Raw genomic sequence first — 57,671 nt, forward strand, 5'->3', positions numbered from 1 at the left:
TCACTGCCTTTCTTTTAAGAACCCTTACTAGCAATAGTAAGGGTTTTTTGTTTTATAACAGTTTTGACTGTTAGATTATTAGAAGGTTCAATTATTAGATTGCACTTTTGATTAAAAAAATATTGAATCCGTATATTGTAAACTGAGACTGAATGCTTTATATCTTTCTTCTTGACTCTTTCTTCTCTAACACACAAAAAATAATATACTGCTTATTAGTTGATTATACTGTTGTTTTGTAATACTTTTAGGTTTTAAAAAATTGATCTAAAAAAAATGAATACAGCCTCCCATAATAAATTAGTTTCCTTTATCTGGTCTATAGCTGACGATTGTCTCAGAGACGTTTACGTACGTGGAAAATACCGTGATGTTATTCTGCCCATGGTAGTTTTGCGACGAATAGACGCCCTGTTAGAGCGTACAAAAGAAGCCGTGCTTAGAGAAGTTAAATATCAAAAAGAAGAATTAGAACAGACGGAATTAGATCCCAATGGTTTACAAGAAGCCTCAGGATATGTTTTTTATAATACCAGTAGCTGGACACTGGAAAAATTAACAGGAACAGCTACCAACTCTCAGCAAGTTCTGGTGGCTAACTTTTTAGAATATCTCGATGGTTTTGATCAGAATATGAAAGAAATCATCCGAATGTTTAAACTGCGCGAGCAGATACGCCATATGGCAAATAAAGACGTTTTACTGAATGTTTTAGAAAAGTTTACCTCTCGCTACATCAATCTAACGCCAAACGATACCAATGACCCGGAAGGCAGAGTGCTCAAAGGATTATCTAATCTCGGTATGGGCTATGTGTTTGAAGAACTGATTCGGAAATTTAACGAAGAAAATAACGAAGAAGCAGGAGAGCATTTTACCCCCCGAGAAGTAATTCAGCTAATGACCCGTTTAGTTTTTGAACCTGTTAAAGCAACAATGCCTACCCTGATTACCATTTATGATCCTGCCTGCGGATCAGGAGGAATGCTAACCGAATCGGAAAACTTTCTGGTCGATCCCGATAATGGATTTAATTATAGTGGCGATGTCTATTTATATGGAAAAGAAGTCAATGACGAAACCTATGCAATTTGTAAATCCGATATGATGATTAAAGGAAAAAATCCCGATAATATTCGCGTGGGTTCTACTTTATCTACCAATGAGTTTTCAGATATGAAGTTCGGTTTTATGCTCTCTAATCCCCCGTATGGAAAATCGTGGGTTTCTGAACAAAGATATATTAAAGACGGTAAAGACGTGATTGACTCCCGTTTTCAGGTACCTTTATCCGATTATTGGGGCACTATAGAAACCGTAGATGCTACGCCGAGAAGTTCAGACGGGCAATTGCTGTTTCTGATGGAAATGGTTAGTAAGATGAATCCCGTAACAACAGGAGTCATCGGTTCCCGTATTGCCTCAGTACACAACGGCTCCAGTCTTTTTACAGGCGATGCCGGATCGGGAGAAAGCAATATTCGCCGTTATATTATTGAAAACGACTGGCTGGATGCCATTGTACAAATGCCGAACAATTTGTTCTACAATACCGGTATAACTACGTATATCTGGCTGTTAACCAATAATAAACCTGAAAACAGAAAAGGAAAAGTACAGCTTTTAGACGCCAATAAACTCTTTCGTAAACTGCGTAAGAATTTAGGAAATAAAAACTCAGAGTTTGCACCCGAACATATTGATGCTATTGTAAAAGACTATATCGCTTTTAGCGAACAAAGTACAGCGAGTGATCTGGAAATCAAAATCTTTGATAACAGCGACTTTGGTTACCATAAAGTCAATATTGAAAGACCGAAACGTCTGCGTACTCAATTTACTGTAGAAGCACTGGAAAACCTGCGTTTTGACAAAGCACTGCGCGAACCGATGTTACAAGTATACGAGCGTTATGGCGAATTGGTGTATAACGGTTTAGAAAAACAACAGAAGGAAATAGAAAAATGGTCCGATCAGGAAGAATGGGGGCTGAATAAAAAGCAACTCGTTAAATTGTGTGAAGCGAAAACCTGGACCAAACCCCGTGATCTGATACAGGCAGGAGCAAAACTAATGCAGGCGATAGGAACTGAAGTGTTTATGGATTTTAATGAGGTGACTAAAAAAGTAGATCAGGTTGTAAAAGACCAAAAATTAAACCTTTCCGCTACTGACAAAAAAGCGATTCTACAGGCGGTAAGCGTGTATGATGCCAATGCAGAAAAAGTGATTAAAAAAACAGAAAAACTAAGTGGCGATAAATTATCTACATTGTTAGTGCATTTGGGCTGTACAATCGATCAATTAGATACTTACGGGTATTTTACTACCGGAAAAAAAGGAGAATACCTAACCTACGAAGCTGAAACCGATTTACGGGACAGCGAACAAATACCGTTAAGCGAAAGTATTTATGATTATTTTATACGTGAAGTACAACCACACATAGCAGAAGCCTGGATCAATCTCGATTCCGTAAAAATAGGCTATGAAATTTCGTTTAATAAATATTTTTATAAGCATACTCCTTTACGTTCTATAGAACAAGTTACCGCCGATTTACTGGCTTTAGAAGAAAAAGCGGATGGTCTATTGGCTGAAATCCTAAAATTTTAAATATGGAAGTTGTAGAACAAAAAGAATATGATAGCTATAAGGATTCCAGTATTGAATGGTTAGGGGAAATTCCGGAACATTGGGATATTAAACGTTTGAAAACCTTTACAGATTTTGTAAATAGAGGGAGTACTCCTGGTTATGTTGAAAATTCAGATTTTATGGTTATTAATCAAGCAACTTTTAGTAAAGGTTATTTTGATATTGATAATATAAAATACACAAAAGAAAAAAGAGAGTCTTTTCTAAATAATAGAGGACGTGTTTTAAAAAATGATCTATTGATTGCCTCTACAGGAGGTGGTGTTTTAGGTAAAGTTGCTTTTTTTAATTTGAAACAAGGGAATTTTATAGCGGATAGTCACGTTACAATTATTCGTACAAATAAGGAATGTTTTAATAAATTTTATTTCTATTTTTTATCTATAAATTATAATTTAATAAATGGTATTCTTGCACAAGGTTCTACTAATCAGACTGAATTGCAGAGAGAATGGTTAAGGAACTTTATGTTTCCTCTTCCCCCTCTCCCCGAACAAGAAGCCATCGCTCGTTTTTTAGATCAAAAATGTGCTCAGTTAGATGAAGTTATTGAAGTTACAGAAAAGCAAATCGTTTTATTAGAAGAAAGACGTAAAATAGTAATTCATCAAGCCGTTACCCGAGGTCTGGATAAAACCGTTTCTTTAAAAGATTCTGGTGTAGAATGGATTGGAGCAATACCGGAGCATTGGGAGGTAAATAAGTTGAAATATATCTTTGATTTTATCCAAACAGGAACAACTCCCAGAACATCAAATCAATTATTTTTTAATGGTGAAATTGACTGGTATAATCCTAAAGATTTAAATAATGAAATTTTAGTTAAATCAGAAAAAAAAATTTCTCAATTGGCTATTTTAAAAAAAGAGGCTAAAGTTTTTAAAAAAGATTCTGTTTTAATTGTAGGAATAGGTGCTACTGCTGGAAAGACTTCATATCTTAAAAAAGAAGGGGCTTTTAATCAACAAATAACAGGTTTTCATTCTAAAAAATATAATAATAAGTTTTATTTCCAATATTTAAAAAATATTTCAACAATATTATTGAATAATGCAAATTATACAACCTTAGCAATTTTAAATAATGATTTTTTTAAAAATATTATTTTACCAGTTCCCCCTCTTCCTGAGCAAGAACAAATCGTAACCTATTTAGAAGAAGTAACGCAAAAGATAGATGCAGCAGTAGCTATAAAAAAGCAGCAAATAGAGAAGTTAAAAGAATATAAATCCAGTTTAATTAATGAGGTGGTAACCGGAAAGATCAGGGTTACTGCTACTGTATAACTATAGAAAAGCATAGTATAAGAAGAGAGAATATACAATAAGAAACAGAACAAAAAAATTGTGTATAGAATAAATTCTACGTGTATTTGTGGAGCTAAAAACTCTGTAATAGTTATATATCCGGTATTGGTGCTATAGTTTTTAAAAATTACACTATGCGAATTTAGAATATAAACGAATGCTAAAGTGCTGATTATAAAAGAAACAGTTCAGTAGAAGAGAGGCTTTTTAAGTTAATAATGCTTACTTTTAATAAAAAATTAGTACAAATAAGATATGCATACCTCGAATACTAACGAACAAGCTTTAGAAGCTTTAATAGAGAAACAATTAACCGGAACTTGTTTAGAAGAATTGAAAGCGGAAGGGCAGAGTATTGATCAGGTAAATGAGGGAAGGGAGCACTATCGCACCGGAAAAGGCTATTGGTTAGGGAATACCCGTGATTTTGATAAAAAATACGCTTTAGATACACAACGGTTCTGGCATTTTTTAGAACATACTCAGGCAGAGGAATTGTCGAAACTAAAACGTTTTCCGGACTGGAAACTCAAAATTCTGGAGCGTTATGACCGAATGGTCAAAAAATACGGTGTTTTGCAGGTATTAAAAAAAGGGTTAGGAATAGAAGAAGTCCGTCTGGTACTGTTGTTTCCTTTGCCACTGCAAAACAGTGCTCAGAGTGTACAGGATAATTTTGAGCGGAACGAATTTTCAGTAACCCGACAAGTACGCTATTCGGTGTTGAATCCAATGGAGGAAGTAGACATGGTATTGTTTATCAACGGTATCGCGATACTCACCATGGAGCTCAAAAACCCGTGGACGGGGCAGACTGCTGCGGTACAAGGACAAAAACAATACAAAGAAACCCGGGATATACATCAGCCTTTATTTCAGTTTGGGCGTTGTCTGGTACATTTTGCCGTTGATACGGACGAAGTATATATGACGACAAAATTGCAGGGTAAAGAAACCTTCTTTTTGCCTTTTAATAAAGGAGACCATTTTAGTAAAGGTAATCCGGTAAACCCGAATGGTCATAAAACGGCTTATTTGTGGGAAGAAATACTGGGGAGTAAAAGTTTAGCGAATATTATTCAGCATTTTGTGGTGCTGGAAGGAAAAGAGAAGGATCCTTTATCGAAAAAGTTTTTCATTTTTCCGCGGTATCATCAGCTCGATGTAGTACGTCAGTTAATAGCAGATACCACAGCAAAGGGAACCGGACAAACGTATCTGATTCAGCATTCCGCCGGATCAGGTAAATCAAATTCCATTGTCTGGACGGCTTTTCAGTTGATAGAGGTTTATCCGGAAAGTATGGACATTTCGGGAGCTAAAGATACTGCTTTACCGCTTTTTGATTCGGTAATTGTAGTGACGGATCGCCGCATTCTGGATCAACAGATCCGGGAAAATATTAAGAGTTTTTCTGAAGTAAAAAATATTGTGGCAGCGGCGCATTCTTCTGCCGATCTGCGTCTGGCACTGGAAACAGGAAAACGCATTATTATCACGACGATTCAGAAATTCCCTTTTATCGTTAAGGAAATAGGGGATATGAGCGATAAGCGTTTTGGTGTTATTATTGATGAAGCGCATAGTAGTCAGAGTGGTTCTGCAGCGGATAGTTTAAATCAGGCGATAGGGAATTTTGAACGAAATGAGGAAGGGGAGATTGATGCGCAGGATTTGATTAATCAAACGATGCTGGGCAGAAAAATGCGGGAAAATGCATCTTATTTTGCGTTTACAGCTACGCCAAAAAACAGTACGTTGGAACGTTTCGGGTTAAAGCAAAGTGACGGGAGTTTTATTCCTTTTCATTTGTATTCGATGAAACAAGCAATTGAGGAAGGCTTTATTCTGGATGTACTGGCAAATTATACGACGTATAAGAGTTATTATCAATTAGAGAAATCGATAGAAGAGAACCCCTTATTTGATACTAAGAAAGCACAGAAAAAACTGAAGGCTTTTGTAGAAAGAGATCAACGAACGATAGCGGCAAAAGCAGAGGTAATGTTAGATCATTTTATAAAAAATGTATATGATAAGAAAAAGCTGAAAGGGAAAGCGAAAGGGATGGTGGTAACACAAAGCATAGAATCGGCAATACGCTATTTTCGGGCATTGAATGAATTGTTGAATGAAAGAGGAAATCCTTTTAAAATCATTATTGCTTTTTCGGGCAAAAAAGAAATTAGTGGTATAGAATATACGGAGGCGGGTTGTAATGGTTTTTCGGAGTCGGAAACGAAAGAGCGATTTGATACAGATGCTTATAAATTACTGGTGGTTGCTAATAAATACCTGACAGGATTTGACCAGCCCAAATTAACGACAATGTATGTTGATAAAAAACTACAGGGTGTATTTGGTGTTCAGGCGCTGTCACGCTTAAACCGGTCAGCTAATCAATACGGAAAACGAACGGAAGATTTATTTGTACTGGATTTCTTTAACGAAATTGAAGATATTAAAACGTCTTTCAATCCGTTTTACACCGCAACAAGTTTAAGTGAGGCAACGGACGTTAATATATTACATGAATTAAAAGAGATATTAGACGATACTGCTGTCTATGAATGGGAAGAGGTAGAAGATTTTAATCAAAAATATTTTAGCGGGTTTCCTGCCGATAGTTTGAGTCCTATTATTGATCAGTCTGCTTTTCGTTTTAATACAGAACTAGAATTGAACGATGAATCAAAAGCGGATATAAAGATTAAAGCGAAACATTTTGTCAAAGTCTATGGACAGGTAGCGGCAATTATTCCTTTTACGAACGAACACTGGGAAAAATTATTCTGGTTTTTAAAATTTTTAATTCCCAAAATGGTTGTTAAAGACGGGAAGGGTACTGAATTTGACGATTTATTAAATTCAGTAGATTTGTCTACTTACGGACTGGAACGCGTTCACCTCAATGAAAGTATTGTTTTAGATGCTGCCGAAGCTTCTCTTGATCCGCAGAATGCAAATCCCAGAGGAGCTCATACAGGGGAGAAAGAAGAAGACGAATTAGAAAAAATAATTAAAGATTTTAATGAAAAATGGTTTAGTAACTGGGATGCTACTATAGAGGATAAGCGAACCGTTTTTGTAACCTTAACTCGTAAAATTCAGGAACACCCTGATTTTTACGATAAGTATTTAAACAATCCGGATGAGTATACAAGAGCCCTCGCATATAAAAAAATTATGGAAGATGTAATGATTTCGCAACGTAAGATATCTTCCGATTTGTATAAATTATGGATCAATGATGATAGTTTTAAACAGAATTTGACAGCGAGTACAAAAAGATCTGTTTTTTATAAATAAAAAAAATCGGAATGCAAATTTTTACCCATTATCAATCAGAACTGAGTAGTTTAAAAGAAAGTCCTTTTAAACTGGAGAAAGAAATACAAAATCTTTTTGAGCAGAATTTAAAGAAGATTACAGGATATGAATTAATAAAATCGGAATTTACGATAAAAAGTAACCGAATAGATACTTTGGCTTTTGATAGGGAGAGTAATTCATTTGTTCTTATTGAATACAAACGAGATCGTAATTATTCAGTAGTAGATCAGGGTGTTTCGTATCTGAATCTGATGTTGGAATACAAAGCAGATTTTATAGTGGAATATAATGAATCTCAAAAAGAAAGTCTTAAACGTTCTGATGTAGACTGGTCACAATCGAGAATCTTGTTTGTAGCGCCTTCTTTTACCGATTTTCAAAAACAGTCTTCCAATTTTAAGGATCTTGCTATTGAACTTTGGGAAATTAAGCGGTTTGAAAAGGGTGTTATAGTCATTAATCCTATTAAAAAGTCTAAATCTGCTCCTAGTATAAAGCAGATACAAAGTGATAGTCATAGCGAAATAGCGAAGGTAACTAAAGAAATAAAGGTTTATGAGGAAGAAGATCATCTGGAGGGTAAAAGTGACGAGGTAAAAGAACTCTATGACGCTTATAAAACGGCTGTCCTGAATTTAAATAATAGTATTGATATAGAGACTAAAAAACACTATATCGCTTTTAAAAAGGGGAAGAATATAATTGATATTCGTATTCAGAATAAAGGATTAAAGATTTGGATAAACGCTAAAAAAGGAGACTTAGAGGATAGTAAAAATATAGCAAAAGATGTATCTTCCATTGGACATTTGGGAAATGGAGATTATGAAATAATTATATCTGATACAAAGAATTTGGAATATATTATGAGTCTGGTAAAACAAGTTTTATAATCTATTCCAAAACAGATTGATCTGCATAAAATAAAAAAGGGTCTGATTAAATTTTTTAATCAGACCCTTTTTGGTGATAAAATTTAGTTCTTATTTCAGTAAGAAATTAAATACCTCCAGTTTATTTAGAAAAATAACGAGTATTGCTAATGGTACGAAATAACGTAACAGGAAAATAAACAGGTTAAACATAGTTAGTTTAATGGTAGACTGATTGCTTAATTCATCGTAAACGTCTTCTTTTTTCATTTTCCATCCTACAAATATAGAGATGAAAAAGGCTGCTATTGGCATTAAAAAGGTAGAAGAAATAACATCAAATAAATCAAATATAGTATTTCCAAATACTTTAATATGGGATAAGTTTCCTAATGAAAGAGAACAAATAGTACCTGTAATAAGTAAGGCAATACCGGAAGTGATAAGGGTTTTTTTGCGGGACATTTTCCATTCTTCGGACATATAGGCAACAATAACCTCTAATATTGATATGGAGGAGGTAAGTGAAGCGATAAATACCACAATAAAAAAGATAGTTGCTAAAACACTTCCAAAAGGAATCTGAGCAAATACCTGAGGTAGTATAATAAATAGTAAGCCCGGACCTTCATCAGGCTGAAATCCGAAAGAAAATACAGCAGGCAGGATCATCAGACCTGCTAGCAACGCAAAAATAAGATCCATAGCAATGGTTATCAGAGAAATACGGATCAGGTTTTCATTGCCTTTTAAGTAGGAACTATAGGTAATTACGATACTCATACCGAGGCTTAATGTAAAAAGCCCCATTCCTAATGCTTCCAGGATTACATTTGAAGTTATGTCTTCAAATTTTGGTAACATCATAAATTCAATTCCTAAACGGGCATTAGGCAAGGTCATTGAAAATATAGCTAAGCCAATTACCATGATAAACAGAATGGGCAATAACAGTTTAGAATATTTTTCAATACCATTTTTAACTCCTGTCCATAATATTCCTATAGTTAATCCGAGAAACAGAACATGCATTATTATAGGACGAGTAGGAGAGGTTATAAAATCATTAAAATAATTTTTATCTGAAGCTATGGTATCAATACCGTAAAAGGCTGAACTAATAAAATATTCGATAGTCCATCCACCGACAACGCTATAAAAAGAAAGAATTAGAAAAGCAGTGATGGTTCCGATAAGACCGGTTAAATACCATTTGCTTTTTGGAGCCAGTTTCTTAAATGCTCCTACTGAATTTGCTTTTGAACGCCGTCCGATAATAAATTCAGAAAGCATTAAGGGAAGACATAATAGAAGTAGAAAAGCAATATAGATAAGAATAAAAGCGGCTCCACCGTTTTTACCTGCTACATAAGGAAATTTCCATAGATTGCCTAAACCGACAGCTGAGCCTACCATTGCCATAATGGCACCTAATTGTGAATTAAATCCGTCGCGTTTCATAAAGTTTATTTTAATTTATTATTATAGATTATTTTTTCGAAAGAATACAAATATAAAATATTTAAGCAGTTCAGAAGTTCTTTTCTTGTCTTAATTTATTGCGAATCCTTTAATTTTATAGTTTTTGTCTGATTTTAATCGTTTATATGGCTTCTGAAAGAAGCATTTAAATCTGAACTAAATTCAATTTTATTTTATTTACTTTTATAGCACTATTAAAAATAAATATACAGATATGGAAGATCAAAAAGTGGTGTTGAATATTCAGGATAAACCATCCTTTCCACAATGGATGGTTCTTAGTATACAACATTTATTTGCTATGTTTGGGGCAACTGTTTTGGTTCCTGCTCTTACAGGAATGAGTCCTGCAATTGCTCTTATATCGAGCGGATTGGGAACACTGGCTTTTATTCTTATAACGAGAGGAAAAGTACCTTCTTATCTGGGTTCTTCATTTGCTTTTATTAATCCTATTATTGCTATTTATGCATTTGCAGGGACAGGAGGTATTATGGTAGGAAGTTTTTTAGTAGGTCTGGTTTATGCTGTAGTTGCTCTTATTATAAATAGAACAGGTGTAAAATGGTTGATGAATCTGCTTCCGCCTATTGTTGTGGGACCTGTGATTATTGTAATCGGATTGGGATTATCAAGTACAGCAGTTGGTATGGTAACGAATCATAATGGCGTTTATGATCTGACATATGTACTGATCGGATTTGTAACTTTAACGATCACGATTCTTGTTGCTATTTTTACCAAAGGTTTTTTGAGTGTTATTCCGGTTTTGGTTGGGATTGTAGGTGGTTATCTTTTTGCTTTAACGCAGGATGGGGTGGTAGATTTTCAGAGAGTAATAGAAGCCAACTGGTTTGAAGTTCCGCCGTTTCAGATTCCTTTTGTACATTTTGAACCGCAATTCAGTTGGAAAATATTTCTATTAATGGTTCCGGTGGCAATTGTACCAATAGCGGAACATATCGGTCATCAGTTAGTATTAAGTAAAGTGATAGGTAAGGATCTGATCGAAGATCCGGGACTGGATAAGTCTTTGTTTGGAGATGGTGTGGCAACTATGATGGCTTCTGTGATCGGAGGACCTCCTAATACTACTTATGGTGAGAATATAGGAGTGCTGGCTATTACAAGAGCTTTTAGTATTTATTTGTTCGTAGGAGCAGCCTGTTTTGCAATACTTTTTGGATTTTGTGGAAAGATATCGGCTCTTTTATCTACGATACCAACGCCGGTAATGGGGGGTATTTCTATTCTTTTGTTTGGAATTATTGCTTCAAGCGGATTAAGGATGGTAGTTGAGAATAAGGTTGATTTTTCGATAAAAAGAAATCTGATTATTGCTTCTGTCATTCTGGTTATCGGAATTGGAGGAGCGGCTATTCATGTTGGTGAATCGTTCTCGTTAGAAGGAATGGCTTTAGCTTCAATTATAGGAATTGTTCTGAATCAGATATTACCGGGGAAAGAGGTTGTTGATTTTAAAAGGATGTTTGACGAATAGAGTAATGAAAGAGAGGAAAGAACCAAGAAGAAAGAGACAAGAAGAAAGAATGTTGAAATAAATATTTATTTTAAATAGAATGTTATAGTATAAGAAATATTCTATTTACATATTAGAAGTCTATACGTTTTTGAGATAGTAAAAAAGCGTTTCATAATTAAATGAAACGCTTTTTTATTATAATAATAAAAACAATCTTAATTAAGATTGTTTTTTGACAAACTTAGTCAGGATCACGATCGTCTGACCGTCAATTTTCCCTTCAATTTGCTCTGTATTGTCATGTACTAAACGAATGTTTCTTACAGCGGTTCCTATTTTGGCATTTAAAGTAGATCCTTTTACATCCAGATCTTTAATTAAAGTTACGGTGTCTCCGCCTACTAAAATATTTCCGTTAGAGTCTTTGTGTAATTCTACTCCTGCGTCTCCTGAATGATCTCCGGTAGCCTTTGCCCATTCTAGCATATCATCATCAAGATACATCATTTCTAAGTTGTCTGCTGCCCAGGTTTCATTTCTGAAACGGTTTAGCATACGCCAGGATACAATTTGTACTGCGGGAACTTCGCTCCACATAGAGGTTGTTAAACAATTCCAGTGACTACTGTCCAGTTCTTCTCTTTTTTCGATCTGAGCTAAACATTTATTACAAATATAAATTTCTCTGTCTGGAACATTACTTGAAGTGGGAGGTACATCATAAACCTGTAAGTTTTCTGTTGCACTACATAATTCACATTGGTTTCCACTTCTTTCCTGTAATTGAGTTTCGGTTTTCATAAATTCTTATTATCATATATATAAAGGTGTAAATATACTTTTAATAAACAATAAATAAAAATGGATTAGAGAGGATATAGTGATTATCCGTGTATGGTTTCGTCTTTTCCATAATTAGTAATGATGGAATTTTCATATTCTAACCATTCTTTCCAGCGTTTATCTACATCAATACCTTCTCCATATTTTCTGGCAAACCCCAGAAATGTAGTATAATGTCCTGCTTCACTAATCATTAATTCACGATAAAAAGAGGCAAGTTCTTTGTCTTCAATATTTTCAGAAAGTACTTTAAAACGTTCACAGCTTCTGGCTTCGATCATTGCGGAGAATAATAATCGGTCTACTAAAGCATCTTTTCTGCTACCGTCTTTTTTCATGAATTTAAATAAGACATTTACATAATGATCTTTGCGTTCTCTGCCTAATTGTAAACCTCTTTTTTTTATAATTTCATGTACTAACTGGAAATGATCTAGTTCTTCTTTTGCAATTATCAATAATTCTGTTACTAATTCTTCTAATTCGGAATTATATGTAATTATGGTGATAGCATTAGTTGCGGCTTTTTGCTCACACCATGCGTGGTCTGTCAATACTTCTTCGATATTTGATTCTACAATATTTACCCAGCGTGGGTCTGTAGCTAATTTTAATCCTAACATTTTATTCTGTTTTTTTAAAGATTTGTAAAAATAAGCTTTTTTTTGATCTGTTTCAAAAAGGAGTAATGAACGGGTAGTATTATTTGGTGTTTCAGGTAAAAGTTGACTTAATTTAGATTGTATTTCATTAAAATAAAGTTATTTTGTAGGTTGAATCAGGATTATGAAAAGAACACAGTGTATTTTGATTATCGGATCGGTATGGCCGGAACCGAATTCTTCGGCAGCGGGAAGCAGAATGATGCAGCTGATTGGATTGTTTCAGGAGCAGGGATGGACGGCTGTTTTTGCCAGTTCGGCTATGGATAGTGATTATATGGCGGATATTGAAGCTTTAGGGGTTATCAAAAAGACAATTGTACTGAATTGTAACAGTTTTGATGCTTTTGTGAGGGAACTAAGTCCTTCAATGGTTTTATTTGATCGTTTTATGACCGAGGAACAGTTTGGATGGCGCGTGGCGGAAAATTGTCCAAATGCACTCAGAATACTCGACACGGAGGACCTGCATTGTTTGCGACTGGCAAGACAGAAAGCGGTTAAGGAAGATCGTGTATTTAATATTACAGATTTATTTTCAGATACTGCAAAACGTGAAATAGCTAGTATTTTAAGATGTGATATTTCACTGATTATTTCAGAAGTAGAAATGCAGTTTCTTCAGGAACAGTTCAAAGTGGATCAAGCACTTTTATATTACCTGCCTTTTTTACTGGAAGTTGTAAATGCTGATACCATAAAACAATTACCTGCATTTGAATCCAGAAAGAATTTTGTTTTTGTAGGGAACTTTCTTCATGAACCGAATTGGGATACTGTTCAGTATCTGAAGAATACGATTTGGACAGAACTTCGAAAGAGAGTACCGGAAGCGGAGCTACATATTTATGGTGGTTATCCTTCTCAAAAAGTTTTACAGCTACATCAGTCTAAAGAACGTTTTTACATTATGGGAAGGGCGGAGGATGCTCAGGAAGTGGTGCGCAATGCACGGATTGTATTGGCTCCTATACGTTTTGGCGCGGGTATTAAAGGAAAACTGACGGAAGCAATGTTATGTGGAACACCAAGTGTCACTACAACTGTAGGTGCGGAATCAATGCATGGTAAGTTTCCATGGAATGGAACGATTGTAGATGATCCACATTTGTTTGTGGAGGCTGCTGTTCAGTTATATACGAATAAAATGGAATGGGAACAGGCGCAACAAAACGGATTTACAATTATTGAAAATCGTTATTTAAAATCGTTATATGCTACGGCATTTATTCAGCATCTTTTGGATACACAAAATGATCTGGAAAAACACCGTCTGAATAACTTTATGGGGGCGTTATTGCAACATCATACGCTAAACAGTACTAAGTATATGTCACGATGGATTGAGGTTAAAAATCGATTATCTCTTTAAAATCGACTGAAAGGGAGTTCACGCAATATCGCTGACCGGTTGTGGTAGGTCCGTCATCAAAAACATGTCCGAGATGACTTCCACAGTTGGCACAGACAATTTCCGTCCGGATCATTCCATGAGTGGTATCTTTGATATATTCTACTTTTCCGGGAATGGATTCGTCAAAAGAAGGCCATCCGCAGTGGGCATCAAATTTAGAATCGCTTTTAAATAAAGGCTCTCCGCAGGCTCCACAGCAATAGATTCCTTTATCATAGGTCAGATTGTATTTTCCGCTGTGAGGCATTTCTGTACCTTTTAAACGTAATATTCTGTAACGTTCTGCACCTAATTCAGCTTTCCATTCATCTTCTGTTTTTTCTATCGGATATTTTTTCATTTGTGATATTATTTTTCGGGTATAAATTTTATGGCAACGGAATTCATACAAAATCGATTACCGGTTGTTTCTTTGGGACCATCATCAAATAAATGTCCTAAATGTCCACCACATTTTGCACACAAAACCTCAACTCGGGTCATTCCGTAGCTGTAATCATCAGCATAGGTAACAGAACCTTTTATAGCCTGATCGAAAGAAGGCCATCCGCAATCGGAGCGAAATTTTGAAGAGGAATTGAATATCACATTTCCACAGGCGGCACATACATATTTACCTTTGGTAAAAGTATTTACGTATTCACCTGTAAAAGCCTGTTCTGTTCCTTTTTTTCGTAATACCTGATATTGTTCGGGTGTAAGTTCCTTTTTCCATTCTGCATCTGTTTTATGGATTTTTGTAACGGGAGCAGAGGCAGATACTGTTTCTTTTTTTCCTTGTCCCTGACAGGCAAGCAGACCAAATAATACGAATAATAAAACAATTTTTTTCATGATATAGAGGTTTTAATTTTTAATAAAAGCAACTATTCTTTCGATTACTTTTGAATCACCTAATATTTTTCGGTGTCCTAATCCCTGAGTTATCATAATTTCTGATTGTTTCAAATGTTCATGTATATGATGTGCTGCTTTGACAGAAACATCATCATCATCATCATCATGTATAATTAAAACAGGAACAGTAACTTCTCTTGCTGCTATATACGCAGAAAAATCATTTATGGTTTCACCAAAACGTTTTTCTAATTTTAATTTCATTTTATCAAAAATGGTTGCTTTTAGTTTGAGTGTTGAAATAAAATCGGTAATAATATCGTCTATAATATCCCCACTGCCTATGAGCACTGCTTTCTTTACTTTAAATCCCTGTTTTATCGCGTTGAGAACAGCCATCCCACCTAATGAATGTCCTATAGCATATTCAAAAGGTCCGTATATTTTTTCCAGTTCCAGATTAGCAGCAATAAATTCTTTCATATTACTTGTTTTTCCCGGAGATTTTCCATGTGCAGGAGCGTCATAACTAATGGTTGAATATCCTAAGTCCAGTAAGGTATTAGCTATTGTAATTAATTGTGTCCCTCTGCCGGACCATCCGTGAACGAGTAATATTTTTTTATCACTTTTTCCATATTCATAAACCATTATTTCTTTGTCGATAGCAGGAATGGAGACTAATTTCTGAATACTTTTTTCATCCATCTCCATTTCCCTTTTAGGTGTTTTATATTTAATAGGAGTTATGAATAATTTAACGGCAAAATCTACAGCCATTTTTCCGGAAATTGTTTCCAGTACTTTAGCAGCTATTAAAATTGGTTTAGGTATTTTTACGGAAGGCTGAGGTTTTGTTTTCATTTTATTTTGATTCGTTATTGACAAAAATATCCTGCAAGTTAACCGATAAACCTGATTTATGGTATTAGTCAATGCTTAAAAAAAACTTAAAATCGATGAATTTTTATAGTAACGGTGAGTTTACTTCTTGTATGACAATAAATTAGATGTAATTTTTAATAATCTAAAAAAAAATAGATAATAAGGAAATTAATTTTTTATTAAAATAGTTATAGTTTTGCTTTCACAAATAAATTAATAATCAATAATTACACGCTATGAAAAAAAGTGTTTTATTTACTTTAATTGGTTTGGTCGTGATTGTATTTTCATGTGCCAAGAATCCTTTTACGGGGAAGAGTAGTCTTAATTTTGTATCTAATAGTGAGGTGTTTCCAATGGCATTTCAACAATATGATCAGTTTTTGACGGAGCATAAGGTAATTAAAGGAACTGCTGATGCAAAAAGAATAGAAACAGTTGGGATTAAAATTAAAGAAGCAGCGGAAAAATATCTGAATGCCAATGGATATCAGGGGTATTTAAAAGATTATAGATGGGATTATAAATTAGTAGAAGACAAATCGGTTAATGCTTGGTGTATGCCCGGAGGGAAGATTGTATTTTATACAGGAATCCTGCCGATTTGTAAGGATGATGCCGGAATTGCTACGGTAATGGGGCATGAGGTAGCCCATGCGTTAGTAAACCATAGTGCTCAGCGAATGAGTGCGGATCAGCTACAACAAATAGGAGCAGCCGGTTTAGGAGCTCTGGTAGGAGGGAAATCAGAGCAGGCACAACAATTGTATATGCAGGCTTATGGAATAGGAACAAAATATGGAGCTGTGTTGCCGTTTAGTAGAAGCCATGAAAGTGAAGCGGATAAAATAGGATTAACATTAATGGCAATAGCGGGTTATAATCCTGAAACTTCTGTTGCTTTCTGGGAAAGAATGGATGCTTCGTCTTCCGGAAGTCAGTTGGAGTTTTTAAGCACGCATCCTTCGAGTCAGACCAGAATTGCTACTTTGAAAGCTCTGATACCACAGGCAAAAGTGGAAGCTGCAAAATTCGGTGTCATTTTTAAATAAAATAAATAAAAAAATTATATCTTTCAAAGCTGTTCTTACGAACAGCTTTTTTATTGTTTTTAAACTTTGATTTATTATGAGAACATTCCAAAAAGGAGATAAAAAATTATTGAATGCCTGGGCGTTTTATGATTGGGCAAATTCAGTTTATGCATTAGTTATTTCTTCTTCTATATTTCCATTGTACTATGGTGCTTTATTCAGAATGAAGGGAATTGATGAGATTCCTCTTTTTGGGTTTTCTGTCAGAAGTGAAGCCCTAATTAGCTATGTTACAGCAGTCGGATTTTTAATTATAGCCTTTATTTCTCCTCTTTTATCTGGTATTGCGGATTATATGGGAAATAAGAAGTGGTTCTTAAAGTTCTTTTGTTATACGGGGGCTTTGTCTTGTATGGGGTTGTACTTTTTTTCGTTAGATTATCTTATATTAAGTTTGCTTTTATACATGATTGCTCTAATCGGTTTTTGGGGAAGTTTAGTGTTTTATAATTCTTATCTGCCGGATATCGCTTATCCGGAACAGCAGGATACTGTCAGTGCAAAAGGATATGGATTAGGATATATTGGCAGTGTGATTTTGTTACTGATTAACCTGTTTATGATTATGAAATTTGAGCTTTTCGGATTTCAGGATTCTTTATCTGCCATGCGGTTTTCTTTTTTGCTGGTTGGATTATGGTGGATGGGTTTTAGTCAGTACAGCTATTATTATTTACCAAATCAGAAAAACGGAAATAAAATCCGGAAGAATATTTTCTTTAATGGGTTCAAAGAGCTGAAAAAGGTTTGGGATCAGTTGAAACTTATTAAAAGCCTGAGACGTTATCTGGCAGCTTTCTTTGTATATAGTATGGCAGTACAAACAGTAATGATTGCAGCAGCTTATTTTGGAGAAAAAGAAATTGACTGGGGAAGTGATGATAAAAGAGTAATGGGATTAATTGTAAGTATCTTATTAATTCAGCTGATTGCGGTTATAGGCGCTTTTCTGACTTCTAAGGCTTCGGCTAAATTCGGAAATATTTATACTCTGATTGCTATTAATATTCTCTGGATAGGGATTTGTGTTTATGCCTTTTTTGTAGAATCTCCAAAAGAATTTTATGTAGCAGCAAGTATGGTAGGGTTAGTAATGGGAGGAATCCAGTCTTTATCTCGTTCTACATATTCTAAGTTATTGCCTGAAACACAAGAGACTACATCTTTTTTTAGTTTTTATGATGTATCAGAGAAAATAGGAATTGTTATAGGAATGTTCTTGTATGGCTATATTGCAGATATTACAGGCAAAATGCAGAATTCTATTCTGTTTCTTGTTGTCTTCTTTGTTTTTGGTGTTTTACTCTTACTGAGAGTACCTAAAAAAGAAATTGCTCTGACTGATAAATAGTGGTCAGAGCAATCATAAAATTGATTTTTATATTTTCTTTGTAAAATAGGGGAGCAGATGTATTTAATTAATTCTTAGGATGGTAACGCCTGTACAGGATTTGAATTTATTTACATAGTCTACTAAAGATTCGTCTTGTACGATCACTTTCATTGCTGTACTATTGCTTGATGCATGAATAAAAGTAGGGGCGGAGTTTTTCGGAATAGTTATGAAACCAAGATGAAAATAATCCAGTCCCTTAACGGTAGTTGCAAACAGCACAATATCTCCATTTTTTAGCTTATGCTGCTGAGCGACCAGATTTTCTTTAGGTATAAACTGATATGATTTTCGTTTTGATATTATGCGTTCAATATCTTGTATTTTTTCCTGCATAGCCAGATCTTCTTTTAATTTAGGATAAGAGTTGGGATGAGAAGACATAAAATCAATTTTTTTATCACTTACTATACCATCCATTTTAGAGCTGATATTTTTGACTAATCTGGTACGATATTCATTTTCATAAGCCCAGTCTGTCATATAATGTAAGCGGGAGCTGTAATCGGTTATGATTCCATTTCTATAGCGGATATTCTGTAGTATTCGGCAATAATTTATAAAAGTGAGATTTTCTGATTGTATGGATTTAACCATAGCTAAACAAGACTCTACAAAGGTGGTACAGTCAAATTCCTGAAGGTTTACTACTAATTGTTCGTTATCTTTATTTTCTAAAGTAGCGTCTTTATAAGGTGTTTCCAGAAAAAAAGAGGCTGTTTTGATAATCAGATCTCCGGTGGAAATATTTTTTTCGTCTTTATATCTGTCAATATAGGACCGATATAATAATGAATCTTTTTTTGTGTAGGAAACAGTTTTTAATAAAGGGTTTGTGGTTCTTATATTAGTATGTGTACAGGAATAAAATATAAAGATTAAAATGAGGTATAACAGATACGATTTTTTGTTCATGGGATTTGATTTTATAAAAAATAATTAGTTACGAATTTAAATTTTGCATTTCTACAGAAATGACGGTTTCGTTTTAATTTTCTTTGAAGTTTCTCCAAAGAAAATTAAAATGCTTATTCTCAGTCTAAAATGATTTGTCTGATAAAAAACATTAAATCCTTTTGGTTTTATGTTTTATTGAAATGAATTGATGAATTATAAATTGTATTTAAAAAAACAAAAATCGTAGTTATTTTAAATTTGTTTACAGAGTTTGTTTATAACTTAACAGAGACAGAATTTCTGTATTGTCTGGTTATTTTCAGTCTGTCAGGAATTATTCAGTCAAATCGATATTTTATAAAAACAAAAAAAAGAGAATTATATTTTATGAAAACAATAATTATATGAAAATTTTTATAATATCCTAAGTAGAGGATATGTTTTTCTATTAAAAAGAAACTATTGTTTTCTGGTTGTAGTAGAATATTAGAATGAAATAGGGTATTATTTAGTTTTACTTTCGATTATTATTTGTTTTAAATTGTCTAGACTTAAAAGTAGTTAGAAAATGAAATTGCCCTAACCGGTAAAATAAAAGTTAGGGCAATTCTTGAATTAATAATTATGCTTTACTGATTTTTCCTGAACCGGATACTTTGGTATCTTCTTTAGCTGGATTTCCTTTGTATTTGATTCCGCCGGAACCGTTTATTCTGGCATTAATAGTTTTAGTTTTTAGTAAGTTTTAAATTTCCATATCGGGATACGATATTCATTGTATTAACACCGCTTTTTTTATAATAACCTTTATAAGTGGTCTGGTTTCTGATTTCATTTTTACTTTGAATTTCTAGATCAGAATTTTGGTTCAGGCTAGAATAGTTCATATTAAAATCAAAATTAAAAGGATAGTTTTCATTATAACCAATGGCAATACCTGTGTAACCGGAAGTTATGTTGATATTTTTTGCTTTAGCTGTAATTTCACTAATTTTTATTTGACTGTAATTAGTCACAACATCTACCTGTTTTGATATTTTTCCGAAATTCAGTGTCAGATAATTACCGGATCCATTGATTTGATCGGCATTATCAATACTGATTTTTCCATAGGCAGATTTATAGACTAAATCTTCACTGTTTTTAATCTTAAGCTGGGTATAATCACTTTTCAAATCTAGTTTATCGGATTTATCCAGTATAAAATCAGAATATTTAGCGTTTATAATTCCTCCTTTGAAATAACCAATAGTTGAACCGGTAGAATATTCCATCAGAATGTTGTTGTTTTCATTCTGTAACTCATTAACGGATAGTCGACCATAACGGCAAATGATATCTGCTTTTCCTGTTAGTTTGTCTACTATAATTCCACCATATTTATTTTCCAGTTTTACACTTCCGTTTTTTGGGATTTTAACGGTATAATTAATTTCTATATTCAGACTGGAGTTCTCATTTCTCAGTCCTTTATCAATAATTGTCTTTGCTGTAACATTACTTTTATAAGCCTCCAGCTGAATATCAATAGCGTCTATTTTGTTGTTTACAGCATCTTCTTTATCACCGCTTACTTTAATGGTAACTTCTATTGCTGTTTTGTTTTCGTCCCAGACAGAGACATATATGTTTCCAAATGTGTTGTTAATATCCATTATAACATCTGAATTAACCAGATAGATTTTTTCTATCTTTTTCTCCCTGATGTATTTACCTTTATTTCCGGTATCAGCAAGTACTAGAGAAGGAACAGTCAGAAGGAGTAAGAGTAAGTTATATGATATTGTTTTCATGTTGCTTGTCTTTTAAATTATTATTTTTCTCAATTTGAAGCAGTACTTCTTCCAGAAAGGATATTCTTGTTTTTAAATTGGTAAGCATAGCATAGATTAGTTGTTTGTTCTCTCCGTTTTTAATGAGCTCTGTTTTAATTTGTTCATAATCATTATCCAGTTTTTGCATTTGTTTTGTTGCGTCTTCTATTATCGTTTTGTTTTCCGGGATATCATATTTTTCTACTTCTTTCAGTTCTTTATTAATTATTGATGTAAAATAAAAATGGGTCTCCTTTACTTGTGGAGAAACATTTGCCCATTCTTCTTTATGAATGGTTTCACTTTTATTTAAATTCAGATATAAACCGATTAAGGCTACTATGGAAGCTGCTATCGATAATGGTAACCAAAAATTAAAAGTTTTTTTCTCTGTTTTCTTTATTTTATTTAAAAAGCGTTCCTGGTGCCCGAGTTGAGGTTCTTTAAAATCCCACTCTTTACCCGGCTGATTAAATAATTGTTCTAAATTGTCTTTTCTTTCTTTCATCTGTCAATTGTATTTATTTTTTAAACTCAGGTTTCTGTAATTATTCTACTGAATTTTAGCTATTTTACTATTATATATTGTCTAGTTTTGCTCTTAATTTGTCTTTTGCTCTGCTTATTGTTGTTCTGCAGTTCATCGGAGTTATTCCCATGATTTGGCTAATCTCTTCTTGATCATATCCTTCTATAAAAAATAACGTCAAAGCAATTCTGTAATTATCTTTTAAAGACTGAATGGTACTTAATATTTGTTGTGCTTTTAAATTATTGTAATCAACAATGGAATGATCTTCTTGTGTGTCTTCAATTTTATATAACATAGGACCTATGTCTTTGGTTACTGTTTTATTGATTTTTTGATAATTATCAATACTTTTATTTATTACTATTTTTTTCAACCATGCTCCAAAAGCAACTTCATTTTTATAAGATTCCAATTTCATAAAAGCATTTAAAAAAGATTCCTGCATAATATCTTCTGCCCAGTGTTCGTCCTTTACAATTCTGTAAGCAGTGTTATACATCGCTTTATAGAATCGGTTGTAGATTTCGAACTGCGCACTCTGATTTCCATTTTTACAGAGGGCAATTAAATTAGTAATATCTTGACTATTTGCGTCCAATAGAATGATTCGGTTTTAATATAGAGACGGACCAAATTTTGAATTGTTACACTTTATTAAAAATAAAAAATAAAAAGTGATATGTAACAGATAGTTATAATTTTAAATGTATGGCATAATCATTGTCTTTATTATGGACTGGAATGATGCTAATTTTATTTCGTTGCTGATTTTCAGTGTGATGATTGCTATTAAGAGAATAAAACTCTTTTTTGGTAATTGACGTTTAATGACAAAATGACTTAAAATAACTATGTCGAATCATAAAATACTTAATATTGACAGTTTGTCACTTCAGGAATTTGATTCAGAGGCAGAATTGATTCCGCTTTTGACACCTGAAGATGAAGAAGAAATGAATAATGAGCAATTACCGGAAGATTTACCTATTTTACCTCTGCGTAATACGGTATTATTTCCGGGTGTTGTAATTCCAATTACAGCAGGAAGGGACAAATCGATAAAACTGATCAACGATGCAAATGTAGCAGGTAAAACGATTGGTGTTGTTGCTCAGAAAGATGAAAATATTGAAGAACCTACGCAGAATGATATTCATAAAGTAGGGACTGTTGCAAGGATTTTGCGTGTTTTAAAAATGCCTGATGGTAATACAACTGTTATTCTTCAGGGTAAAAAACGTTTTGAAATAAATGAGATTACAACAGAGGAACCATATATCAAAGCGACTATTAAAGAGTTTCCGGAGAGTAGACCGGATAAAAATGATGTAGAGTTCAATGCTATTATTGATTCTGTGAAGGAGCTGGCTATTCAGATTATAAAAGAAAGCCCGAATATTCCGACTGAAGCTACATTTGCAATCAAAAATATTGAGAGTAATTCTTTCCTGATCAATTTTGTTTCTTCAAACATGAATCTGACAGTAGAGGAAAAACAGGATTTATTAGCAATAAATGATCTGAAAGAAAGAGCTCTGGAAACATTACGTTATATGAATCTGGATTTACAGAAGCTGGAACTGAGAAATGATATTCAGTCTAAAGTGCGTTTTGATCTGGATCAGCAACAAAAAGAATATTTTCTGCAACAACAGATGAAAACGATTCAGGAAGAACTGGGTGGTGTTTCACATGAGGAAGAGATTGAGGTCATGCGTGAAAATGCTAAAGCTAAAAAGTGGGATGATAAAGTAAAAGATCATTTTGAAAAGGAATTGGCAAAATTACAACGTATGAATCCTCAGGTAGCGGAGTTTTCTATTCAGAGAAATTATTTGGAATTGTTTCTTGAGTTACCGTGGAATAAGTATTCAAAAGACCTTTTCGATTTAAAGCGAGCTCAGAAGATTCTGGATAAAGATCATTTTGGTCTGGATGATGTAAAAAAGAGAATTATAGAATATCTGGCTGTTTTAAAGCTTAGAAATGATATGAAATCGCCTATTCTGTGTTTATATGGACCTCCGGGAGTTGGTAAAACTTCTATTGGTAAATCCATAGCAGAAGCACTGGGCAGAGAATATGTCCGAATTTCATTAGGAGGTTTACGTGACGAAGCTGAGATAAGAGGGCACAGAAAAACATATATTGGGGCTATGCCGGGAAGAATCATTCAGAGTCTAAAAAAAGCAGGAACCTCTAATCCGGTTTTTGTTCTGGATGAGATTGATAAATTATCTTATGGTAATAGCGGTGATCCGTCATCTGCTTTATTAGAAGTTTTGGATCCGGAACAAAACAGCGATTTTTATGATAATTTCTTAGAAATGGGTTATGATTTGTCTAAAGTGATGTTTATTGCTACATCTAATAATATGGCAGATATTCAGCCTGCATTAAGAGACAGAATGGAAATCATAGATATGTCAGGTTATACTATTGAAGAAAAAGTAGAAATAGCACGTCAGCATTTATTACCGAAAGAATTAAAAGAGCATGGGCTGACCGGTAAAGATCTGATAATTGGAAGAAAACAGTTAGAAAAAATTGTTGAAGGTTATACTCGTGAATCCGGAGTGAGAGGGCTGGAAAAGCAACTGGCGAAAATGATTCGAAATGCAGCAAAATCAGTTGCAATGGAAGAGGAGTACAATATAAAAGTAACAGATGAAGATGTTATTAAAGTATTAGGTGCTCCAAGAATGGAAAGAGATAAGTATGAAAATAATGATGTTGCAGGTGTTGTTACGGGGTTAGCCTGGACAAGCGTTGGAGGAGATATTTTATTTATAGAATCTATCCTTTCCGAAGGAAAAGGATTATTAACACTGACAGGGAATCTGGGAACTGTGATGAAGGAATCTGCTACTCTGGCAATGGAATATATAAAATCGAATGCTAAACTTCTTGGAATCAATACGGAGGTTATTACAAAATATAATGTTCACGTTCACGTACCGGAAGGAGCAACTCCAAAAGATGGTCCGAGTGCAGGGATTGCTATGCTAACTTCCTTAGTGTCTTCTTTTACACAAAAGAAGGTAAAGAAAAATTTGGCAATGACAGGAGAGATTACGCTTAGAGGTAAGGTATTACCTGTAGGGGGGATTAAAGAAAAAATCCTTGCAGCAAAAAGAGCAAAAATAAAAGAGATTATTCTGTGTCATGAAAATAAAAGAGATATTGATGAGATCAAACCGGAATATCTTGAGGGGCTAACCTTTCATTATGTCAAAGAAATGAGTGAAGTATTAGCTATTGCTATTACGGATCAAAAACCTAAAAACGCTAAAGTTCTTTAAAAACAGAAATTATTGAGGTTAATTACTGAAAATTCCAAAATCAGAATAGCAGTTTACTGTTGTCCGGGTTTTGGAATTTTTTATATATGGAATTGCAACAATTTTATGGTATCAGAAACATAAAAAAATAATATCTTCGCATTCTATGTTTTATTTGTTATAATGATTAACCTTTACTGATTATTTTGGAAAGAAAAATTACTATTGCGATTGACGGATTTTCCTCTACTGGAAAAAGTACAATTGCAAAACAGCTGGCACAGAAATTAGGATATGCTTATGTGGATACTGGGGCTATGTATCGTGCAGTTGCTTTATTTGCGATGCAAAACGGATTTATTGCTACAGAATATTTTGATAAACAAAAACTCGTTCAGAGATTATCAGAAGTAAATTTACAATTCAAATTCAATCCTTCTTTAGGGTTCTCAGAGATGTATCTTAACGGACAGAATGTCGAAAAAGAGATCAGGACTTTAGAGGTTTCTAATTATGTGAGTAAAGTAGCTGAGGTGTCAGAAGTGCGTTCCAGGTTAGTGGAACAGCAACAGGCAATGGGAGAAAATAAAGGTATTGTAATGGATGGGAGAGATATAGGAACCGTGGTGTTTCCGGAAGCAGAATTAAAGCTGTTTATGGTTTCCAGCCCTGAAACAAGGGCTAAAAGACGATATGATGAACTAAAGTTAAAAGGGCAGGAGGTTTCATATGAAGCCGTTTATAAAAATGTAGTAGAAAGAGATTATATCGATACGCATCGGGAAGATTCTCCTCTGGTTAAGGCAGAAGATGCTATTGAGATTGATAACTCGGATCTGACAAGAGAAGAACAGTTTGATAAAGTTCTGAGTTTGGTAAGAAATATCTTAATCTAAAGTCAGAAAAATAATTATAAAGGGTGTTTTTTTTTAAAAATATTTTGTAATGTCAATTTTAATAGTAGATTTACGTTTCATTATTTTTAGAATTATAAAGTATTAAAGTTTTATGGGAATAAAGAATAGATTGATCTCGATGAGTTTTCTTCAGTTTTTCGTTTGGGGAGCATGGTTGATTACAATTGCAAATTATTGGTTTGGTACAAAACACTGGGAAGGAACACAATTTGGTTTAGTTTTTGGAACTATGGGAATTGCTTCTCTTTTTATGCCCACACTTGCAGGAATTATTGCTGACAGATGGGTTAATGCGGAGAAATTATACGGGATTCTTCATATTCTGTATGCAGCAGTTCTATTTTATCTTCCGCAGGTTTCTTCGCCTTCTACTTTTATTTATGTAATGCTTTTGGCAATGTGTTTTTATATGCCAACAATCTCACTGAGTAATTCTATTTCATATACTGCTTTAAAAATTAATGGAAAAGATGTTATAAAAGATTATCCGCCTATTCGTGTTTTTGGTACGATAGGTTTTATTGTAGCAATGTGGATTACAAATCTGACAGGAAATAAAGCTACAGAATATCAGTTCTATATTGCAGGAATCGCAGCGTTAATTTTAGGGTTCTATGCTTTTACAATGCCGGAATGTAAACCTCAGAAACTGACTAAAGACAATGCTTCATTAATGGAATCTCTGGGTTTAGAAGCTTTTAAGCTATTTGGTAATTATAAAATGGCTTTATTCTTTATTTTTTCTATGTTTTTAGGAGGTGCTTTACAACTAACCAATGCTTATGGTGATGTTTTTCTGGATGAATTTAAACACTTTCCAAAATATGCAGATTCTTTTGTAGTTAAGTATTCTACTATTATAATGTCTGTTTCTCAGGTTTCTGAAACACTTTTTATTCTGGCTATTCCATTCTTCCTGAAACGTTTTGGTATTAAGCGAGTAATGCTGATCAGTATGTTTGCCTGGGTATTACGTTTTGGATTATTTGCTTTCGGAGATCCGGCAAACGGTTTATGGATGATTCTTCTGTCCTGTGTGGTTTACGGAATGGCATTTGATTTTTTCAATATTTCAGGATCATTATTCGTAGAGACTAATGTTAATCCGAAGAATCGTTCTTCTGCACAAGGTCTGTTTATGATGATGACAAATGGTATAGGGGCTATTCTAGGAAGTTTTACTTCCGGATGGGCAATCGATCGCTATTTTACAAAATCATTCAATACTACTACAGAATTATCTTCTTATCTGCATACAGAGCCGGGAAATAAACTGATGTCTCAGTTGGTGGAAGGTCGAGGCGTAACGATTTCTGCTGATGGTCTTTTCAATACTGCAATTATGATGAAAGACTGGCATAATATCTGGTTAGCCTTTGCTACTTATTCTCTTATTATCGCTATTACTTTTGCTATTATGTTCAAACATAAACATAAACCGGAAGATGTTGCAGGAGTAATGGGACATTAAGATAGTTCGATTATTTGATATTAGATATATACGTAGAGGCGCGTTTTAACGCGTCTTTATTATATTACAATATTTGATATTTTAAAAACCTTTGCGTTAATAGGATCGATTTTATTTTCTCTCATCTGCTTATGTGTCCTCTGTTGACGGAGGAAGTCTGTATAATCTTCCTGTACCTGCCACATTATTAAGATCGGTATTGATTTCATCTCCGGGCACCTATACTTTTAAAGTACAATATTCTGCATGGTCAGGTGATCAGGCTGTGAATAAAGTTCCTGATGGTTATAGCGGATATGATGGAGATGAGGAGTCTATGCTTTCTAAAATGATAGTATTGGTTTATAATAATTAAAAGATAAAAACTCAAGAGTTGTAATAGATTAAATTATAACGTGTCAGTCAGAGACGGACTAACATTTTCATAAAATCAGAGATTTTGCAAAGTAACTTCGATAATTCTAAAAATTGAATAATCTAACAATCAAAACCAACTTCAACTTTCTATAAATCAGTTATAAAAATAGTTTAATTGTTTTGCAGATAAAAAAAAAAGCAGTATTTTTGTGCTCCTTTTGGCGAATAAGAGTTTCCATTAGGAATCAACTATTTATGTAAAACACTTCTGTTATTTTCTATCGCATTAAGAAACTCAAGAGAAAATACGGAATACAAATTTTAATCAGCAAATGTCTGAACAATTAAAAACACAAGAAGATTTTTTAGCAAATTTCAACTGGCATAACTTCGAAGAAGGTATCGATGCTGTAGATGAAAAAAATCTAAGAGAATTTGAAGAATTAGTAGATAAAACTTTCGTTTCAACGGACAGTGTAGATGTAGTAGAAGGTACAGTTGTAAGATTAACTGACAGAGAAGCTATCATTGATATCAATGCTAAATCTGAAGGTGTTATCTCATTAAACGAATTCCGTTACAACCCAAATCTTAAAGTAGGTGATAAAGTTGAAGTATTAATTGATATTCGTGAAGACAAATCAGGACAATTAGTTTTATCTCACAGAAAAGCTCGTACAATCAAAGCTTGGGACAGAGTTATCAGTGCTAATGAAACTGGTGAAATCGTTAATGGTTTTGTTAAATGCAGAACTAAAGGTGGTATGATCGTTGACGTATTTGGTATTGAAGCATTCTTACCAGGTTCTCAGATTGATGTTAAGCCTATTAGAGATTACGATCAATATGTTAATAAAACTATGGAATTCAAAGTGGTTAAAATTAATCATGAGTTCAAAAACGTAGTAGTTTCTCATAAAGCTCTTATTGAAGCTGATATTGAGGTACAGAAAAAAGAAATTATCGGTCAATTACAAAAAGGACAGGTATTAGAAGGTGTTGTTAAAAACATTACTTCTTACGGTGTGTTTATTGACTTAGGTGGTGTAGATGGATTAATCCATATTACTGACCTTTCTTGGAGCAGAATCAATCACCCAAGTGAAGTTCTTGAATTAGATCAAAAATTAAATGTTGTTATTCTTGACTTTGATGATGAGAAAACAAGAATCCAATTAGGTCTGAAACAATTGAACGCTCATCCATGGGATGCATTAGATGCTAATCTTAAAATAGGTGATAAAGTTAAAGGTAAAGTTGTCGTTATTGCTGACTACGGTGCATTTATCGAAGTTGCCGAAGGTGTTGAAGGTTTGATCCACGTTTCTGAAATGTCATGGTCAACTCATTTAAGATCTGCTCAGGATTTTGTTAAAGTTGGTGATGTTGTTGAAGCTGTTATCTTAACATTAGACAGAGAAGATCGTAAAATGTCTTTAGGTATCAAACAATTAACTCAGGATCCTTGGACTGATATTACTTCTAAATATCCGGTAGGTTCTAAACATACAGGTATTGTTAGAAACTTTACAAACTTTGGTATTTTTGTTGAATTAGAAGAAGGAATTGATGGATTAATTTACATTTCTGATTTATCTTGGACTAAGAAAATAAAACACCCGTCAGAATTTGTAAATGTAGGTGAAAAACTAGATGTAGTGGTATTAGAATTAGATGTTGAAGGACGTAAATTATCTTTAGGTCACAAACAAACTACTTCTAACCCATGGGACAAATATGAAGATTCATTCGCCGTTGGAACAATCCACTCTGGTGAAATTTCAGAAATTGTTGACAAAGGTGCTACAGTAGAATTCGGTGAAGATATCGTTGCTTTCATTCCTACACGTCATCTTGAAAAAGAAGACGGAAAGAAATTGAAAAAAGGTGATACAGCTGATTTCAAAGTGATTGAATTTAACAAAGAATTCAAAAGAGTTGTAGCTTCTCACACCGCTATCTTTAGAGAAGAAGAAGAGAAAAATGTTAAAACAGCAGAAAATAATAATGCTGCTGCAAATAACAATAACTCTGATAAAACTACTCTAGGTGATATCGATGTATTAGCAGAATTAAAAGAAAGAATGGAAAGAGGAGAAAAATAATCTCTGAAACCACTTTTATATAATGAAAACCTCCAGTTTACTGGAGGTTTTTTTATGCTCTGTTTTTAAAAGTGAAAAGGTTATATTATTATTCAGCTTTTAATTTTATTAGTATAAAAAACGGTTATTATTTTGCTAGTTCGTTCTTTCAGGCTCAGGTTTAAATTTCTTTCTTCTTGGCTTTTTCTTCTTGATTCTTTACTCAGGTTTATTTTTTTGTAAATCATAATAAAACATTAAAGTGAGTTTTATTAAAACAGGAAAGCTTAAAAATATTGCAGTCTATTTTAACCTATCATGTAGTTGCAGGTAAATTAGACAGTGTAGTAATTGCAAAAGCAATTAAAGACAGAAAAGGAGGTAAAGTAATCTGAACTTTAATAAAAAAAGACCTGCATATTTGCAGGTCTTTTTATTGATGTGAATTAATCTGATTATCATCTTAACTGAGCGTTTAGTTGGCTTTCAAAAGTATACTGTAGTTTACTCATGATTTTTTCAACTTGAGTATCTGTCAGTGTTTTTGCATTGTCCTGTAATATAAAGCTGATAGCATATGATTTTTTACCTTCAGGCAGTTTATCTCCTTCATAAACATCAAACAGGATTACGTCTTTTAAAAGAGACTTTTCCGTCTGTTTGGCAAGATTGTAAATGGTCTCAAACTGAACGTTTTCGTCAATCAGTAAAGCTAGATCTCTTTTGACTCCCGGATATTTAGAAATATCAGTGAATTTTATTTTATTGGATAATAATTTTATGATTAATCCCCAGTTGAAATCGGCAAATAAAACTTCTTGTTTAATATCGAAATATTTTAAAATTGGTTTTTTAATAGTTCCTAATTCAACCAGAACATCGTTTCCTTTTACAATAGCAATACCTTCGGCAAAAATATCCGATTTAACGGGTGCTGCCTGTGTACTGTTTAGAAATCCTAATCTTGACAGAATACTGTTGATATAGCCCTTAAAAAGGAAAAAATCAGTTGTTTTAGAGTTGTTCGTCCAGTTTTCTAAATTACGGTTTCCCGTCAGGAATAGAGAAAGGTGTTTCTGCTCTTCGTAACCGGAAGGGAATTTATGATAGCTTTTTCCGAATTCGAAGAATTTTAAATCTGATTTTTTTCTGTTAATGTTGAATGATAATGCTTCTAGTCCGCTGAAAAGTAGCGACTGACGCATTGCTGACAAATCATGACTTAACGGATTTAGCATCATTACATTGAATTCTTTTTTTAACGTTTCAGATAACTGAGTATATTCAGGTGTAGTCAGTGAGTTAGCCATCATTTCATAGAAACCTAAGGCAGTCAGCTGATTTGCGATGATATTCTGTACATTATGATCTTCAGTTCTGGAAGCATACGCTGTAGAGGCATTTAGTTTCTGGGAGAATTTAATATTGTTATACCCATATACTCTCAGTATTTCTTCTATAATATCTATTTCTCTCTGAACATCTACTCTATAAGAAGGAATGATTAGTCCCAGACCAGCGTCAGAAACACTGTTTACTTTCATGTCTAATGATACCAGGATTTTTTTGATTGTTTCTTTTGATAATTCTTCTCCAATAATTTTAGTTACATTATTAAAATTAAGGAATACAGAGAAATCTTCGATCTTTTTCGGGTAGATATCTTCGATGTCAGATGTAATTTCACCCCCAGCCAACTCCTTGATTAAAATGGCAGCTCTTTTGATTGCATATTCTGTAATATTTGGATCAATGCCTCTTTCAAAACGGAAAGAAGCATCTGTATTTAATCCATGTCTTTTTGCACTTTTTCGAATGCTAATCGGATTAAAATAAGCTGCTTCAAGGAAGATTGAATTTGTTGTTTCTGAAATACCGGAATGTTTACCGCCAAAAACTCCTGCGATAGCCATTGGACTATCTTCATTACAAACCATCAAATCTTCCTGATGAAGTGTTCTTTCTACATCATCCAGCGTAGTGAATTTGGTTCCTGCGGGTAATGTTTTTACAACGATTTTATTTCCTTTTATTTTAGCTGCATCAAAAGCGTGTAATGGTTGTCCAAGATCATGTAAAACATAATTGGTTATATCTACAATATTATTTTTTGGAGTAATACCAATAGCTTTTAAACGATTCTGAAGCCATTGAGGGGAAGGAGCCACTTTTATACCGGATATGGTAACACCGGCATATCTTGGGGCTAGTTTGTTATCTTCGACAGAAACATCTATTTTAAGTGTTCTCTTGTCTACTCTAAAGCTACTTACTGATGGCGTAATTAGTTCTGTATTGACATTTTTTTGTGTCATTCCTGCTTTTAGATCGCGGGCAACGCCCCAGTGACTCATCGCATCAGCACGATTCGGCGTAAGACCAATTTCAAAAACTTCATCATTTTCTACGTTGAAAACCCGTGCAGCCGGGGTACCCGGTTTTAGGTCGGCATTTAAGATCATAATACCGTCATGACTTTCTCCTAAACCTAATTCGTCTTCTGCGCAGATCATTCCAAAACTTTCTTCGCCTCTTATCTTTCCTTTCTTAATTTGAAAAGAAGCTCCTTCTTTATCATACAATGTTGTTCCTATAGTGGCAACTGCAACTTTTTGTCCGGCAGCAACGTTAGGAGCGCCACAAACGATCTGAACAGGGGGATTTCCGTCGCCCAGATCAACTGTTGTCAGACTTAATTTATCAGCATTAGGGTGTTGAATACAAGTCATTACCTGACCTACAACGATTCCTTCTAGTCCTCCTTTAACGGATTGAAATCGATCTACGATTTCTACTTCAAGTCCTAAGTCAGTTAGTAAATTAGAGGTTTCTTCTGATGTCCAGTCTGTTTTAATGAATTGTTTTAACCAGTTGTATGATATTTTCATTTGGAATATGTTATATAAAGATTGCAAATATAAGGATTGGTTTTAGTAGTAAAAAATGAAAAAACATTTTTTAAACAAGTACTAAAAAGAATTATTAATTTTTGTCTGTACTTTTAATTTCTTGGTAAGAATAAATACTAATTGATTATAGTAAAATCCTGTTATATCAAGGGTAATGGAGCATTTATTTTTCATAACTAGTCCGTAATGCTCCAATACCCTATGCTAAAGTTAAAAGGAATTTGATTTATTTGTCATTAAAGAGCGAACGTTTAAGGATTACTTTGTTTATTTGCTTTAATAATCAATACACCGTGTTTAGCAGTCAAAGTGACTTTACCTTCTAAATAAAATCCAAAATCTTCAAGCCAACGTCCTGAAATTTTAATATATGGAACAATTTTAGCTCCTTTAGGTAATTCATGACAATTGGCTTCTACTCGTAAAGTTGTTAAGGGTGAAATAGGTGTTTTCATAATATAATAGTGGGGAAGTATGAAAGAAATGAAAATGCCCCATCTATTGAAATGGCGTTAAAAATAGCGAAGGTTTTTGATGTTCCTATGGATTTTTTGTTTGGAGAGGGTAAAAGTGCTTCTTATGACAAAGAAACTGTTAAACGATTGGAAGAGATTCAGGTGCTGGATAAAGAAACGAAAGAAATACTATTCAATATTATTGATACTTTTCTAAGAGATTATAAGGCTAGAAAAGCATACTCTAAATAAATTTAATAAAAGAATAAGCCCAGCAATCTACACTGCCTAAGCGGGCACAAGCAAGAGCTTGCGCTAGCCTTTAGATTTGTAAGGTAGTTTTTTAAAAGAAAAGAACCAATCGAATTGGTTCTTTTATAAAACGTAAAATTTAATCTAATTCAAGTAATCTGTAAGGATAAATATTTGTAGAAACTTTTATTATTTTCATTAAAAAGCTGTCACAGAGGTATTTCCATTCAGACTCTTTAATCTCATAGCTAGGATCAGTATTTTTTCTTATTTTAACATCAATCGTTCGGCTGAAGCCTTCTTTAGGTGAGTTTTCTTTCTTTGTTCCTTTTGATACTTCTACTTCTGTGATTGTTGATTTAAAATGATCCAGAGTAAAAGCTTTTATATCTGCCGCAGTTACAACTCTGCCACGTGTAAGCATTGCATTTCTATAAGACAGAATTTTATCATGATTATTCATTTCTTTTTTACCGGCAAAGGTAGAGGTGATGAGATAGGCAGAGTTTTGTAAGAAATCATTATTGGTGTATAATTTGGTAAAAGGTTTTAGATCATTAGCATCTTCTCCACATGTTCCCCAGTAACTGATGCTTAAAGCTAGGTCTCTTCTGTCTTCCCCCTTTTTCTTAATCATTAAATAAGGAGCGTTAGAAGTTTCAGCGTTACTCTCTTTTATGTTTTGATAAATAGAGGCAAGATGCTGATTTATTGATTTCATACTGTCAATTGAAAAATCTCCTCCTATTCCGGAAAAAGAAGCTACTTCGTCTTTTACCAGAGTTAATAAATAAGATAATAATTCGGCAGCGTTTCTTTCATCAAATCGGGAGATACCTGATCTTCGAATTGTACCACAGCCTTCTTCGAGAATATCATTTGTGAATTCTTTCAGATGATAGGAAATACCGGAATCGGATACCACAGCATCCAGATCCAGAAAATAATCATTTGTTTTTAAAGGAGTATAATAATATGGATTTAAAGCTCTTCCGGTTGTTCTGTATATTTCTTTATTAAAAAAAGGAAAGCAGTTCATTGAAATCTGAATATTATCAATAATATCAGAAACCAATGTTTCAGGGAAAACAAATTTTAGCCAGATCACATCTTTTTCATCTTTAAAAATATCACTTGGAAAATGACCGGATAATTCTTCTATAACTTTATCATTCTGATCTTTAAGAGAGATTGTGTCTTTAATAGTTATGAAGTTGGGCGCAAAAAACTCATTTATTTCGGAGCTGACTTGATCTATATAAGAATAATTTTTCTTTACAATATTTTCAATATCCACTCTTTGGATATCAATGTTAAAGCCTTCTTTTATTTTAACTTCTTTAGTTCCGTAATAACATTTGACCTGTTTGAGGTTATAAAAGAAATAGTCTTTCTGATAGTTGTTTCTGATGTTGAGATAAAACATCAGGTTTTTAAAATCGGTAAAGTTGTTTTTACATTTCAAACCGATCCATACTACTCCCGGGTTAATATGTTTTGTGGCGCTGTTTATATTTGTTTTAGTAAAGTAATTATCAACTCTGTATAATGATTTTTCATAAGCCATGAATTCAATTTTGGCAGCATGGCTGATAAAAGGGGCAGTAGGACCTAAAGATATTTTTTTTATAATGGGATTAGCAGGATCATAGATATTGTTGATCTTTTTATTACAACTTAATAAGTGAGAGTGAAGTGAAAGAGGGTAATTGTTTTCAACAGGTTCGGCATGAACAATTGCTCTTGAAGGATATACTCCTGCAACTGTATCTGGAAATATAATATCTAAAATTCTTTCAATTACCCTTGTCTGAGTATTATTAAATTCACCATATAATTTTTCCAGTTCTGAGGAAACGGCATTTAATAACATTGCAACAATAGGGTCAAAAGAAGTTTCAGGATCAATTTCTTTACTGCCCCATTCCTGAGCGGCTCTTTTCAGGATACGTTCTTTGATTCTGTCTTTATTCATTTTATGGATATGTTTTTTATTTTCTGATTTTTAGATAGTTCAATTTTGGACTATCTAAATAATCTAATAATCATTTAATAGGATAGAGGACCTACAAAGAAAAACCCATGAAAATCGAAAGGTCTGTTCGTTTCTATAATATTCCCCGTTATATGTATGTTGATTCTTTTTTTAGTTCTGTATACTCCTAAAGAATTAATTTTTTGCTCAATAATATTGACTTCTACATCTTTAAGCTTCATTCTTTGTTCATGCATTTTAACGGATGTTTTTAAAGCATCTGTAATTGTTTTTTTTAATGTGGTATCGCTCATAAGGAAATCAAAATCCAGATTCCAGATGTCACACCCAAAAGTTTCATCAAATTTGCACTCTCCAAAATAAGTGGTAGCAACTAAAATGATTTGTTGTGCAATGGAATGTTCAAGAGTGGTTATGTCTAGCTCTTTCTTCTGAGTAATCTGATTAAAATCAATAGGGATCTTTAAAAACATAATAACTAATTTTAGATATATATAATTCTGTTAAGCGTTCCTTTTTTATTAACCTCGATGGTTTTAGGTTGTTTTTTTCGTTTAATGATCTTTAATTCTACAATAGGATTTAGTTTTAAAAACTTTTCCCGATAAAGAATATCTCCTATAAACCGTAGTCCTTTTTGCCCATCAACGACTAAAAACAGTTTATCCGGATTTTGGGAAAGCTCGATTGTAGCAGGATCTCCTGCAAAGAGACGAACTGTTGTATCGTTATTTTTAAAAGAATAACTCAACGTATCATGATTTAGTTTTCTATATCTTGATATGTTATAACTTTCTATTTCCTGGTGTAATGGTTCAAAAGCTATAGTGCTATAGGTATATTTTTTTGATTTAATAAAATCAAAATTTAGAAAAGACCAGAAAGAAGCTTTTGTTTTTTTTTCATCTTTGAGAAGTATTGCATCCCGGGTTACTTCATAGATGTTTTTTTCATCTGTCAGAGAATCTGTAACCAGCATTTTATAAGTGGGAACTTCTATTGATTTAGGTTGTTTTTTATCTGATTTAGGGGTGTTTAGACGTACTAGACCTGATTCTTCTTCTGAAATGTATATTGTAATGGTGTGTTGCTGCAATGCAGAGTCCGTACGGGACATTTCCGTTCCTTCCCCTGCATAAAACGGAGAACCTTTGCAGTCTGTGGTACTTAGTGCTAAGTGTAGTTGAGGAATCGGAGCCATTTATTTTTTTATTTTATATTTTCGAATACATTGTATATTATTACAGATTGTGTTATAATCTGCTTCTTTAATAAGAAAAGTATAGTCTTTATTGAAAGTATGGAATCGCATTGAAACAATTCTATTATTTAGAATGACTTTTCTATCTTTTCGTTTTATTTTTTTTACAAAATTACCATCACAATTAATCAAATACTGATTTTTTAAAGTAACAATGGTTCCGTTTTCAAGATAGAGTTCTATTACATCTCTACTTTTTAAACAGGTATTATTGACTAATAATTTAAAATATAAATAACTTCTTCTTTTTCTTTTCCCGATCTGTAAAGTTCCAAATTCATTTTTATCATTATCTACCTGTAATAAAAGGGGTTCAGCACTGGCAAACTTTTTCTTTTTCAGTAAAAAATTATTTTGTGAGATTCTGTTTTCACACTGATGAATGGAGTCAAATATTGCTTTTTTTCTTTTTCTGTTCTGTGCAGATAATAAACTGGAAACTAGAAAAAAACAAAGAAATATCCATATTTTATTTCGTTGCATAAGTGTCTTAAAATTTAAAAAGAAAGTTCTTAACAAGAAGAACTTTCTTTTGGATTATATGGTTTAATTATGCCTGATCGTAATCTGTATCCCATTCATTACCATCAGTTCCTTTATGTCCGTCCATTTTTATAAGGAAGTTTTTTGCAGGAAAATAAGGTCTCATATGGATATCCAGAAAAATACGATCTTTTTGGATAGGATCTTGTTCAAAACGACGGATCTCAAAATTTTCGATTAATTTATCCGGTCCTGTAATACCATCTAAAAAGCGAACGATTTGTCCCATAATTTCTTTACGAGTTTTGGCAGAGAAGTTTTCAAATGCTCTTCTGTTTAGGAAATCCATCAGAACTTTGGTTACATAATCAAATACACGAACTACAGAATAGGTTTGTAGTCCCAGATTATCTCCATTAAATAATGTTTTTCCGGAGAAAGCCATTACTTTGCCGTATTCATTTACCATTGGAATTAATCCCATGTTTTCAAGATTGGCAATTTCACTTTTCTTAAGGTCAAATTTTACTCCGTCTACTTCATTAATTCCACCAAATTTTTTACCCGCGGTTACTTGTGACATTAAAGTTTGGTATACTTTACCTGCTAAAGCTGCTGATGGAGGAATAAACAGGTCATCTATTTCATCAATGGTTTCAAAACGTCCTCTTCCTACAAGCCAGTTACAGGTAACCATAACGTTAGAACGGTATGCATCTCCACCAGTAAGGTAAGCGGAATCAAACATTTCCATTACATCATCCGGTTCATCTAAATGTTCAAAATCTGTAATCAGCATTACTTTATTCTCATGTGCGATCCTTGCCCATTTTTCCATAACTTTATTAGAGCCTAAATAACCGGGGATTACAAGAATACCATAGTTGTTTTTCAGATCTAATCTGTCATAATTATTTACCAGTTCAGAATGTACTGTATCAATAAAACGAGTATTATCAAGATCTTTTAACTGGTCAATTTCAGCATTTAAAACGGTTACATTTCTTACTTTATCGGCTTCAGTATTTTTATAAAACAAAGCAACTGTTCTGTAGTTCGTTTCCAGTTCTCTTGTTGCTTCTACAGCAACGCTCAGATTTTTCAGAAGTAATCTTTCAGCCTCTTTTGTTTTGTCTTCGGAGACAGCAACCATATCGGTTAAAGAGTTATTCTTTTTTAAAATATCAGCCCATAACTGAAGCGTCTTTTTTAAAGTTTCTCTTTCTTTTCCTTTTCCTTTTTCTGTCAGGAAGATTTTTCTTCTTGCCTTTCTTTCCGGGTTAATATTCTGAACTCCTTCTATGGACATTTCTAAAAGATCGAAACCACCGTACTTTTCAAGTCTGGTAATACTTTTTTCAATAGATGTTCCTTTTGGAGCAGTTAATACAGCTGTATCTGCATTAAGCACTTCTAATTGTTCTTTTTTTGACATTTCTTTCTATTGTTAGGTTTTATTCTGTTATTTCTAATTCATTTATAAGAGCCTCGATGGATTCTATAAGTGCTTTTTTTGCATCAGCATCGTCTAATGCTGCTTTTAGAATTTTGTTGGTTTTAAGTTGTTTGATAATTTTAGAATACTGATCTTTTTCTGTTTCCAGATCAGTTAAGAAAGGGCTTTGTTCTGTGATTCCTTTAATACCAAAATCGCCAAGATTTTTGAATTTTAAAGTTTCATTTTTTGTAGCTCCTTCAGCATTTTCAAATCCGATTTTTATTTCAGGTTTGAAATGTTCAAATACTTGTTCTACAGTATTTAATCCTTCTACAAGTTCCGGTTTAATAGGGGTTGTAGCAGATAATTTCTGAGCGATTAATGTTCTGTTTTGAGGAATTTCGATGATGCCTTCATTAGCATCTAATTTTACTTCATTTCCTCCTATTCCATAGTTTGACAACATAATTTGTAAAAGTTTAATTGATTAGTACTGATTTTTTGTTTTTAATTAACAATTAATAGTATTTTTATTAAAAAATACTAAAATAATTGTAATTGTTTAATGTTGTTTTTATTATATACCATCTGTCTCAAATAGGCTTTAACATTGGGATTGTTATTTACAGTAGTTTAATTTGGGGTGGTTTTAAACCGACTGTTCTATTTTTTATTCCAGATAATAGTATTATTTGTATTTAATATAATCTCAATTGAATCTCCTTCTTTGAACTCTTCTGCAATTAATTTTTTAGCAAGAGGTCTTCTTAGTTCATTTCTTATAATTCCTTTTAAAGGACGTGCTCCGTACTTCATATTATAGCCGTTCTCAGCCAGATATTCTTTTACTTCCTGAGAGATGTTAACTTCAATATTCAGGTTTTTTGCTAAATCTGAAAAATCTTTTTTAAGGTGAACTTCCAGTATTTTGATTGCATTTCCTTTAGAGATAGGGGCAAACGGTATAATTTCTGTAATTCTGCCTAAAAATTCAGGTCGGAAATTACGGGACATGATTTCCAGTAACTGATTAGATTTAGGAATAACTCCGTTAGAGAAAGATTCTACAATGAAATCAGCTCCGATATTAGAGGTGAATAATACTATTGAATTAGAAAAATCTCCTTCTTTACCTAATCTGTCATGTAATTTCCCTTCATCCATTATCTGAAGAAAAACATCAAATACGGAACTATGTGCTTTTTCTATCTCATCAAAAAGAACAATAGAGTAGGGTTTTTGCCTAATTTTATTTACTAATAAACCTCCTTCTTCGTATCCTACATATCCTGGAGGGGCTCCATAAAGAAGAGCAGCGGAATGTTCTTCTTTAAATTCAGACATGTCAAAACGGATAATTGCATTTTCATCCTGAAACAGAAAAGAGGCCAGTGTTTTTGCTAATTCTGTTTTTCCTGTTCCGGTAGGTCCCAGGAAGAAAAAAGAACCGATAGGCTGACCGGCTTTGCTTAACCCTGAGCGAGATTCTAAAATGGCTTCCGATACAATTTCAATAGCATGATCTTGTCCTATAACTCTTTCCTGAAGAATGGTTTCCATGTCATTCAGTCTTTGTTTTTCCTCTTCTTGTAGTTTTCCAATCGGAATACCTGTTTTATTTGAAATAATCAATGCAAGATCCAGCGGGGCAATACAGGCTCTTTTTTCCAATGCAATTTTCTCAAGAACAGGAAGTAGTTTCAGTATATAATCCAGAATAATTCCGGATTCTTCCAGTGAAGGAGCTTCTTGTACTGTCTTTTCCTGAGCAAGAGTGTTTAAGTAAGAGGTTTTATGTGACAGATCATTAAATAGCCATTTGCTTTCAGTTAATAATTCTTTTTCTGATAATTCATTTGGATTTAAAAGTAGCTCCTTTGTCTTTTCAGTTATCTGTTCCTTTTCTTTCAGAAATTTCTCTCCCGCTGTTTTTAAAACGGACATAGTGTGATCTATCAGGTTTATAGCGGATTCAGGAAGAGATTTCTCTTTTAAATATCTTTTGGATAAACGAATAGATTCCCAGATAGAATCATCATCGATAAATATCTTGTGATGTTTTTTTAGTTTATCAACGTTCAGGCGAATCATTCTGAAAGTACTTTCATCATCTATTTCTTCTACTTTCTGAATTTCAAACATGGTGGCAAGACCCTGATCTTTTTCGATTCTTTTGGTAAATTCTTCAATGGTTGAAGTTGCAATTATAGTTAATCCTTTTGTAAGTTCACTTTTGATTATATTGGAAGCACCTGAGTCATTTCCCTGTTTGTCTAAAAGGGTGTGAATTTCTTCAATTATCAGAATAGCTTTATTGAGTGCTCTTATTTCTTGAAAAATATTCTTCAGGCGATCTTCAATTTCTCCTTTGTAAGAAGCACCTGCTATAAGAGCACTGATGTCCAATTCATAAACTTTTGTGTCTAGTAGCAGATCAGGAACCTGTTTATTGATGATATTCTGAACAAAGCCATTGATAAGAGTACTTTTTCCTATTCCATGATCTCCTATTAAAAGTACATTTGGCTTTGATAATCTGCAAAGTGTGTCTATAATCGAATTAATTTCAAGTTCACGTGCTATTGCTATCGGTTCTGTATTGTTCTTTAATTCTTTGTTTTTATTAGTACAGTATTTACTTAAAAAAGTATTTTTCTTATTTGTCGGAGTCGAAGTAGAGGATATGTTCGTTTCTGTTTCTAGTTCTTCATTTAATAATTCATTTCTTGAAACCGGAAATGCTTTTAACTGATCGAAAGAAAAACCAACGCCCGGCGTGCTTAAAGCAGTCATTACAGAATATAGGTCAATTTCATTCAGATTATTTATGTCTCTGATCGCATCTGCTTCATCAATAATTTTATCAATAATTTCATCTGGTGTTGCTGAAAAAACATTAGCGGATTTAGGTAGCTCTTCTATACGTACTTCTGCCCATTCTAAAAGATAGAAAACGTCGATACCGTTACTTTCTAGCTGTTTCAGCAAAGAAAGATCCCTGTTTAAAATAGCTTTTAATAAATGAGCTCCGGAATAATATTTATGATTATTCTCCTTTGCTATTTTTTGTGCTATTTCAAAAGCTTTATTTAGCTCTTCATTATATGTTATAGGCGATGTTTCCATATCTTAATCATTTAAAATTCAATATTTAAAAATATATTGAATAAACTAAATCATTCATTTTAAACAGTTTTAATTTATCAATCTCTGCTCCAGCCAACTATTCTCTTTACTTTGTAATTAATTGAAACTCCTTTCACACAGTTTTGTTTGTCTTTACTTAGTCTGAGGGAAGTAATCTTTATTTTTTTGCCTGAGAGCGCTTTGCATAGCTCTGTAAAGGTTAGAATTTCCTTTCCGTTTTTAACAACTGGAAGATCATAATCATCACAAATATATTTTGCAAAATCTTCTTTTGTTTTACTCTGATTAGCAACATTTTGCAGTAAAAGATTGAATTGTTCTTCGGATATTAAAGGAGCTTTTTTTACCGGAGGTATTGAATCATTTTTCTTTAGTGATTTTGGCGCAACGGGTAAATATTGCAACATATCTACCAATGGATCTTTTTTAGGGCTTCCTAATGGTAAATTAAAGGCTTCAACAGGAAGTTCCGGGTTGTAAGATTCTAAATTTAATTTACGAACTTTAGTTATTCTTTTAGGTCCCACATATATGGTTTTGGTTGCAATATGAGTATAATCCCCATTAATTAACAATGTTACCTTTTTTACACCAATGGTATTGTAAGTAAATGTCGGAGACTTGGTCAGAGCATCTAATCCGGGTGTTTCTCCAAAACTCCATTCCCATGTCTCAGCACCTGGAAATTCACAATTGAACCGGATTGGCTTTCCTTGCATAACTGCTTCCGGAGCTAATATTACAGGGATTTTTGATTGGTCAATAAGTTGGGAATTATCAATCTTAATCACTTTTTCCTGTGTGCAATGTCCATTAATAATCAGTTTCACTTTATAGGTTCCGGCTTTTTTATATTGATGAAAAGTATGTCTTCTGGTATCTATTGGTGATTTGTCGCCAAAATCCCATTCCCATTTTTTAGCGCCAGAAGTCTGATCTTCGTATTCAATAGTCGAACCTACAGAAAAATGTTTTGAGGTAATAAAATATCTTGAGTCATCACAATCTACATGATTAAAAAACTGATATCCTAAGAGCAGTAAGCCAAAAATTGCAATAGATAAAAATGCTAATAGAATTTTTTTATCAAATTTAGTTGATATGATTTTCTTCATAATTGTAAAAACTTCTTTCCAAATAAAACGGTATTGTATAGGTGGCAAATATAAATTATAAAATTTTAAAAAACCAAAATATTATTAAATAAAATGTGATTTTTGTTAAAGTTATTTGTTTTTAATTTTTTTTAAAAAAAAGTAAGCTATAAATCAAATATTTTATATTTTTGGAGAATGAGAAGAATATTAGCACTATTATTTTTAACACTATTTGCTTTTTGTGGAAAGCGTTTTATAAAGCACGTTCCAAATAAGTATAATTACTCAGATTTGTATTACAAAAAGATAGATAGTATAAACAGAGTGAAGGAAAGTAACTATGTTATTTATGATGATAATTTTGAAAAATTAGATGATGAAACCTTAAGATTAAAAGAAAAGTATGCAATTGTTTTGGCGACAAATCCAAAAGATATTATAAACTATAATCTATATTTTTATATCGATTCCTGGATAGGGGCGCCTTATAAAGAAAATTCATTTGATAGAACAGAAGGAGTAGATAGTGCTTATTTTATTCAGTCTTTATTCAGTGAAGTTTATAATGCTACCTTACCTAAAAAACCGTCAGGAATGTTTACACATTCTTCTGTTCAAGTATTTACAGGGCGAGCTTTTCTGCAAGAAGGAGATATTGTTTTTTTTAGATATAATAAGGAATCTCCTCTTTCAGATGTGGGGTTATATCTTCATAATGACAGGATTCTGACCAGTACACCAGAAGGAGGGCTGAGTATATATGATTTTAATGATATGTATTTTCAGAAGAGATATGTTGCATCAGCAAGGCTGAAGAGCAATAAAAAAATTTAAAAATAATAACAGTATTTTAGAAGAAACTAGAAAATGAATACAGAGAAGTTAAGTAGCTGGTTGGCTTCTTTTAAGGAAGATATTAGAGCGGAAGTTCTTGTAGATGATATACTGACGAATTTTAATTCTGATGATGAACAGATTCTGATTGGTTTTGAAGGGCAGTTCAGTCGGTCTTATCGTTATGATATTTTATCCTCCGGAGTAGTTGATTTTGAATTAAATACAAAACAGGTACTGAGAATAGAATTATCACGGGATAATATTTATAATGTTCTCCCTGAGGGAATTACCCATGTACCTAAGAATGATTTATCCGGTCAGTCGGTAGATAATATGGTAAAGTCTTACCGGGATCAGAAACTTCAGAGTGAAGCAGCCAAAAAGTTTTTTTCTCCTTTTCAGAATGAGATATTTTTTTCAGGGGTGAAACTTGAAAATATTGAAAAGAAAATATTTTTCGGATTAGACGGGAATAAACCTTTGGATTTTCAATATGAGTTTTGGGGTATCTCTAAAGATTTACCGGAATTACTGGTTGCCAAGTTAGTGAGATTGTTGCCTTATAAATATAAATTTATGGGCGATCTGAATTTAGTAATGGATTGTTTGTCCTATTTACTTGAAGAAGAAGTGCGTTTTGAAAAATCAGAATATAAAGAACATACTGATGATGATCAGGGAGTAAATCTGGGAGAAGCAAGGCTGGGGCTTGATTTTATAACCGGGAGCAGTTTTACCGATTATTCTCTGCACATTAATATTTCAATAGGTCCTCTGAAGAAATTTCATTTCTCGGAGTTTATTTATAATTCTCCGGTAGAAAAGTTTCTAACTCTTTTCTATGAAATATTTTTGCCAATAGAGGTAGAGGTTACCACTAAATTTTTGATTAGTGAAAGTGAAGAATTATTCCAATTTAATCCAAATAATGAACCTGCTTTAGGTTATACAACAAGAATATAATGAAGTCATATTTAAAAAATTTAGTAGATGTAAATTTAATAGCAACCATTTCAGTTCTCATTATAGTATGTGTTATTGTTACCATGGTTTTTTCAAGGGTAGCGCCTAAGTTCAAACAGAATTTAAAAAGCAAATTTGTTCCTTATGTAGTAATTTTGATGTTAGTATACAGTTTAGTTACTTTTCTGGGGAATAACAGATTATTTGTTAATTTTTATCAGGTTTTTATATTTTTTCAGATTAGTGCTTTATTGCTTGGGATACTTCATGTTTATTTATACAGAAGTTATTTTGATGAATTTGAAGAGAATAATATCTGGAAAGAAGCTTTTTTCTCTTTCCTGTTAATAATTTATGCTCTGATTCCGTTTTGCCTGGTTTACAGTTTTCTGAACGGAATGAATTATACATTGATTATGTCCGGGCATCTTCTCGCTTTTATGGTTCCGACCTGGTTCTATATTACTTTCAATAAATCGGTCACTATTCCGAGCAAAGTATTTATGACCTGGGATTTCCCAGAAACACCTCAGGCTTATGATAATTTATCTGACGAAGAAATGAAAAATGTAGTTGTGCTTTCTTTTAATATAAGTAAAGATTTGCATAGTGATAACTACCAGATATTAAAGGCAAAATCTCCAAAAGGATCTACTTTTGGGCGTATTTTTTATCACCTTATGTATGATTATAATGAAGAGTTTAAAAGTGAGGGGGTCGAAACCAATAATATAGAAACACCTTACAGTTGGGTTTTCTTTTTAAAAGAGAATTGGTATACTCCGGTTAGACAGATAGATCCTAATTTATCATTATATGCTAATAAAATTGAAGATAACAGTCAGATTTTATGTTACAGAAAGTTAAAAACAAAGATGGATGTTTCTAAAATAAATAATGAGATTGAGATCAGGGAACTTAATCTTAATAATAAGAAAAAAGTAAAAGAAAATAAAAAAGTAAAAGAAGGTGATTTTTAATCTGATAAAGTATAAGTATATATGTCTGAGAAATTGATTCATTATCCTGTTAACTGGATTGACGGGATGAAAATAAATAAAAACCATTTTCTTGCGATGCAGGAAAACGTTTTTGAAATGGCAAAAGAAGCTATTGGCGTACAATTAACACCAATTAATTTTGGACTGTTGCCTGTCGCAGACAGCAATGATTCCATAAAAATGGATTTAATTGTTGATAATCATAAGCTTTTAAGAGTGAAAATTGATGAATGTGTTGCGGTAACGCCCAATGGTCTGAGAATTGAGATTCGAAAAGAAAACACGAATAATTTTGATTCATCACTGGCATATCCAGAAGCTACTTATGAGATAGAAGAAAGTAAAAAAATAGGATTACTTGCTTGTATTTCAGTAAATTATAAAAAAAGAATTCCTTTTGGGGAACTAGATCCAGATGAGAACCCGCCAAGGTATCCTTTTACACAATCGGAATATTTATTACATCTTATTCCAGAAGAAGATTTAAGTAAAGACAATGGACTAGGGGCGTCTTTTTTAACAGTGGGGAAAATTTTGGTCAGTAGTAATCAGACGGTTATTGATGAGTCCTATATTCCTCCCTGCACTTCAGTAAGTAGTTATCCTGCTTTATTAGCTGATTTTACAGAATTAGACCGCTTTCTGGGGCAAATGGAGATTTATGCCAATCAGATTTCTCAGAAAATAAAGAGAAAAGATCAGGAAAATGTTCTGTCCGAACTGATGGATGTTATCTGCGATAAGATTTTGTATTATTTAGGACAGGAGATTAATTCTTTCAGATGGTTTACTCCGGGCAGACCACCAGCTTATATGTATAACTATATTATCTCTTTTGCCCGAATAGTTAAAAATTATATCGATTCAAGATCTGGGTCCGGTAAAGAGGAATTATTGAACTATTTCGCTGAATGGTGTAATATTTCTCAAGGTAGTTTTGAATTATTATTTAATGAAACGATTAATATAGGATACAATCACAATCAGATCGATATTACTTCAAAACAGGTGTCTAAATTTGCTAAAAGTATTGAAGATCTCTTTTATACTCTGACAAGACTGGATTATATCGGGAAGAAAAAAGATGGAAGTGTATATATTACTGAGGTTACAGATGAACATCAGAAAATTGTTACACAGGCGCGCAGAAATAAAACTTTAATAAATGATTAATTTATCAGAATAATATGGAAGTATTGAATAAAGCGGAGAGGTTAAAAGCATTTTTATTGTTTTTCACTGTTTTCGGAATCACAATTTTTATTATCGTGTTTGCGATATTTTTTAATTATCAGTTGCCTTCAAAAGAAAATAAAATATTACGATATGAAAATCAGCAGTTAAAAAATGAATTTGAATTTCAACAGAAGTTCTCATTTAAAATTGACAGTGCAAAAATATTTATAGATGCGATTAATGAACCGGATCAGGATAATTTCTTTCAGGAGCAGTTAGCATTAAAAAAGCTGGCAGAAATGTATTCTGCTTTACCTAAAGATACTTTGAAAGGTAAAAAAATGTATGCAAATGTTATTTTGACCTATAAACAACTAATTGATGCAAAAAGACTAGTTCGAAATTTAAGTTTTAGTGATAAAACAATGGATAGTCTGGCGCAAATTGCAAAAACGTATCAGGATGAATATGAGAAAGTAAAGGTAGATCTCGAAGTTTGTCAACAATTGTATCGCTCTCAATAGATTTTTCTTTATTTTTCGAAAGAAAAACAAAAAAAACATTTAAATAAACTTGTTTTTGTTTCATAAAGTTTATAATATTGGTATATAAATAAATTTTTAAATAAATAATCTAATAACTATGAGTTTTTTAGCTAAATTAAAAGTAGGCGGTAAAGATTATACTGTCTTAAATGTAAGTTATGACCTGACACAGGAAACAGATGCAACAGGAAGACCGTCTTCTGTAACAAGAGGTGGTAGAATTATAATTGAAGTAGAATCTACGGGAGGTACTGAACTGTTTGAATGGATGACTAACAATTTTGAGAGAAAAGACGGATCTATTGTTTACAGTAAACGTGATACAGATGCGACTCTTAAAGAATTAAAATTCACAGAAGCTTACATGGTAAAGTACAAAGAGACGTTTGATTCTCTTGGAAAAAATCCTTTAACAGAATTATTCACGATTTCTTCTAAAAAAATCCAGATGGGTGGTGGAGACTTTGAAAATAGCTGGGTATAAGGAGCAATTACATTGTTCTGAAATTTAGAGAATGCGTTTTTTATAATGTTACGAAGCATAATAATTATAGAATCTAATTTTCAGTAGCCAGTTTATTTTGTATTACCAAAAGGGAGGTCTATTACTAGTCTCCCTTTTTTTATCTCGAATAATAAAAAAAAATATAAATTATGAGTTTTTTAGCAAAATTAGCAATAGACGGACAGGAGTTCAATGTTTTAGAGTTTGATATTGATTTCATTCAGAAAACAGACAGTATGGAGAAACCGGATGATATTGCCCGTGGAGGAAGATTTAGAATTGTTGTCGAATCAGATCGCAAAACAGATTTTATGAACTGGATGACCAGTAGTACGGAAACAAAGGATGGAACCGTTATTTTTTTCAGACGTGATGCGATGAGTAAAATGAAGGAATTACGATTCACAAAAGGTTTCTGTATTTATTACAAAGAAAGCTTCAGAAGTACTACGGAAACACCAATGATTACAGAAATGCTTATTACAGCAAAAGATTTTGATTTTTCAGGTGCAAAATATGAAAGAGACTGGTCTCTGGAATAATCTGAAAATAATTTCTCACTTACTTTAAAAAGATTACCAATGATATCAATTACCAATAATAATGCCCAAAAAAGAGTTGTTATACGTATTCCTATGTATGATAAATTCGTACACTATTCTGATTTGGAAATACACCAGGAAATTCTTACACATAGTCGATTTCAGTTTTTATGGCGTATTTCTTCGGATTTGTTGACCAATCCTTTAGAAGATTTCGGTTATTTCCGAAATAATTTAGACAACGAAATTACTTTTTCCCTTTTTACTACTACAGGGAAAGAGATTATTTATAAAGGGTTGATAACCGGTCTGAAAATGATAAACAAAGACGGAGCTACACGAGGCTTTCTGGTTACAGGACACAGTCATACTATTGCAATGAACGACCTGAAACACAGTCGTCAGCACCTGGATAAAAATTTATCAGATATTGCCAAAGAGACTATGAAAGGACATACTGAGGGATTATGGGAACCGGAGGATATAGCTCCTAAATACACAGATAAAATTTCAAATATACTGCAATCCAATGAAACGGATTGGGAGTATATGACCCGATTGGCCAAAAGATACGGAGAATGGCTGTATTGGGACGGCAGGCGTTTACAGTTTGGCAGGATAAAAGATTCCAAAATGAAACTAATCAACGGAGTAGATATACGAAGTCTTGGAATGAGTGCAGCACTGGTTAGTAATAAGTCCGGTTTATCCGCTTATGATTATAATGAAGTTGCTCAGATAAAATCAGAAAAAGAACAAACAGATGACAATTTCAATGATGATCTGATGAAAAGCGCTGTTGATGCCCAGAGTTCTCAGTATAGGCGAAAAATGAATGAGGTTATTCCTTTTCATAATTATAGTCCTTTAGCTCATAATCAAGGAGATATTGATAGAATGAGTCGATTGGATACAGCAGGTAAAGCGGCGCAGATGGTTTATTATACCGTAGAAACCTCTGAGCCGATCAATGTCGGGAATATTGTAACTATACAAAACAAAACGGTAACGCATCATGTTATTATAACGAAGTGCAGTTTTTACAGTGCAGGAGCAGAGAATTTCCGAAATGAATTTGAAGCAATTCCGTTAGATTGCGTTCAGCCACCTTATACCGATTCAAACAGCAGAGGTTTTGCTTACGATCAACCGGCAAAAGTAATTGATAATAATGATCCACAGGGAATGGGGCGTATCAGAGTACAGTATTTTTGGAGTGATCGTTCTAGCGATAATAAAAGTGACTGGATTCGTGTACAAACTCCTCATTCAGGAAGTGGAAAAGGTTTTTATTTCATTCCTGAAATAGATGAAGAAGTTCGTGTTTGTTTTGAAGGAAACGACCCGGATTGTGCTTATGTGTCCGGTACGAATTATAACGGACAGGAAGTTTCCGGTTATATAACAGAAGGTAATGATAAGAAAGTAATCCATACCCGTTCCGGTACGAAGATGATTTTTAATGATGCGGAAGGTTCTGTTTTTATCGAAGACCCAAGTGGAAATACCTGGTTAATGGACGGGCAGGGAAATATAAGTGTTAATGCTCCTAAGAATTTTACTGTAAATGCAGGGGAAAATGTGGTATTAAATGCAGGAAAGAATATCGTTCAGTCAGCAGGGGAAGATGTAAATATTATTGCAGGAGACAGTATTAGTGAAATAGCTAATGAAGAATATAATCTTACAGCAGGAAATATTATAGAAACCGCTCAGAGAGGCAGATCTTCTATAGCAGATAAAATTAATGAAAATATGCATGAAGGACAGGTGGTTAGTTCTTTAACAGGTATTTCTATAGAAAGTGCTACAGAAGTAAATATGGATAGTACAAGTAAGGTAAAAATGCAGTAGTATGGAATACGGAACGATCACGCGAAATATATTTGGATTATCCGAAAAGAAGGCTGGAGAAATCATTATTCGAGCTACTAAAGGCAACTATACTATAATATCAGCTCAGGAAATTAATATACGGGGAAAAAACGGAGGTGTAAAGTTTGGAGAATTTGATCCTGATAAAATTGATAAAGATGATGTACTGGTTACAAAGCTGGAAGGTCCGTTTAATGATAAAAATGAAAAAGTAGAGAAACCGGTTATAGGTACAAAGTACTGGTTTAAAGCATCTTTTAACAGAAAAGCAACAAAAGGAGAAATAAAACGTCTTAAATGGCAAATGAAGATTGACGGGAGAGTTTTTGAAATACCCGTAGATTATTCTGCAATAAAAGAAAGTGAAGATCATGTTTTTATTTCATTAGTGTATAGAGAAATGCGGTTGTATGCCTACCTTATAAAACCAGTTGATTCAATTAGTTTAAACTTTAAAGTAGATACATTGAGAGTTACTAAAGTTATAGGACCAGAAATTGTAAAAGGAGGAGGGGTATATGATTATGAAGCAATAGAATTTAATCAGCAAGATTTTCTTATAGATGACTTAAGGAAAATAAAATGGAAAATAAAGTATGATAATAGTGAAAAACTTATAGATTTTATAGATGGTTCAGGTATTATTACAGATAAAAAAATCGCAATAAAAAAAGTTCATATTTTATCAGAAAACATTATTGGTGTAAAAAAATTAACAATATATCCTTTTTTAAAAGAACCATCTGATAGTGTTTTTGTAACTTCACAAATACAATTACCTTCAGGTGTATTTGTCTGGGTTGAAACGAAAGGAACAGGGCATGTTTTTTTAACAGTTCATAAAGAAAATAATATTTATTTATATACTTATGGTCGATATGATGATGCATATATGATTTCTTTAGGAACTGTAGGTGAGGGTGTGTTGATTCGATATACTAATAAATTAGCTATAGATTATATGAAAAAAGAATTATATAGACTTGACTGTACTGTTTTTCAAATTAATGATGTAAAGGAAGAAAATGTTATTGAAATTTTTGATACTATTTGGAATAGTTCGACTGAACAACCAGATAATGAATCGACATCAGAAGATGTAAAAAAATATGGTAGAGTTATAGATAATTATGATTTGACAGGTAATAATTGTACAACAAAAACATGTGATGTTTTAAAGCAGGCGGGAACGAATATATTTAATTTTGATGCATATTTATTTAATACTAAAATATATTCATATAAGGAAGATTTTACAATACCAAGTTCTCTCAAAAATTTTTTAATTGAACAAGGGAAAATCAATAATAGGGTTAAAGAAGCGACAGATCTTATGAAGTTTACTTATGAAAATGTTAAATCTATTGAGGGATTAAATAAGACAGGAAGTTCGGGAGAAACTTCAGGTAGTTCAGGAGATGGATTAGGAAGTTCAGCAAATTCATCAAATAGTGAAATTATAACTAGCGGATCAAGTCCAGCGTCAAGTGGAGGAAGTTACGGTTCATCATCTAATTAATTAAATATGGGAAATAATATGATCAAAATAATAATGATAGTATTTTTTATAGTAGTTCTTATTATTGAAAGCGGATTACTTATAAATGCATTCTTAATAGTTAAATATCAGTTGGAAGACTCTGATAATATGACTACTATTCTGAATAAAATATATAGTATATTAAATATGTTTGTGGGTATGACTATTTTTAATTTCATTTATTTATTTATTTTACATTTTTTTTATTTTAGAAAATAAGAAGAAAATATAATAATGAATTATAGGTAATAGCCAATAAAGAATTTTTACAAGTCCGGCATTTACTTATAAAAAAGATTGGAATGTATTTAGAGGAGAAACGATTGCTTTAAATGATATTTGGGCTACTGAAGTAAAATTGATTGCCTATAAGAATAAAGGGCTGGAATACACAGCAAAATATGAAGTGATTTTTTGGGATCATTTTGGACTGGATTATCCGGATATGGAAAAATTTTATGTATACGGAGCAGGATTTAGAGCCTGGTTTATTTTACAACATCTTCGAGGTTATAAACCGTTTTTAACTAAAATTACTTTTGAGAGAGAATTTACAGGGAATTTGAAAGAAGGAAAACAGGAAAGAATAAATAAACGAAAACAGCAGCAGCAAAAAGAGGCAGAAGAATGGGCAAGAAAGCAACGGTTAGATATGTGGAACAGTCCTAAATTTTAATTTTATGAAAAGATATAATATTTACTTATTAATAGTTTTCTTTTTGATTTCCTGTGAGGATAAAAAGGTAGAGGTGGAGCTAGAGTTAATTTTTTTGGATGTAAAACAGGGTTGCCTAAAGGGAAATCATTTGCTAGGAATATTTCTTCATTATCTAATTTTAGAGATGTATTAGTTGCAGGACAACAAGCTTCAGGTTATCCTTCACAGTATACTAATTATAGAGTTAATTCTGAAAACGGAGAGGATAATTTTATTAATGATGATGTGGGCACAGCTACTATTGTTAATTTTCAAATAACATATCTTGTTGGAGGAAAAGGTAGATCTGATGATTGGAATTTGAATGAGCAAAATGTTGCTTATGTTATGCAAATTAATAAAAATGGTAAGACAATATCTCATAAATGTATTGATTTGAAACAGAATGACTGAAACAAAAGACATAAAAAATATAACCATTTATTCCTGGAGAAATACCAGAGTATATCATGTGGTACATAAAGTAACTATACAAATCGGTTCTGTTATAAAAGAAATGGAGTCTCGTTTTGATATAGAGATAAAATGTATTAAGGATTCAGAAGAAGAGAGAGTCTGGGAGATCAATAAAAAAAATCTGGTAATACAGCCTTTAAATTTAGAGGATAATACAACTCAGCTATTATTATATTTGGAAGCGTTAACTTATCCTATTCAGGTAAGGGTTGATGATTACGGTAATTTTCTGGATATAGAGAATCATATTGTCTGGTATAAGAGGTGGCACAAGGAAGCAAGAGAGTTGGTTTCAAGGGAGTATGAGGAAGATAATTTAGATATTTTTAAAACATTTTATACTATTATTATAGACAAGTCTTTATTTCTAAAAAACAGATTTAACGAATCTTATTGGAACCTTCTTTTTTTTAATACAAGAATAGCAGTGCCAATTGAACCGGATTATAGAATAAAACAATCCGAAAAATGGAATTTTAGAACATTAGAAGAGCAGGAATTGGAAGGATATTCTGTTACATCTTTATCTGAAGATACTATTATTGCCAATTTTCAGGCAGAGCAAACGGTAGATGCAGAAAAGATAGAAAGAATAAAAAACAACTATGATATAGAGAACCAGAAAGCAGTAAACAGTTCAAAGATGAAACTGACAATTCATTCTGAAATAGAGAATAACAGCAGAAAACTGATTTGTAAAACGGCAACAGCCGAACTTAAGATAGATAATTTATTTTCTTATGATGAAATAATCACAATTGATTTTGTCAAAGAATAGTAAGCATATATAATATGGGGAAAAAAGGAATTTTAGTAGTTGAAGGAGCAAAATTGTATTGTTCCAATTCCGTGGATCATAATTCAGAAGGAACAGCATCAGAATTAAAAGTGACCAGTCAGATTAAAAAACTGGGAAAGAATAAATATTTTGCATCGGAGAAGCCGGTTGCTACTTATATTGATGATAAAGCAGAAAATTTTGATAACGGACAGGGATTTGGAGGTTGTATTACTCCGGATGGTAATAAACCCTGTAAAGCAAAATGTAATATTAAGTATTCTGATTATTACGAAAACGTAGAATTTAACAGCAGTATGAAAATATTGTTAGATGTTTCTACCGGAGCTTGTCCGGGGTATGGAAACCCCGGCACGATTAAAGTGGCTCATTCCGGACAGCCTAATCCTGCTTCTACAATTAAAGTAAATGAAAAAGATGTTTTTGAAACCAGTACGATAAGCGGACAATGGTCTGTATCCGATAAAAACGTAAAAGCTTCGGTAAATAGTATAAAAATGATTTCTCCTTTTGCAGGTCCGGCAAAGGAAACCTATTATTATATAGGAAAGGAGACTAAACAGAGCTCTTATATTCCTGATTTTTCTTCCTATTTTCCGGGACCTCAATTAAAGTTACAGGCAGATTTTAAAGGAGATGAGACTAAAATTATCTGGGGTTTATATAAAGGTAAAGGAACAAAAGATAAAGTAAAAATATTTATTGGACTAGGAAGTATACTAAATATAGGTGATTTGGATATCTTTTTTAAAGATATAGAAGAAGGAGTTTATCGTTTGGAAGCTTATGGAAGTAAAGCAGGACATGATAACTGTGCCATTTTCATAAACCATGTAAAAAACCATGTAGAGAAAATTACTGTACCGGGTAACAGTCTTTTAAAAAATGTTCCAATGCCTTTTACTTTAAAGTATAAAGTTGATATAACAAAAAAAGATAAAACATTAAATTTTAATTCTTTATTATCTAATTCTATTTCATCAAAGACGCACTGGAAAGTAACGGAAGGTAATAACAATGTTTTATATAACAGTGCATCTGGAACCAATACCAATTCAGTACAGGTTAACAGAGTAGGCGATGTTGCAACCATTACATTTAAAAATGCAGGTAAATATAAAGTAGCTGCTTTTACTGACCCTACAGCCAAACCTTTTGAAATAAACATAACAGTTGCTGAGAAATTAGGTGTCAACTCTATAGAACACGGAGCGGGGTTATTACGAAAAGAAGATACCGTAAAAGCAAAGGTTAAAAATTATAATGTAGTATATATGAAGCGGGATTCTGTGGCTGACGTACAATGGTTATTAAAAAAAGAAGGGGTAGGGCGTATTACAGAATTTGAAAGATCAACCGTTTCAAAAAAATTTGATATTAATAAAAAAATAAAAGATTTATTATATACAGATGCTAAAATAAGTGAAGCAGCTCTATATGGGAAGTATGTTCTGGAAGCTTATGGTACAATGCCAACCGGTACTCCTGAATTTAAAGGTTTGGATTCCTATAGTTTTGAAGTAGCGAAAAACAGTATAGATGATTTGTTATTACCGGAAATAATCCCTACAGAAGCAGCTGTAAAATATGAAGCAAAAGCAAGAATGGTTTTGACCGGAGGCGAAAAAGTAAAAGTAGAAATAAATAGTGCAGATGTAATAGATAATAATAACGGTACGTTTACTTTTTTAAAGACAGGAGAATACACTATAAAAGCCCAATTAGAAGGTAATGAATGTGATACTAAATCCATAGAAAAAAAAATAAAAGTAGCCGACGCTGAGCTTAAAAAAGCATTATGGGCTTATGGATCGGGTTACAAACGTACAAAAACCGGATATAAAGAAGATACCTACGGTTTTATAGAGATTACAGGTATGGAAAAACAATCTCTTATTGCTAAAATATGGGTCAAAGGAACAGACGATACTTTTTATAATGATCCGGAACAAAAGTTTTTGTTAGAGGAGAAAACATTTTTATTAAATGATAAGGGAAAAGGTTCTTTTAAAATTAACACAAATGATGATTATAAAACAAAAATAGAAGCAGCACTACCTGCCACAACAGAAATTCCAAATCCTCAATATCAATTGATTTTTACAATAGAGTTGCCTGAGCAATTAGGAGCAATTATTTTGCCCAATGGAATGTCTATAAAAGGAACAAGCGGTATTGTTGTAGATAATAAAGTACTTTATGAAGTACTGGATGATCGATCTTTTCTAAATATATCAGATAAAAAAGAGATAACTTCTATATTGTTTTCAGATGAATCAGGTAAACAAATTCAAAGGGTAGCAACTACTTATGGTAAAACACATAAACTATGGATACATACCATAAATATGCAGGAAGAAGAACTATTAGTAAATGTTTATAAAAAAATCCCAGATGAGAATTTAGAATATAAAGAAAACAGTATTATTCTTTTCGAATCAAAACAAGAATATCCGGCTGAAAAAGTAGGGGAAGATGGTCTATTATCTCTGGATTTCACTCCGGATGCCGAATGGAATAAACCTGAAAAGGTATTAGAATATTATGGAGTAGAAGTTTGTAAGAAAGGGAAAGATACAGAAGATAAAGACATTTGGATACCCGTTGAAAATCAGTTTAATCAATTTACTAATTTTATATTAAAATTAATACGAACAGAAGATAAAAAAAGAATAGGTATAAGAATGCCAGATAAAAGTAAAACGGTCTATTCTCAAGAAGAAATGGTTTCATTAAGTAAATATATTACTTATGCTCCAAATGCATTAAAAGTATCCAATACTAAAACGGTTGAAACCATTACAAATGAAACAATACCTGCTGTAGTTGATGTTATTGATTTTGAAGAAATAACAACTACTAATTGTGTTTGTAAAGAGTTTAACTTTAGATGGAGTAATAAGATCAATTGTGAAGAACGTAAAAAAGTGCTGCAAGTATGTGCTAATCTTTGGGGAGAAGATAAAAAACAAGAAAAAGCATCTGAATTAATGTCAGTAATGCATTTGGAAACAAATAGGACATTTAAACCCAGTATGGACAATGGAAGAGGTTATTCGGGATTAATTCAGTTTAGTGATGCATCGGCAAAAGCAGTAGGAACAACCAGAGAAGCTTTAATGAAAATGACTTTTATTGAGCAGATGGATTATGTAGAGAAGTATTTTACCAATAAAAAAGATCAGTTAAATACGATGACTGATTTGTATTTAATGGTACTTAAAAGTAACGCAGTAGGGCAAGGGAATAATCCTGATTATGTTCTTTTTGATGAAAGTATAGAAGTTCCTGATGTTCCTTATGATAAGGATAATTTACAGAGAGAACCCTGGGTAACGAAGTATGGTTATACCAGTAATGGTTCTTTTATGTTGGAAGAAAAAGATGGAAAGAAAGAATCAGATAAAAGAATGCATGATACTTATTCGTTGGGACGTAAAATGCGCCCTGGTTTTATTGGAGGAAAAACATATGTTTGGGAAGTAACTAAAGTATTGACAAAGGACCATTATGATTTAGGTGAAAAAGAACTATTTACAGGTAGGTGTAAAAATGAACCACAAACAACAAATGCTACTAATAAAGTTCCATGGATGAAAATAGCATGGGACGAATATAAAAATTATAAGGATTATGTACATACAGAATCACCTATTAATAAAAGAATAGTAGAGTATTTTGTTAAAGCAAACTATTCATCAGGAAAAAATACTGATAATTGGTGTGCTGCTTTTGTTACTTGGTGTTTATTAAATTCTGATCCCAAATATATACCACCATCAGGTTATGGAACAATTAGAGCTAGAGCTTTTAGTCCTTTAAATGCTTTTCCAGATCATCATTGGGAGGAAGGAGAGGAAACTCCAGACAAAAAATATGCCTATGGAGCAGTTGCTATGATACATTGGTCTAGAGGAGGACAACATGTTGCTTTTATAATTGGTAAGACTAAAGGAGGAAGAATTGCTCTTTTAGGAGGAAATCAGACTGTAAGGGTTAATGGAGTGAAAAAAGGTAGGAGTATTACAAAATCATCAGCCTTAGAGTCAGAAATTAAATA

General features: G+C 32.8%; 47 protein-coding genes (1 of these 47 running past the window's edge). 27 read left to right on the top strand and 20 right to left on the bottom strand.

Features of this window, described 5'->3' with window-relative positions; translation table 11 throughout:
* Positions 1 to 276: 276 nt before the first annotated feature.
* The 4 genes from AC4FQX_RS13440 (at position 277) to AC4FQX_RS13455 (ending at position 8,191) form a co-directional block, all read left to right on the top strand.
* Positions 277 to 2,616: a type I restriction-modification system subunit M gene (locus AC4FQX_RS13440; protein ID WP_491168229.1), complete on the top strand. Its 2,340-nt coding sequence runs from the start codon at positions 277 to 279 to the stop codon at positions 2,614 to 2,616.
* Between the two features lie 2 nt (positions 2,617 to 2,618).
* Entirely contained in the window at positions 2,619 to 3,944 is a 1,326-nt protein-coding gene (locus AC4FQX_RS13445) for a restriction endonuclease subunit S (RefSeq protein WP_491168230.1), read from the top strand.
* Between the two features lie 276 nt (positions 3,945 to 4,220).
* Entirely contained in the window at positions 4,221 to 7,274 is a 3,054-nt protein-coding gene (locus AC4FQX_RS13450; protein WP_491168231.1) for a type I restriction endonuclease subunit R, read from the top strand.
* Between the two features lie 11 nt (positions 7,275 to 7,285).
* Positions 7,286 to 8,191: a DUF5655 domain-containing protein gene (locus tag AC4FQX_RS13455; protein ID WP_491168232.1), complete on the top strand. Its 906-nt coding sequence runs from the start codon at positions 7,286 to 7,288 to the stop codon at positions 8,189 to 8,191.
* Between the two features lie 90 nt (positions 8,192 to 8,281).
* On the opposite strand, the gene AC4FQX_RS13460 is transcribed toward AC4FQX_RS13455, so the two are convergent.
* Positions 8,282 to 9,631 carry a sodium-dependent transporter gene (locus AC4FQX_RS13460; protein WP_491168233.1) on the bottom strand — a complete coding sequence of 450 codons (1,350 nt, stop codon included), beginning with the start codon at positions 9,629 to 9,631 and terminating at the stop codon, positions 8,282 to 8,284.
* 235 nt (positions 9,632 to 9,866) lie between these two features.
* Here AC4FQX_RS13460 and AC4FQX_RS13465 point away from each other — a divergent pair, with 235 nt between their 5' ends.
* Positions 9,867 to 11,153, top strand: a complete 1,287-nt coding sequence (locus AC4FQX_RS13465) for a solute carrier family 23 protein (protein WP_491168234.1) — start codon at positions 9,867 to 9,869, stop codon at positions 11,151 to 11,153.
* A gap of 201 nt (positions 11,154 to 11,354) precedes the next feature.
* Here AC4FQX_RS13465 and AC4FQX_RS13470 read toward each other — a convergent pair whose 3' ends face one another.
* Together AC4FQX_RS13470 and AC4FQX_RS13475 are read right to left on the bottom strand one after the other, a co-directional pair.
* Positions 11,355 to 11,936, bottom strand: coding sequence for a PhnA domain-containing protein (locus AC4FQX_RS13470; protein WP_491168235.1), 582 nt, complete (start codon positions 11,934 to 11,936; stop codon positions 11,355 to 11,357).
* A gap of 83 nt (positions 11,937 to 12,019) precedes the next feature.
* On the bottom strand, positions 12,020 to 12,601 hold the full coding sequence (locus AC4FQX_RS13475) for a MiaE family protein (protein ID WP_491168236.1): 582 nt from the start codon (positions 12,599 to 12,601) through the stop codon (positions 12,020 to 12,022).
* A gap of 163 nt (positions 12,602 to 12,764) precedes the next feature.
* Between AC4FQX_RS13475 and AC4FQX_RS13480 the strand changes: the two genes are divergently transcribed.
* Positions 12,765 to 14,012, top strand: coding sequence for a glycosyltransferase (locus tag AC4FQX_RS13480; RefSeq protein ID WP_491168237.1), 1,248 nt, complete (start codon positions 12,765 to 12,767; stop codon positions 14,010 to 14,012).
* On the opposite strand, the gene msrB (AC4FQX_RS13485) is transcribed toward AC4FQX_RS13480, so the two are convergent.
* The 3 genes from msrB (AC4FQX_RS13485) to AC4FQX_RS13495 are packed head-to-tail and all read right to left on the bottom strand — an operon-like array spanning position 13,990 to position 15,755.
* Positions 13,990 to 14,394 (bottom strand): peptide-methionine (R)-S-oxide reductase MsrB, encoded by a 405-nt coding sequence (gene msrB / locus AC4FQX_RS13485; RefSeq protein WP_491168238.1) that lies wholly within the window; start codon positions 14,392 to 14,394, stop codon positions 13,990 to 13,992. The two genes, AC4FQX_RS13480 and msrB (AC4FQX_RS13485), sit on opposite strands and share 23 nt — an antisense overlap.
* Before the next feature lie 8 nt (positions 14,395 to 14,402).
* Entirely contained in the window at positions 14,403 to 14,888 is a 486-nt protein-coding gene (gene msrB / locus AC4FQX_RS13490; RefSeq protein WP_491168239.1) for a peptide-methionine (R)-S-oxide reductase MsrB, read from the bottom strand.
* Positions 14,889 to 14,900: 12 nt separating this feature from the next.
* Positions 14,901 to 15,755, bottom strand: coding sequence for an alpha/beta hydrolase (locus AC4FQX_RS13495; protein ID WP_491168240.1), 855 nt, complete (start codon positions 15,753 to 15,755; stop codon positions 14,901 to 14,903).
* 257 nt (positions 15,756 to 16,012) lie between these two features.
* Between AC4FQX_RS13495 and AC4FQX_RS13500 the strand changes: the two genes are divergently transcribed.
* On the top strand, positions 16,013 to 16,828 hold the full coding sequence (locus AC4FQX_RS13500) for a M48 family metallopeptidase (protein WP_491168241.1): 816 nt from the start codon (positions 16,013 to 16,015) through the stop codon (positions 16,826 to 16,828).
* A gap of 76 nt (positions 16,829 to 16,904) precedes the next feature.
* The gene (locus AC4FQX_RS13505; RefSeq protein WP_491168242.1) at positions 16,905 to 18,221 is read left to right on the top strand and encodes an MFS transporter; all 1,317 of its coding nucleotides are present in this window, start codon (positions 16,905 to 16,907) and stop codon (positions 18,219 to 18,221) included.
* A gap of 63 nt (positions 18,222 to 18,284) precedes the next feature.
* On the opposite strand, the gene AC4FQX_RS13510 is transcribed toward AC4FQX_RS13505, so the two are convergent.
* The 4 genes from AC4FQX_RS13510 to AC4FQX_RS13525 all read right to left on the bottom strand — a co-directional run bounded on the left by AC4FQX_RS13510 (position 18,285) and on the right by AC4FQX_RS13525 (position 22,104).
* Positions 18,285 to 19,178 carry an N-acetylmuramoyl-L-alanine amidase-like domain-containing protein gene (locus tag AC4FQX_RS13510; RefSeq protein WP_491168243.1) on the bottom strand — a complete coding sequence of 298 codons (894 nt, stop codon included), beginning with the start codon at positions 19,176 to 19,178 and terminating at the stop codon, positions 18,285 to 18,287.
* A 710-nt stretch (positions 19,179 to 19,888) separates the two neighbouring features.
* The gene (locus tag AC4FQX_RS13515; protein ID WP_491168244.1) at positions 19,889 to 20,953 is read right to left on the bottom strand and encodes a hypothetical protein; all 1,065 of its coding nucleotides are present in this window, start codon (positions 20,951 to 20,953) and stop codon (positions 19,889 to 19,891) included.
* Positions 20,934 to 21,482: an anti-sigma factor gene (locus tag AC4FQX_RS13520; RefSeq protein WP_491168245.1), complete on the bottom strand. Its 549-nt coding sequence runs from the start codon at positions 21,480 to 21,482 to the stop codon at positions 20,934 to 20,936. Before AC4FQX_RS13520 ends, AC4FQX_RS13515 begins: the two co-directional genes overlap by 20 nt.
* 70 nt (positions 21,483 to 21,552) lie before the next feature.
* Positions 21,553 to 22,104: an RNA polymerase sigma factor gene (locus AC4FQX_RS13525; protein WP_491168246.1), complete on the bottom strand. Its 552-nt coding sequence runs from the start codon at positions 22,102 to 22,104 to the stop codon at positions 21,553 to 21,555.
* A 253-nt stretch (positions 22,105 to 22,357) separates the two neighbouring features.
* Here AC4FQX_RS13525 and lon point away from each other — a divergent pair, with 253 nt between their 5' ends.
* From lon to rpsA, 5 genes are all read left to right on the top strand, one after another.
* Positions 22,358 to 24,808: an endopeptidase La gene (gene lon, locus AC4FQX_RS13530; protein ID WP_491168247.1), complete on the top strand. Its 2,451-nt coding sequence runs from the start codon at positions 22,358 to 22,360 to the stop codon at positions 24,806 to 24,808.
* 185 nt (positions 24,809 to 24,993) lie between these two features.
* Positions 24,994 to 25,683 carry a (d)CMP kinase gene (gene cmk / locus AC4FQX_RS13535; RefSeq protein ID WP_491168248.1) on the top strand — a complete coding sequence of 230 codons (690 nt, stop codon included), beginning with the start codon at positions 24,994 to 24,996 and terminating at the stop codon, positions 25,681 to 25,683.
* A gap of 112 nt (positions 25,684 to 25,795) precedes the next feature.
* On the top strand, positions 25,796 to 27,175 hold the full coding sequence (locus tag AC4FQX_RS13540; RefSeq protein WP_491168249.1) for a nucleoside permease: 1,380 nt from the start codon (positions 25,796 to 25,798) through the stop codon (positions 27,173 to 27,175).
* 133 nt (positions 27,176 to 27,308) lie between these two features.
* The gene (locus AC4FQX_RS13545) at positions 27,309 to 27,530 is read left to right on the top strand and encodes a hypothetical protein (protein ID WP_491168250.1); all 222 of its coding nucleotides are present in this window, start codon (positions 27,309 to 27,311) and stop codon (positions 27,528 to 27,530) included.
* A 334-nt stretch (positions 27,531 to 27,864) separates the two neighbouring features.
* Complete coding sequence (gene rpsA / locus AC4FQX_RS13550) at positions 27,865 to 29,637, top strand: 30S ribosomal protein S1 (RefSeq protein WP_491168251.1); 1,773 nt, start codon at positions 27,865 to 27,867, stop codon at positions 29,635 to 29,637.
* A 437-nt stretch (positions 29,638 to 30,074) separates the two neighbouring features.
* Here rpsA and pheT read toward each other — a convergent pair whose 3' ends face one another.
* Together pheT and AC4FQX_RS13560 are read right to left on the bottom strand one after the other, a co-directional pair.
* Entirely contained in the window at positions 30,075 to 32,531 is a 2,457-nt protein-coding gene (pheT, locus tag AC4FQX_RS13555) for a phenylalanine--tRNA ligase subunit beta (RefSeq protein ID WP_491168252.1), read from the bottom strand.
* Between the two features lie 245 nt (positions 32,532 to 32,776).
* Entirely contained in the window at positions 32,777 to 32,980 is a 204-nt protein-coding gene (locus AC4FQX_RS13560; protein WP_491168253.1) for a SymE family type I addiction module toxin, read from the bottom strand.
* Positions 32,981 to 32,989: 9 nt separating this feature from the next.
* Here AC4FQX_RS13560 and AC4FQX_RS13565 point away from each other — a divergent pair, with 9 nt between their 5' ends.
* Entirely contained in the window at positions 32,990 to 33,232 is a 243-nt protein-coding gene (locus AC4FQX_RS13565; RefSeq protein ID WP_491168254.1) for a helix-turn-helix domain-containing protein, read from the top strand.
* 139 nt (positions 33,233 to 33,371) lie between these two features.
* Here AC4FQX_RS13565 and AC4FQX_RS13570 read toward each other — a convergent pair whose 3' ends face one another.
* From AC4FQX_RS13570 to AC4FQX_RS13605, 8 genes are all read right to left on the bottom strand, one after another.
* Positions 33,372 to 35,207, bottom strand: coding sequence for a type VI secretion system baseplate subunit TssF (locus tag AC4FQX_RS13570; protein ID WP_491168255.1), 1,836 nt, complete (start codon positions 35,205 to 35,207; stop codon positions 33,372 to 33,374).
* Between the two features lie 74 nt (positions 35,208 to 35,281).
* Positions 35,282 to 35,701: a GPW/gp25 family protein gene (locus AC4FQX_RS13575; protein WP_491168256.1), complete on the bottom strand. Its 420-nt coding sequence runs from the start codon at positions 35,699 to 35,701 to the stop codon at positions 35,282 to 35,284.
* Positions 35,702 to 35,712: 11 nt separating this feature from the next.
* Positions 35,713 to 36,429: a hypothetical protein gene (locus AC4FQX_RS13580; protein ID WP_491168257.1), complete on the bottom strand. Its 717-nt coding sequence runs from the start codon at positions 36,427 to 36,429 to the stop codon at positions 35,713 to 35,715.
* Positions 36,430 to 36,972, bottom strand: a complete 543-nt coding sequence (locus tag AC4FQX_RS13585) for a hypothetical protein (RefSeq protein ID WP_491168258.1) — start codon at positions 36,970 to 36,972, stop codon at positions 36,430 to 36,432. It lies immediately after the preceding gene.
* Positions 36,973 to 37,039: 67 nt separating this feature from the next.
* A complete protein-coding gene (locus AC4FQX_RS13590) occupies positions 37,040 to 38,407 on the bottom strand; it encodes a DUF5458 family protein (RefSeq protein WP_491168259.1) in 1,368 nt (455 codons plus the stop codon).
* A 19-nt stretch (positions 38,408 to 38,426) separates the two neighbouring features.
* Positions 38,427 to 38,876, bottom strand: coding sequence for a hypothetical protein (locus AC4FQX_RS13595; RefSeq protein ID WP_491168260.1), 450 nt, complete (start codon positions 38,874 to 38,876; stop codon positions 38,427 to 38,429).
* A 197-nt stretch (positions 38,877 to 39,073) separates the two neighbouring features.
* Positions 39,074 to 41,536: an AAA family ATPase gene (locus AC4FQX_RS13600; protein ID WP_491168261.1), complete on the bottom strand. Its 2,463-nt coding sequence runs from the start codon at positions 41,534 to 41,536 to the stop codon at positions 39,074 to 39,076.
* Between the two features lie 77 nt (positions 41,537 to 41,613).
* Positions 41,614 to 42,672 carry a PKD domain-containing protein gene (locus AC4FQX_RS13605; protein ID WP_491168262.1) on the bottom strand — a complete coding sequence of 353 codons (1,059 nt, stop codon included), beginning with the start codon at positions 42,670 to 42,672 and terminating at the stop codon, positions 41,614 to 41,616.
* A 177-nt stretch (positions 42,673 to 42,849) separates the two neighbouring features.
* Between AC4FQX_RS13605 and AC4FQX_RS13610 the strand changes: the two genes are divergently transcribed.
* The 13 genes from AC4FQX_RS13610 to AC4FQX_RS13670 all read left to right on the top strand — a co-directional run.
* The gene (locus AC4FQX_RS13610; protein ID WP_491168263.1) at positions 42,850 to 43,488 is read left to right on the top strand and encodes an NlpC/P60 family protein; all 639 of its coding nucleotides are present in this window, start codon (positions 42,850 to 42,852) and stop codon (positions 43,486 to 43,488) included.
* A gap of 33 nt (positions 43,489 to 43,521) precedes the next feature.
* Positions 43,522 to 44,454, top strand: coding sequence for a type VI secretion system baseplate subunit TssG (locus tag AC4FQX_RS13615; RefSeq protein ID WP_491168264.1), 933 nt, complete (start codon positions 43,522 to 43,524; stop codon positions 44,452 to 44,454).
* On the top strand, positions 44,454 to 45,434 hold the full coding sequence (locus tag AC4FQX_RS13620) for a TssN family type VI secretion system protein (RefSeq protein WP_491168265.1): 981 nt from the start codon (positions 44,454 to 44,456) through the stop codon (positions 45,432 to 45,434). Before AC4FQX_RS13615 ends, AC4FQX_RS13620 begins: the two co-directional genes overlap by 1 nt.
* A gap of 21 nt (positions 45,435 to 45,455) precedes the next feature.
* Positions 45,456 to 46,628, top strand: a complete 1,173-nt coding sequence (locus tag AC4FQX_RS13625) for a hypothetical protein (protein WP_491168266.1) — start codon at positions 45,456 to 45,458, stop codon at positions 46,626 to 46,628.
* Positions 46,629 to 46,642: 14 nt separating this feature from the next.
* Positions 46,643 to 47,155 carry a type VI secretion system TssO gene (gene tssO, locus AC4FQX_RS13630; protein ID WP_491168267.1) on the top strand — a complete coding sequence of 171 codons (513 nt, stop codon included), beginning with the start codon at positions 46,643 to 46,645 and terminating at the stop codon, positions 47,153 to 47,155.
* Positions 47,156 to 47,273: 118 nt separating this feature from the next.
* Positions 47,274 to 47,660, top strand: a complete 387-nt coding sequence (gene tssD / locus AC4FQX_RS13635; protein WP_491168268.1) for a type VI secretion system tube protein TssD — start codon at positions 47,274 to 47,276, stop codon at positions 47,658 to 47,660.
* A gap of 170 nt (positions 47,661 to 47,830) precedes the next feature.
* The gene (tssD, locus tag AC4FQX_RS13640) at positions 47,831 to 48,223 is read left to right on the top strand and encodes a type VI secretion system tube protein TssD (protein WP_491168269.1); all 393 of its coding nucleotides are present in this window, start codon (positions 47,831 to 47,833) and stop codon (positions 48,221 to 48,223) included.
* Between the two features lie 39 nt (positions 48,224 to 48,262).
* Positions 48,263 to 50,077: a type VI secretion system Vgr family protein gene (locus AC4FQX_RS13645; protein ID WP_491168270.1), complete on the top strand. Its 1,815-nt coding sequence runs from the start codon at positions 48,263 to 48,265 to the stop codon at positions 50,075 to 50,077.
* 1 nt (position 50,078) lies between these two features.
* Positions 50,079 to 51,617, top strand: a complete 1,539-nt coding sequence (locus AC4FQX_RS13650) for a hypothetical protein (protein WP_491168271.1) — start codon at positions 50,079 to 50,081, stop codon at positions 51,615 to 51,617.
* Positions 51,618 to 51,900: 283 nt separating this feature from the next.
* Positions 51,901 to 52,314, top strand: coding sequence for a DUF3289 family protein (locus tag AC4FQX_RS13655; RefSeq protein ID WP_491168302.1), 414 nt, complete (start codon positions 51,901 to 51,903; stop codon positions 52,312 to 52,314).
* A 111-nt stretch (positions 52,315 to 52,425) separates the two neighbouring features.
* Positions 52,426 to 52,749: a hypothetical protein gene (locus AC4FQX_RS13660; protein WP_491168272.1), complete on the top strand. Its 324-nt coding sequence runs from the start codon at positions 52,426 to 52,428 to the stop codon at positions 52,747 to 52,749.
* The gene (locus AC4FQX_RS13665) at positions 52,742 to 53,590 is read left to right on the top strand and encodes a hypothetical protein (protein WP_491168273.1); all 849 of its coding nucleotides are present in this window, start codon (positions 52,742 to 52,744) and stop codon (positions 53,588 to 53,590) included. The genes AC4FQX_RS13660 and AC4FQX_RS13665 overlap by 8 nt, the downstream gene beginning before the upstream one ends.
* 14 nt (positions 53,591 to 53,604) lie before the next feature.
* On the top strand, positions 53,605 to 57,671 hold the 5' portion of the coding sequence (locus AC4FQX_RS13670) for a PAAR-like protein (protein ID WP_491168274.1). The gene runs 97 nt beyond the window's last position; only the first 4,067 of its 4,164 coding nucleotides appear in the window; the start codon lies at positions 53,605 to 53,607; its stop codon lies beyond the right edge, outside the window.

The organism is Flavobacterium sp. AK-301 (assembly GCF_058310215.1).

Bases quoted from the DNA above. Each gene is read 5' to 3' on its own strand.
- tssD (WP_491168268.1), top strand. From the start codon at position 47,274: ATGAGTTTTTTAGCTAAATTAAAAGTAGGCGGTAAAGATTATACTGTC.
- AC4FQX_RS13445 (WP_491168230.1), top strand. From the start codon at position 2,619: ATGGAAGTTGTAGAACAAAAAGAATATGATAGCTATAAGGATTCCAGT.
- AC4FQX_RS13650 (WP_491168271.1), top strand. From the start codon at position 50,079: ATGGAATACGGAACGATCACGCGAAATATATTTGGATTATCCGAAAAG.
- AC4FQX_RS13510 (WP_491168243.1), bottom strand. From the start codon at position 19,178: ATGAACAAAAAATCGTATCTGTTATACCTCATTTTAATCTTTATATTT.
- AC4FQX_RS13515 (WP_491168244.1), bottom strand. From the start codon at position 20,953: ATGAAAACAATATCATATAACTTACTCTTACTCCTTCTGACTGTTCCT.
- AC4FQX_RS13575 (WP_491168256.1), bottom strand. From the start codon at position 35,701: ATGTTTTTAAAGATCCCTATTGATTTTAATCAGATTACTCAGAAGAAA.
- AC4FQX_RS13570 (WP_491168255.1), bottom strand. From the start codon at position 35,207: ATGAATAAAGACAGAATCAAAGAACGTATCCTGAAAAGAGCCGCTCAG.
- AC4FQX_RS13495 (WP_491168240.1), bottom strand. From the start codon at position 15,755: ATGAAAACAAAACCTCAGCCTTCCGTAAAAATACCTAAACCAATTTTA.
- lon (WP_491168247.1), top strand. From the start codon at position 22,358: ATGTCGAATCATAAAATACTTAATATTGACAGTTTGTCACTTCAGGAA.
- AC4FQX_RS13520 (WP_491168245.1), bottom strand. From the start codon at position 21,482: ATGAAAGAAAGAAAAGACAATTTAGAACAATTATTTAATCAGCCGGGT.
- tssO (WP_491168267.1), top strand. From the start codon at position 46,643: ATGGAAGTATTGAATAAAGCGGAGAGGTTAAAAGCATTTTTATTGTTT.
- AC4FQX_RS13480 (WP_491168237.1), top strand. From the start codon at position 12,765: ATGAAAAGAACACAGTGTATTTTGATTATCGGATCGGTATGGCCGGAA.
- AC4FQX_RS13620 (WP_491168265.1), top strand. From the start codon at position 44,454: ATGAAGTCATATTTAAAAAATTTAGTAGATGTAAATTTAATAGCAACC.
- rpsA (WP_491168251.1), top strand. From the start codon at position 27,865: ATGTCTGAACAATTAAAAACACAAGAAGATTTTTTAGCAAATTTCAAC.
- msrB (WP_491168239.1), bottom strand. From the start codon at position 14,888: ATGAAAAAAATTGTTTTATTATTCGTATTATTTGGTCTGCTTGCCTGT.
- AC4FQX_RS13455 (WP_491168232.1), top strand. From the start codon at position 7,286: ATGCAAATTTTTACCCATTATCAATCAGAACTGAGTAGTTTAAAAGAA.
- AC4FQX_RS13475 (WP_491168236.1), bottom strand. From the start codon at position 12,601: ATGTTAGGATTAAAATTAGCTACAGACCCACGCTGGGTAAATATTGTA.
- AC4FQX_RS13500 (WP_491168241.1), top strand. From the start codon at position 16,013: ATGAAAAAAAGTGTTTTATTTACTTTAATTGGTTTGGTCGTGATTGTA.
- AC4FQX_RS13645 (WP_491168270.1), top strand. From the start codon at position 48,263: ATGATATCAATTACCAATAATAATGCCCAAAAAAGAGTTGTTATACGT.
- AC4FQX_RS13615 (WP_491168264.1), top strand. From the start codon at position 43,522: ATGAATACAGAGAAGTTAAGTAGCTGGTTGGCTTCTTTTAAGGAAGAT.
- AC4FQX_RS13440 (WP_491168229.1), top strand. From the start codon at position 277: ATGAATACAGCCTCCCATAATAAATTAGTTTCCTTTATCTGGTCTATA.
- tssD (WP_491168269.1), top strand. From the start codon at position 47,831: ATGAGTTTTTTAGCAAAATTAGCAATAGACGGACAGGAGTTCAATGTT.
- AC4FQX_RS13540 (WP_491168249.1), top strand. From the start codon at position 25,796: ATGGGAATAAAGAATAGATTGATCTCGATGAGTTTTCTTCAGTTTTTC.
- AC4FQX_RS13560 (WP_491168253.1), bottom strand. From the start codon at position 32,980: ATGAAAACACCTATTTCACCCTTAACAACTTTACGAGTAGAAGCCAAT.
- AC4FQX_RS13585 (WP_491168258.1), bottom strand. From the start codon at position 36,972: ATGCAACGAAATAAAATATGGATATTTCTTTGTTTTTTTCTAGTTTCC.
- AC4FQX_RS13665 (WP_491168273.1), top strand. From the start codon at position 52,742: ATGACTGAAACAAAAGACATAAAAAATATAACCATTTATTCCTGGAGA.
- AC4FQX_RS13465 (WP_491168234.1), top strand. From the start codon at position 9,867: ATGGAAGATCAAAAAGTGGTGTTGAATATTCAGGATAAACCATCCTTT.
- AC4FQX_RS13470 (WP_491168235.1), bottom strand. From the start codon at position 11,936: ATGAAAACCGAAACTCAATTACAGGAAAGAAGTGGAAACCAATGTGAA.
- AC4FQX_RS13600 (WP_491168261.1), bottom strand. From the start codon at position 41,536: ATGGAAACATCGCCTATAACATATAATGAAGAGCTAAATAAAGCTTTT.
- AC4FQX_RS13450 (WP_491168231.1), top strand. From the start codon at position 4,221: ATGCATACCTCGAATACTAACGAACAAGCTTTAGAAGCTTTAATAGAG.
- AC4FQX_RS13605 (WP_491168262.1), bottom strand. From the start codon at position 42,672: ATGAAGAAAATCATATCAACTAAATTTGATAAAAAAATTCTATTAGCA.
- AC4FQX_RS13460 (WP_491168233.1), bottom strand. From the start codon at position 9,631: ATGAAACGCGACGGATTTAATTCACAATTAGGTGCCATTATGGCAATG.
- AC4FQX_RS13595 (WP_491168260.1), bottom strand. From the start codon at position 38,876: ATGTTGTCAAACTATGGAATAGGAGGAAATGAAGTAAAATTAGATGCT.
- AC4FQX_RS13505 (WP_491168242.1), top strand. From the start codon at position 16,905: ATGAGAACATTCCAAAAAGGAGATAAAAAATTATTGAATGCCTGGGCG.
- AC4FQX_RS13625 (WP_491168266.1), top strand. From the start codon at position 45,456: ATGTCTGAGAAATTGATTCATTATCCTGTTAACTGGATTGACGGGATG.
- AC4FQX_RS13580 (WP_491168257.1), bottom strand. From the start codon at position 36,429: ATGGCTCCGATTCCTCAACTACACTTAGCACTAAGTACCACAGACTGC.
- AC4FQX_RS13610 (WP_491168263.1), top strand. From the start codon at position 42,850: ATGAGAAGAATATTAGCACTATTATTTTTAACACTATTTGCTTTTTGT.
- AC4FQX_RS13590 (WP_491168259.1), bottom strand. From the start codon at position 38,407: ATGTCAAAAAAAGAACAATTAGAAGTGCTTAATGCAGATACAGCTGTA.
- msrB (WP_491168238.1), bottom strand. From the start codon at position 14,394: ATGAAAAAATATCCGATAGAAAAAACAGAAGATGAATGGAAAGCTGAA.